Annotated in this window: 56 protein-coding genes and 1 tRNA gene (2 of these 57 cut by a window edge); 23 read left to right on the top strand and 34 right to left on the bottom strand. The window is 32.6% G+C overall.

Going from position 1 to position 57,671, the window contains the following annotated elements; translation table 11 throughout:
* Together gatB and deia_RS05320 are read left to right on the top strand one after the other, a co-directional pair.
* Window positions 1–763, top strand: partial view of an Asp-tRNA(Asn)/Glu-tRNA(Gln) amidotransferase subunit GatB gene (gatB, locus tag deia_RS05325; protein ID WP_146821303.1) — the 3' portion only. It extends 707 nt beyond the left edge of the window; the window shows 763 of its 1,470 coding nt (coding positions 708–1,470); the start codon falls outside the window, past its left edge; it ends in the stop codon at window positions 761–763.
* Between the two features lie 141 nt (window positions 764–904).
* Window positions 905–1,360, top strand: coding sequence for a GNAT family N-acetyltransferase (locus deia_RS05320; protein WP_146821301.1), 456 nt, complete (start codon window positions 905–907; stop codon window positions 1,358–1,360).
* 406 nt (window positions 1,361–1,766) lie between these two features.
* Here the strand turns inward: deia_RS05320 and xerA are convergent, their stop codons facing one another.
* The 3 genes from xerA to ndk are packed head-to-tail and all read right to left on the bottom strand — an operon-like array spanning window position 1,767 to window position 4,034.
* Window positions 1,767–2,669, bottom strand: coding sequence for a site-specific tyrosine recombinase/integron integrase (gene xerA / locus deia_RS05315; RefSeq protein ID WP_161982880.1), 903 nt, complete (start codon window positions 2,667–2,669; stop codon window positions 1,767–1,769).
* Between the two features lie 57 nt (window positions 2,670–2,726).
* Window positions 2,727–3,590 carry a HemK/PrmC family methyltransferase gene (locus deia_RS05310; RefSeq protein ID WP_146821297.1) on the bottom strand — a complete coding sequence of 288 codons (864 nt, stop codon included), beginning with the start codon at window positions 3,588–3,590 and terminating at the stop codon, window positions 2,727–2,729.
* Between the two features lie 30 nt (window positions 3,591–3,620).
* Window positions 3,621–4,034, bottom strand: a complete 414-nt coding sequence (gene ndk, locus deia_RS05305) for a nucleoside-diphosphate kinase (RefSeq protein WP_410519469.1) — start codon at window positions 4,032–4,034, stop codon at window positions 3,621–3,623.
* Between the two features lie 133 nt (window positions 4,035–4,167).
* On the opposite strand from ndk, the gene deia_RS05300 reads away from it, so the two are divergent.
* Window positions 4,168–4,491: a large ribosomal subunit protein bL28 gene (locus deia_RS05300; RefSeq protein ID WP_161982879.1), complete on the top strand. Its 324-nt coding sequence runs from the start codon at window positions 4,168–4,170 to the stop codon at window positions 4,489–4,491.
* A gap of 5 nt (window positions 4,492–4,496) precedes the next feature.
* Here the strand turns inward: deia_RS05300 and deia_RS05295 are convergent, their stop codons facing one another.
* Window positions 4,497–5,498: an NAD(P)H-dependent glycerol-3-phosphate dehydrogenase gene (locus deia_RS05295; RefSeq protein ID WP_146821293.1), complete on the bottom strand. Its 1,002-nt coding sequence runs from the start codon at window positions 5,496–5,498 to the stop codon at window positions 4,497–4,499.
* Between the two features lie 123 nt (window positions 5,499–5,621).
* On the opposite strand from deia_RS05295, the gene deia_RS05290 reads away from it, so the two are divergent.
* Window positions 5,622–6,623 (top strand): hypothetical protein, encoded by a 1,002-nt coding sequence (locus deia_RS05290; RefSeq protein WP_146821291.1) that lies wholly within the window; start codon window positions 5,622–5,624, stop codon window positions 6,621–6,623.
* 117 nt (window positions 6,624–6,740) lie between these two features.
* On the opposite strand, the gene deia_RS05285 is transcribed toward deia_RS05290, so the two are convergent.
* On the bottom strand, window positions 6,741–7,418 hold the full coding sequence (locus deia_RS05285) for a M48 family metallopeptidase (protein WP_161982878.1): 678 nt from the start codon (window positions 7,416–7,418) through the stop codon (window positions 6,741–6,743).
* Window positions 7,418–9,304, bottom strand: coding sequence for an NADH-quinone oxidoreductase subunit L (nuoL, locus tag deia_RS05280; protein WP_146821287.1), 1,887 nt, complete (start codon window positions 9,302–9,304; stop codon window positions 7,418–7,420). Before nuoL ends, deia_RS05285 begins: the two co-directional genes overlap by 1 nt.
* A 97-nt stretch (window positions 9,305–9,401) precedes the next feature.
* Between nuoL and deia_RS05275 the strand changes: the two genes are divergently transcribed.
* On the top strand, window positions 9,402–9,758 hold the full coding sequence (locus deia_RS05275) for an HIT domain-containing protein (protein ID WP_146821284.1): 357 nt from the start codon (window positions 9,402–9,404) through the stop codon (window positions 9,756–9,758).
* On the opposite strand, the gene deia_RS05270 is transcribed toward deia_RS05275, so the two are convergent.
* From deia_RS05270 to mtaB, 3 genes are all read right to left on the bottom strand, one after another.
* Window positions 9,753–10,010 carry a succinate dehydrogenase assembly factor 2 gene (locus deia_RS05270; protein WP_146821282.1) on the bottom strand — a complete coding sequence of 86 codons (258 nt, stop codon included), beginning with the start codon at window positions 10,008–10,010 and terminating at the stop codon, window positions 9,753–9,755. The genes deia_RS05275 and deia_RS05270 overlap by 6 nt on opposite strands.
* Window positions 10,007–10,897: a 4-hydroxybenzoate octaprenyltransferase gene (locus deia_RS05265; protein WP_146821280.1), complete on the bottom strand. Its 891-nt coding sequence runs from the start codon at window positions 10,895–10,897 to the stop codon at window positions 10,007–10,009. The genes deia_RS05270 and deia_RS05265 overlap by 4 nt, the downstream gene beginning before the upstream one ends.
* Before the next feature lie 65 nt (window positions 10,898–10,962).
* A complete protein-coding gene (mtaB, locus tag deia_RS05260; RefSeq protein WP_146821278.1) occupies window positions 10,963–12,270 on the bottom strand; it encodes a tRNA (N(6)-L-threonylcarbamoyladenosine(37)-C(2))-methylthiotransferase MtaB in 1,308 nt (435 codons plus the stop codon).
* Between the two features lie 62 nt (window positions 12,271–12,332).
* Between mtaB and deia_RS05255 the strand changes: the two genes are divergently transcribed.
* From deia_RS05255 to deia_RS05245, 3 genes are read left to right on the top strand one after another with little or no spacing between them, the layout of a single operon-like run.
* Window positions 12,333–13,313 carry a sulfite exporter TauE/SafE family protein gene (locus tag deia_RS05255; protein ID WP_146821276.1) on the top strand — a complete coding sequence of 327 codons (981 nt, stop codon included), beginning with the start codon at window positions 12,333–12,335 and terminating at the stop codon, window positions 13,311–13,313.
* Window positions 13,294–13,989: a TIGR02186 family protein gene (locus tag deia_RS05250; RefSeq protein WP_146821274.1), complete on the top strand. Its 696-nt coding sequence runs from the start codon at window positions 13,294–13,296 to the stop codon at window positions 13,987–13,989. Before deia_RS05255 ends, deia_RS05250 begins: the two co-directional genes overlap by 20 nt.
* A 60-nt stretch (window positions 13,990–14,049) precedes the next feature.
* The gene (locus tag deia_RS05245; RefSeq protein ID WP_146821272.1) at window positions 14,050–15,732 is read left to right on the top strand and encodes a hypothetical protein; all 1,683 of its coding nucleotides are present in this window, start codon (window positions 14,050–14,052) and stop codon (window positions 15,730–15,732) included.
* A 24-nt stretch (window positions 15,733–15,756) separates the two neighbouring features.
* Here deia_RS05245 and deia_RS05240 read toward each other — a convergent pair whose 3' ends face one another.
* Complete coding sequence (locus deia_RS05240) at window positions 15,757–17,562, bottom strand: ribonucleoside-diphosphate reductase subunit alpha (RefSeq protein ID WP_222912650.1); 1,806 nt, start codon at window positions 17,560–17,562, stop codon at window positions 15,757–15,759.
* A 263-nt stretch (window positions 17,563–17,825) separates the two neighbouring features.
* Between deia_RS05240 and cydB the strand changes: the two genes are divergently transcribed.
* Window positions 17,826–18,851 carry a cytochrome d ubiquinol oxidase subunit II gene (cydB, locus tag deia_RS05235; protein WP_146821268.1) on the top strand — a complete coding sequence of 342 codons (1,026 nt, stop codon included), beginning with the start codon at window positions 17,826–17,828 and terminating at the stop codon, window positions 18,849–18,851.
* A 6-nt stretch (window positions 18,852–18,857) separates the two neighbouring features.
* On the opposite strand, the gene deia_RS05230 is transcribed toward cydB, so the two are convergent.
* The 4 genes from deia_RS05230 to deia_RS05215 all read right to left on the bottom strand — a co-directional run bounded on the left by deia_RS05230 (window position 18,858) and on the right by deia_RS05215 (window position 22,318).
* On the bottom strand, window positions 18,858–19,691 hold the full coding sequence (locus deia_RS05230; RefSeq protein WP_146821266.1) for a LysR family transcriptional regulator: 834 nt from the start codon (window positions 19,689–19,691) through the stop codon (window positions 18,858–18,860).
* Window positions 19,692–19,755: 64 nt separating this feature from the next.
* Window positions 19,756–21,354, bottom strand: coding sequence for an exodeoxyribonuclease VII large subunit (xseA, locus tag deia_RS05225; protein ID WP_146821264.1), 1,599 nt, complete (start codon window positions 21,352–21,354; stop codon window positions 19,756–19,758).
* Window positions 21,355–21,437: 83 nt separating this feature from the next.
* Window positions 21,438–21,734, bottom strand: a complete 297-nt coding sequence (gene traT, locus deia_RS05220; protein WP_146821262.1) for a complement resistance protein TraT — start codon at window positions 21,732–21,734, stop codon at window positions 21,438–21,440.
* Entirely contained in the window at window positions 21,731–22,318 is a 588-nt protein-coding gene (locus deia_RS05215; protein WP_146821259.1) for a hypothetical protein, read from the bottom strand. The genes traT and deia_RS05215 overlap by 4 nt, the downstream gene beginning before the upstream one ends.
* 125 nt (window positions 22,319–22,443) lie before the next feature.
* Between deia_RS05215 and deia_RS05210 the strand changes: the two genes are divergently transcribed.
* The 4 genes from deia_RS05210 (at window position 22,444) to deia_RS05195 (ending at window position 24,848) form a co-directional block, all read left to right on the top strand.
* A tRNA-Gly gene (locus deia_RS05210) sits at window positions 22,444–22,517 on the top strand.
* 179 nt (window positions 22,518–22,696) lie between these two features.
* Window positions 22,697–23,392, top strand: coding sequence for a hypothetical protein (locus tag deia_RS05205; RefSeq protein ID WP_146821257.1), 696 nt, complete (start codon window positions 22,697–22,699; stop codon window positions 23,390–23,392).
* Between the two features lie 68 nt (window positions 23,393–23,460).
* Entirely contained in the window at window positions 23,461–24,147 is a 687-nt protein-coding gene (locus tag deia_RS05200; RefSeq protein ID WP_146821254.1) for a hypothetical protein, read from the top strand.
* Between the two features lie 71 nt (window positions 24,148–24,218).
* Window positions 24,219–24,848, top strand: a complete 630-nt coding sequence (locus tag deia_RS05195) for an amidohydrolase family protein (protein WP_146821252.1) — start codon at window positions 24,219–24,221, stop codon at window positions 24,846–24,848.
* 2 nt (window positions 24,849–24,850) lie between these two features.
* Here deia_RS05195 and deia_RS05190 read toward each other — a convergent pair whose 3' ends face one another.
* The gene (locus tag deia_RS05190) at window positions 24,851–25,879 is read right to left on the bottom strand and encodes a hypothetical protein (protein ID WP_146821250.1); all 1,029 of its coding nucleotides are present in this window, start codon (window positions 25,877–25,879) and stop codon (window positions 24,851–24,853) included.
* A gap of 323 nt (window positions 25,880–26,202) precedes the next feature.
* Here deia_RS05190 and dnaX point away from each other — a divergent pair, with 323 nt between their 5' ends.
* Window positions 26,203–27,342, top strand: a complete 1,140-nt coding sequence (dnaX, locus tag deia_RS05185; RefSeq protein ID WP_146821248.1) for a DNA polymerase III subunit gamma/tau — start codon at window positions 26,203–26,205, stop codon at window positions 27,340–27,342.
* A 230-nt stretch (window positions 27,343–27,572) separates the two neighbouring features.
* Here dnaX and deia_RS05180 read toward each other — a convergent pair whose 3' ends face one another.
* The 6 genes from deia_RS05180 to deia_RS05155 all read right to left on the bottom strand — a co-directional run bounded on the left by deia_RS05180 (window position 27,573) and on the right by deia_RS05155 (window position 35,013).
* Window positions 27,573–29,207: a hypothetical protein gene (locus tag deia_RS05180; protein ID WP_146821246.1), complete on the bottom strand. Its 1,635-nt coding sequence runs from the start codon at window positions 29,205–29,207 to the stop codon at window positions 27,573–27,575.
* A gap of 427 nt (window positions 29,208–29,634) precedes the next feature.
* Window positions 29,635–29,844, bottom strand: coding sequence for a hypothetical protein (locus tag deia_RS05175; protein ID WP_146821244.1), 210 nt, complete (start codon window positions 29,842–29,844; stop codon window positions 29,635–29,637).
* A 145-nt stretch (window positions 29,845–29,989) separates the two neighbouring features.
* The gene (locus deia_RS05170; protein ID WP_146821242.1) at window positions 29,990–30,694 is read right to left on the bottom strand and encodes an outer membrane protein; all 705 of its coding nucleotides are present in this window, start codon (window positions 30,692–30,694) and stop codon (window positions 29,990–29,992) included.
* Between the two features lie 62 nt (window positions 30,695–30,756).
* Window positions 30,757–31,506: a tRNA pseudouridine(38-40) synthase TruA gene (gene truA / locus deia_RS05165; RefSeq protein ID WP_146821240.1), complete on the bottom strand. Its 750-nt coding sequence runs from the start codon at window positions 31,504–31,506 to the stop codon at window positions 30,757–30,759.
* Between the two features lie 5 nt (window positions 31,507–31,511).
* Window positions 31,512–34,397, bottom strand: coding sequence for a hypothetical protein (locus tag deia_RS05160; protein WP_146821238.1), 2,886 nt, complete (start codon window positions 34,395–34,397; stop codon window positions 31,512–31,514).
* Entirely contained in the window at window positions 34,387–35,013 is a 627-nt protein-coding gene (locus deia_RS05155; protein ID WP_146821236.1) for a uroporphyrinogen-III synthase, read from the bottom strand. Before deia_RS05155 ends, deia_RS05160 begins: the two co-directional genes overlap by 11 nt.
* Window positions 35,014–35,053: 40 nt before the next feature.
* Here deia_RS05155 and deia_RS05150 point away from each other — a divergent pair, with 40 nt between their 5' ends.
* Window positions 35,054–35,704 (top strand): ATP-binding cassette domain-containing protein, encoded by a 651-nt coding sequence (locus deia_RS05150; protein WP_146821233.1) that lies wholly within the window; start codon window positions 35,054–35,056, stop codon window positions 35,702–35,704.
* A 15-nt stretch (window positions 35,705–35,719) separates the two neighbouring features.
* Here deia_RS05150 and deia_RS05145 read toward each other — a convergent pair whose 3' ends face one another.
* Together deia_RS05145 and deia_RS05140 are read right to left on the bottom strand one after the other, a co-directional pair.
* Window positions 35,720–36,415, bottom strand: a complete 696-nt coding sequence (locus tag deia_RS05145; protein WP_146821231.1) for a hypothetical protein — start codon at window positions 36,413–36,415, stop codon at window positions 35,720–35,722.
* Between the two features lie 6 nt (window positions 36,416–36,421).
* Window positions 36,422–37,672 carry a hypothetical protein gene (locus deia_RS05140; protein WP_146821229.1) on the bottom strand — a complete coding sequence of 417 codons (1,251 nt, stop codon included), beginning with the start codon at window positions 37,670–37,672 and terminating at the stop codon, window positions 36,422–36,424.
* Window positions 37,673–37,821: 149 nt separating this feature from the next.
* Between deia_RS05140 and deia_RS05135 the strand changes: the two genes are divergently transcribed.
* The 3 genes from deia_RS05135 to htpG all read left to right on the top strand — a co-directional run bounded on the left by deia_RS05135 (window position 37,822) and on the right by htpG (window position 41,428).
* Window positions 37,822–38,406, top strand: coding sequence for an HPF/RaiA family ribosome-associated protein (locus deia_RS05135; RefSeq protein ID WP_146821227.1), 585 nt, complete (start codon window positions 37,822–37,824; stop codon window positions 38,404–38,406).
* A gap of 2 nt (window positions 38,407–38,408) precedes the next feature.
* Window positions 38,409–39,512 carry a hypothetical protein gene (locus tag deia_RS05130; protein WP_146821225.1) on the top strand — a complete coding sequence of 368 codons (1,104 nt, stop codon included), beginning with the start codon at window positions 38,409–38,411 and terminating at the stop codon, window positions 39,510–39,512.
* A 62-nt stretch (window positions 39,513–39,574) separates the two neighbouring features.
* Window positions 39,575–41,428, top strand: a complete 1,854-nt coding sequence (gene htpG / locus deia_RS05125; protein WP_146821223.1) for a molecular chaperone HtpG — start codon at window positions 39,575–39,577, stop codon at window positions 41,426–41,428.
* Window positions 41,429–41,573: 145 nt separating this feature from the next.
* Here htpG and thrA read toward each other — a convergent pair whose 3' ends face one another.
* Complete coding sequence (thrA, locus tag deia_RS05120) at window positions 41,574–43,898, bottom strand: bifunctional aspartate kinase/homoserine dehydrogenase I (protein WP_146821221.1); 2,325 nt, start codon at window positions 43,896–43,898, stop codon at window positions 41,574–41,576.
* Between the two features lie 314 nt (window positions 43,899–44,212).
* On the opposite strand from thrA, the gene deia_RS05115 reads away from it, so the two are divergent.
* Window positions 44,213–44,749, top strand: coding sequence for a TrbC/VirB2 family protein (locus deia_RS05115; protein WP_146821219.1), 537 nt, complete (start codon window positions 44,213–44,215; stop codon window positions 44,747–44,749).
* Window positions 44,750–44,773: 24 nt separating this feature from the next.
* Window positions 44,774–46,546, top strand: a complete 1,773-nt coding sequence (locus tag deia_RS05110; protein ID WP_146821218.1) for an ABC transporter ATP-binding protein — start codon at window positions 44,774–44,776, stop codon at window positions 46,544–46,546.
* Window positions 46,547–46,551: 5 nt separating this feature from the next.
* Here the strand turns inward: deia_RS05110 and deia_RS05105 are convergent, their stop codons facing one another.
* Genes deia_RS05105 through deia_RS05095 form a run of 3 tightly spaced genes read right to left on the bottom strand, consistent with a single transcriptional unit; the run spans window position 46,552 to window position 49,757 of the window.
* Window positions 46,552–47,109, bottom strand: coding sequence for an anthranilate synthase component II (locus deia_RS05105; RefSeq protein WP_146821216.1), 558 nt, complete (start codon window positions 47,107–47,109; stop codon window positions 46,552–46,554).
* Window positions 47,106–48,734: a chorismate-binding protein gene (locus deia_RS05100; protein WP_161982876.1), complete on the bottom strand. Its 1,629-nt coding sequence runs from the start codon at window positions 48,732–48,734 to the stop codon at window positions 47,106–47,108. The genes deia_RS05105 and deia_RS05100 overlap by 4 nt, the downstream gene beginning before the upstream one ends.
* A 51-nt stretch (window positions 48,735–48,785) precedes the next feature.
* Window positions 48,786–49,757, bottom strand: a complete 972-nt coding sequence (locus deia_RS05095; RefSeq protein ID WP_161982875.1) for an RluA family pseudouridine synthase — start codon at window positions 49,755–49,757, stop codon at window positions 48,786–48,788.
* A gap of 61 nt (window positions 49,758–49,818) precedes the next feature.
* Between deia_RS05095 and deia_RS05090 the strand changes: the two genes are divergently transcribed.
* Window positions 49,819–50,112, top strand: a complete 294-nt coding sequence (locus deia_RS05090) for a hypothetical protein (RefSeq protein ID WP_146821210.1) — start codon at window positions 49,819–49,821, stop codon at window positions 50,110–50,112.
* Window positions 50,113–50,114: 2 nt separating this feature from the next.
* Window positions 50,115–50,699 (top strand): LolA family protein, encoded by a 585-nt coding sequence (locus deia_RS05085; RefSeq protein WP_146821208.1) that lies wholly within the window; start codon window positions 50,115–50,117, stop codon window positions 50,697–50,699.
* 85 nt (window positions 50,700–50,784) lie between these two features.
* On the opposite strand, the gene deia_RS05080 is transcribed toward deia_RS05085, so the two are convergent.
* The 3 genes from deia_RS05080 to ispD form a co-directional block, all read right to left on the bottom strand.
* Window positions 50,785–51,930 carry a phage major capsid protein gene (locus deia_RS05080; RefSeq protein WP_146821206.1) on the bottom strand — a complete coding sequence of 382 codons (1,146 nt, stop codon included), beginning with the start codon at window positions 51,928–51,930 and terminating at the stop codon, window positions 50,785–50,787.
* Between the two features lie 75 nt (window positions 51,931–52,005).
* Window positions 52,006–52,503, bottom strand: coding sequence for a hypothetical protein (locus deia_RS05075; RefSeq protein WP_146821204.1), 498 nt, complete (start codon window positions 52,501–52,503; stop codon window positions 52,006–52,008).
* Window positions 52,504–52,516: 13 nt separating this feature from the next.
* The gene (ispD, locus tag deia_RS05070; RefSeq protein ID WP_146821202.1) at window positions 52,517–53,704 is read right to left on the bottom strand and encodes a 2-C-methyl-D-erythritol 4-phosphate cytidylyltransferase; all 1,188 of its coding nucleotides are present in this window, start codon (window positions 53,702–53,704) and stop codon (window positions 52,517–52,519) included.
* Window positions 53,705–53,840: 136 nt separating this feature from the next.
* On the opposite strand from ispD, the gene deia_RS05065 reads away from it, so the two are divergent.
* Entirely contained in the window at window positions 53,841–54,212 is a 372-nt protein-coding gene (locus tag deia_RS05065; RefSeq protein WP_146821200.1) for a winged helix-turn-helix transcriptional regulator, read from the top strand.
* Here deia_RS05065 and deia_RS05060 read toward each other — a convergent pair.
* The 4 genes in view from deia_RS05060 to acnA are tightly spaced (at most 16 nt apart) and all read right to left on the bottom strand, a layout consistent with a single transcriptional unit that may run on beyond the window.
* Window positions 54,205–55,467 (bottom strand): alanine:cation symporter family protein, encoded by a 1,263-nt coding sequence (locus deia_RS05060; RefSeq protein WP_146821198.1) that lies wholly within the window; start codon window positions 55,465–55,467, stop codon window positions 54,205–54,207. The genes deia_RS05065 and deia_RS05060 overlap by 8 nt on opposite strands.
* Window positions 55,468–55,471: 4 nt before the next feature.
* On the bottom strand, window positions 55,472–55,690 hold the full coding sequence (locus deia_RS05055; RefSeq protein ID WP_146821197.1) for a hypothetical protein: 219 nt from the start codon (window positions 55,688–55,690) through the stop codon (window positions 55,472–55,474).
* Window positions 55,691–55,706: 16 nt separating this feature from the next.
* Window positions 55,707–55,847, bottom strand: coding sequence for a hypothetical protein (locus deia_RS05840; RefSeq protein ID WP_222912625.1), 141 nt, complete (start codon window positions 55,845–55,847; stop codon window positions 55,707–55,709).
* 12 nt (window positions 55,848–55,859) lie between these two features.
* Window positions 55,860–57,671, bottom strand: the 3' portion of a protein-coding gene (gene acnA / locus deia_RS05050; protein ID WP_146821195.1) for an aconitate hydratase AcnA. The gene runs 780 nt beyond the window's last position; only the last 1,812 of its 2,592 coding nucleotides appear in the window; its start codon lies off the right edge, out of view — the gene reads right to left on this strand; the stop codon is at window positions 55,860–55,862.

Here is a 57,671-nt window from a genome sequence, read left to right as displayed (position 1 = left end):
ATTTGAAGCAAATCGCCATATTGAAATCATCGAAAACGGCGGTCAAATCGATCAAGAAACACGTCTTTTTAATGTTGAAAAGGGCGAAACTCGCAGCATGCGTAAAAAAGAAGATGCAAATGATTATAAATATTTCCCAGATCCAGATCTTCCACCACTTAAGTTATCTACTGATTTTATCGATGCAATTCGCAAAAATTTACCCGAGCTTCCTGAGCAAAAACTCACTCGCTATTTGGAATATGGAATAATCGAAAAAGAGGCAATAATAATGTCTGAAGATATTGGTTTTAGCTCATATTTTGACGAAGTTGCTAAAAAATCCGAGCCAAAAATGGCGTATACTTGGGTTATGATTGAGCTTCTTGGCCGCCTTAATAAAGAGCAGATAAAAATTGAGGAATCCAAAATTTTACCATCGCATATAATTGAGCTAATTTCCTTGATTACAAATGGTAAAATTAATGGAAAAATTGCTAAAACCGTTCTTGATGAAATGTTTGTTAAAATTATGTCAAATGAAGTTAAAACTCCAAGTGAAATTGTGAAAGATTTGGGCCTTGAACAAATTGATAATACCGACGAAATTATCGCTGCAATAAAGGATATTTTGAAAAATAATCCAACGCAACTGCAGTCGTTTAAAAATGGAAATCAAAAATTATTCGGTTTCTTCGTTGGCGAGGTTATGAAAGTGACAAAAGGTAAGGCAAATCCTGCAAAAGTCAACGATTTATTGAAAATTGAGATTGATAAAGCGTAGTTTGTTGCAAAATAATCTTACCAAATATCGAAAAATTTCCGATAAAATTCAATAAACATTATATCGCAAGAAATCTTTGTGCAAAAAATCCTTGATTATTAATTTTTTCGCACTAATATATAATATAATTTGCACATCTTTATGCTAAAAATTGCGACAAAATCTGATATTTCGTGGATAGTGGAGTTGTCTTATGAAAAAAGACTTACATACTCTAAACATCAGCCAAATTTTTGGAAAATGTCTGAAAATTCAAATGCAGTACAGGAAGAATGGTTTGAAAGCGAGATTGAAAATCCAAAAGTAATCGCACTTGCAGACGGTGAAAAACAAGGCTTCATTATGGGAAAAATCATTACTCCACCAGAGGTTTATGATGCTGGGCTTACTTTAATGATAGATGATTTTTGCGTAAAAAATGAAAATTTATGGCAAACTCTCGGCAGGGAAATGCTAAATGAATGTATCAAAATTGGAAAAACCAAAGGCGTGGTGCAGGTTTTGGTTGTATCTGGCGATCACGACATGGCAAAAAATAAACTCCTTGAAGACATGAATTTAGCCGTTGCAAGCAGGTGGTATACCGCAAAAGCCTGATTAATACTTCGCTTCTTAAATCTTCCTATACTTACAAATATATACTATGAATTTTGTAATTTGGGTTTGAATATCTGAGCTTTGATGGGGTAAATAATGCCAATTTTATACTATTTATAGTGATTTGCACAAGGTAGCGCGCTGCAAAAGCCTGATTTGCGTTGTGTTTTTGGCAAGATTTTGCTTTACCATTTAGAATTTTCTGGTTGCACTTTACGACTGCATCGATATTAATTAATATGTCTTCATAATCCTTGATATTACCTAAGCCTTCAGGTTTTATAATCCAAAAGTCTGATTAGTATTCGTTTTTAAAATTATCCATAATTACCAAATCAAACTTGCATTTACAAAAACTTAAACCAAAATATATGAGGCAAAAGTTTGAAATTTCATAGTTTCATTTTTATAAATTCTTCACCAAATTTCCATCATTACCCTCTGCATTATCTTTGCTCATTGGATGATATTTCTTGACTAAATCTACTATTTCTTTAGAATTTACATGGGTATATATCGCAGTTGTTGAAATATCTTTATGACCCAAAAATTCCTGAACCAACCTTAAATCCATTCCAGAATTAACCAATTTTAGGGCAATTGAATGCCGCAATGCGTGTGGATGTACTTTTTTTGCATCAATATTTGCCATTTTCGCTATATTTTTCAAAATATTTCCTACATGAATTCTTGAAATATGATTACTTCTAACCGATGGAAACAGGAAAATTGAACTTTGTAAATCTTCTAAATATTCATTTAATATGGAAATTGCGTTATTACTCACCGGCACAATGCGCTCTTTATTTCCCTTTCCAATCACTCTAATTTGCGATTTATCAATTTCAAGCTGTGATATTTTAAGCACGCATAGCTCACTCACGCGCATGCCGCTTGCAAAAAGTAAGGCTATTATCGCCGCATGTTTCTTGCCATTTTTTTCATCTTCCTTTGCAACTTCTATCATTTTTGCAACTTCTTCATCTGTTAAAAAATGTGGAATGTGTGATTCTTTTTTTGGTTTTTGAATGTTGATAATTGGGCTAGTATTAATAATATTCTCAGAAATTAAAAATTTGAAAAAATGCGATAAAGTTGATATTTTACGACAAATAGAGCTTGCCCTACATTTAGAATTTTGCTTTATCGTTAAAAAATAATTTTCAATATCGGTATTTTTTACATTCACGATTTCAATATCAGAAGGTAAATATTCCATGAAATTTTCAAGATCTTTTTTATATGCAATCAATGTATTTTTGCTTAAGTTTAACTCAATTTTGCAGTATTTAAGAAATTTTTCAACCACATAAAAAATATATACAAAACAATTATTGCTATATTAAGATAATAATCAAGTTTTTTCTCAATACTCATCAATTTTAAAGGTTGCACAGCGCATTATATGCGATAAATCCTTGTAAAATGCCAATTTGTGTGATTGGAAAATTTCCTTTATCATTACCTCCTGCATAATTCCAAACTCTATACCGCAAAGTGTATCAGATTTTACAACTTTGCCTATATTCTCAGCTATTTTGCGATAAAATTTTAGCCCATCTGCGCCGCCATCTAATGCAATTTTTGGCTCAAAATCTTTCACAGTATTGTCAAGTTTATCAATATCTATACTTGGAATATACGGGGGATTTGAAATAAAAACATCACATTTTCTATCAAAATCCCATTTATCATTCATAATATCCATTGGAATATTCTTGCAAATCACTTGATTTTTCAATATCTTTTCTGCATTTTTTAGGCTCATTTCCAGTGCAGCATCTGAAATATCAATAAAATAAAGGCAAATCTTACAACTTGGATTATCTAAAATATACTGTGCAGCAAAAGTTATACCAAGACATCCACTGCCGCAGCAAAAATCAAAAATCACAATCTCTGAAAGGGTTTTTTCCACTTTCATAAGCATATTTTCAATTAAAATCTCAGAATCGCATCTTGGTATAAGACATGCCTTGTTTAACTGAAAATCTCTGCCGTAAAACGACTTATATCCTAAAATATAGGCAAGCGGAATTCCATTATTTCTCTCTTTTATAACTTTATCAACAGAAGCAATATCTGTAAAAAACCCATCTAATATCGGTATTTCCAAATTAGATTTACCAGTAAAATGTTGAAAAATCCAAGCAGCCTCAGCCTTCTTTTCATTTACATCTCTAGTCTCTAGAGTTGAAAAAATGTATGCAAAAAAAGCACGATAATCCATTTGCACCTTGTAATGCTAAATTTTAGCTAATTAAAGTAAAATGCTTTCTGCAAAAAAGAATGCTATTTCTCTTTTTGCGTTCTCTTTCGAGTCAGATCCATGTACTGAATTTTCCCCGATAGAAAGTGCACATTCAGCACGAATAGTTCCAGCTTTTGCATCTTTAGGATTTGTAGCACCCATTATATCACGATATTTTTCAATAGCGTTTTCGCCTTCCAAAACCTGCACAACAACGCGTCCAGCCGTCATCATTTCAACCAACTCCCCGAAAAATGGGCGAGATGAGTGAACTGCATAAAATTCTTCAGCCTGTTTCTGAGTCATTCTTATCATTTTTTGAGCAATAATTCTAAGACCTGAATTTTCAATAATAGTATTAACTTTTCCAGTAATATTGCGTCTTACCGCATCAGGTTTAATAATTGATAGAGTTCTTTCCATGAATATATATAAATTCCAAGCCACTTAAAGAAACATTTTCTTAATTGTCAAGTGAAAAATTTTAAATTTTGAAAAATAGTGCTTGACAATTAAAAATATGAGTTTAGGCATATTAAACCATTTAATAATACATATGTCTAGATGTGAAGTTACATCTTCTACCGTTTCTCGTGGTAACAATGTTCCAAAATCAAATAAAAAAACGAGAAGAACAATAAAAAATAGCGTTGCAAATAGGAAATTCTTTAGCAAAGTTTTTGGCTCTTATGTTTATCTTAAATGCACAAAAGCAGCTTGCGATACAATTATTAAACACGGTGGCATAGATTGCTATGTTTTAAATGTGAAAAACTCTAGAATATCAGACGAAATTTCTGCAATTAAAACTAGAATGTTAAAGTGCATAGAAAATAAAAATCTTACAGAAATGACTCCTGAACAAATACAATTTCTATAGTCTTTTTATTCACTTTTTTCTTCGACGGAATTTAGAATTTCAGCAGGCTTTGAATCTTTATATAAAATGTCATAAAGTGCATTTATGTACTTCAAGCTTTGCTTGTTAAATCTTTTAACTCTTAAACTCATAGACCTTATAGCCTTTGTTGCAAAATAGCCCTCAACTAAGTCTTTTTCAAGAAGCTCGGCAATTTTTTCACCTCTTCCAATTGCAATTCCAAACTTTTTATTTCGCGACTTTTCATCAAAACATGTAAGCATTATATCGCCAATTCCAGCTGCTAAATATGCACTATTTTTCTTTGCTTTATACACCTTACTCAAACGCTGGATTTCAGATACAAAATGCATCAATGTTCTAATTATCCTGTTTTTTCCAAAGCCAAGACCCTCTAAAATACCAACAGTTATCGCCATTACATTTTTCATAGCCCCAAAAAGCTGAACGCCGATAATGTCATTACTTGATTCAATCTTAATGTTTGTTGAGCGAAAAATTATTGAAAGCAGCTTGGTTTTGATTAAATTTTTACCCGCAAGCGTTGTAATTGAAAGCTCGCCGCGCGCTATTTCATCTGCAAAATTTGGACCGGAAAACACATATATATTCGCCTTTTTCCCTAGAATATTTTTCGCAATCTCGCTATAAAAAAATGGATAATTTTCACTAATTCCCTTGCTACATATAATAACTTTGGCATTTTTCTTAATTAATCCCTCCATTTTCTCACATACATCTTTTATGCCATTTGACGAAACCGAAATAAAAATAATTCCCGCTTTGTCAACCGCATCTGCAATATCATCGGTTGCACTTGCAGTCTCAAATTTACATTCATGAAAGCATTTTGGACTCACTTTATGCTCGTTAAAATACTCAACATCATCTTTATTTCTTGAATACATGGCAATTTTATACCGTGATGTAATATCTAGCCTATATGCAATGGCAGTGCCAAATTTTCCCATGCCAATAAAGGCAATTTTTTCTTTATGAATTATCATAAAAACATATAATTACACGATATTAACATGATTTTTATAAATTGCAATTCTTTATTTTTTTTAAATTATTTTCTTGACATTTAAAAAAATACCCATAGCTGCAACTTAAATTTATGTTTCATTATGAAAACTTTATCTACTAGTATTGTCTTATCAACAGCTTTATTTGCAAATGCAAATGCAGCAGATTTAAAACGCCTTGACGGAGCAGTGATGCAAAGACTTAAATCAAATTTTGAAGGAAGTATTGCAATGTCTCAAGAAAAAGGTCAGTATGAATTTAAAACGCCAGCTGGTGGCTCGATTTTGACTTATGACAAAATGAAGTCAAATCAATTTCTCTGGGATGCAAAGTATAAAATCTTCACTCAAGGAATAGACAATTTTTTCGTTTATGCAAGCGGAAATTTCGGCAAAATTAGAAAAGGTGAAGTAAGAGATGACGATGTAAGAAATCTTGCTTCAGGAATGTCTTTTCATCAACTTGGTGGAAACTTGCGTCAAAGAAAAATCGGTATAGGTTACTCATTTGATGCATCAAAGCTATCAGAAAAACTAAATAGCCACATTATTAGCTTTGACATTGCCTATTTTAAAAAGAATGTCAATACAAAATCTTATGGACATGGTTATTCATTTTACGGCTCACAAACTACTATGGTAGATGATGGCAGTGGAACTCTTACACCATATACAACACCAGAAACCATGACTCATGATTACGATAATGGCAATGATCTAAATTCAAATGGCATTTTCGAAGGCTTGTCAATTGGCTCAAAAATCGAGAAAATTATCGATCAAGACTCATCAATTTCACTTGCGGCAAATGCCTTAATTACATCCTACAGAGCGCGTAATTTTTGGCGTGCAAGAGATATAAACTGGGGCTTACATGAATCTGGTAATATGGGCTTAAATGGTTTTGATATGCGAGCTGAATATTTAACAAATATAACAAATCATGTTGATTTATCACTATTTGCATACTATCAACAAATCAAAACTAAAAAATTAAATGAATTTGAAAATGGTGAAGGTTATATGCCAAGTGATATGCTTATACATTCAAGTTATGCCTTTGTAAAATCTTATGGCATTGGTGCTGGATTTAAATTTAGTTAATAAAATTTATACTTGTAATGCTGAAGTCTTGAATCTATTGACTTAAAACTTCACATTACAAGCAGCATATTTACATTTGAAATTACCAACATTGTAAGAATGCAAAAAAAGAGCTCACTAAACAAATTTGTACTTATAGCCTTTAAGCCGAGCCTCAATTTCTCTAAAATTTGGCATTACAAGCAGTAGTAAATTATAAAAGCCACGCCCATGATTCATGTGAAAAACATGGCAAAGCTCGTGCATAATAACATATTTTATAATCTCTAAATCGTAGTGTATTAAAGACAAATTCAGCGTCATAACTCCACTTGTAGACATTGAGCCATATCTGCTCTTCATTTTTCTGATTTTCAAGCTTATATCCTTATTAATTGGCTTTATAGTTTCAAAAATTGCAAGGCACTGCCTTATTTTCTCATTAAAAATCTCTATTGCATTTTTCTCAAAAAGCTTTTTAATCAATTGATAGCTGACTTTTTTTGTATAAATCTCAAGGTTTTCGCCATTTTCCAAAATGCAATCTTTACCAGATGTTGGAAATATTTTAATCACCAAATCCCTGCCAAGATAAGGAAATATCGTGCCATCTTCGTATTTTATCTTTGATATATCAAAAATTGTCTTGGCTTTTATTTTGTCTATTTGCTTTTGTATCCAAGGCCTTTTCTGATTTATGAAATTTTCCACAAAATCTTGCGATATTCTATGCCCAAAACGCACCACAACATCTAAATTTTGGCAAACCTTAATCGAAACACTGCGTCTTTTGGTTTTGATATACTTAATTTCCATTAAAGCGTGAGTAAAATCATGAAAATTACAGTAACAACACTGATAATTAGATAATAATTTATACATCCAGACTGAATTCTTTTGGTTTTATTTGATATATTAAGCACGCAATCTGCTTGATTTGAAACTATAACTTTATTTACCATTAAATCAAATTTTAAACCCATGTAATCTGCTATTTTTATATAAGGTTTTACAAAAATTTCCGAATATAACTCATCAAAATACCACTTATTTTCAAAAAATTTAGTAAATTTCCCAAGGAAACTGTAGATTCTTGCCGGAATATCCGTCTTGTAAAGATATAAAAAGCTTGCAAGCGAAATTGCAAAAAGCGATATTACAAGCGGTAAATGTGATTCATGATTTTTCTCCATTAATTCAGCAATTTTCGCATTATTTTCAGAAATAATAATGTCAGATCTCAAAATATGCAAAACATTTTCCAAGAAATGACCAGATATAACCGATAAAATCGCAAGAATGAATAGCGGAGCAAGTATCTGTATATTTGACTCATGCGCTTCGTGATGTGCGTCTTTTTGCCCGAAAAATACTACATAAATCAACCGAAATGAATAAAATGATGTCATAAATACAACGATATTACCGCAAATATATGCAAAACTCGCTATAAAATCACCCCTTGTTGCCGCGGCATGTAATATTGCATCTTTTGAATAAAACCCTGCAAAAGGCGGTATTCCGCATATTGCAAGCGTCCCAATTATCATAGCAAAGCATGTTATAGGCATTTTTTTGTATAAATCACGCCCCATGTGAAATATATTTTGCTCATGATGCATGCCTAAAATCACGCTTCCGGCGCATAAAAATAACAAGGCTTTAAAAAAGCCATGCGTCAACAAATGAAAAAAGCCACCACTATAAAGCCCAAGCCCACACGCCATAAACATATATCCAAGCTGGCTACAGGTTGAATAAGCAATAATTTTCTTAATGTCTGTTTGTAAAATCGCAACACTTGCAGCAAAAATCGCAGTAATTGAGCCGATAATCGTGATAAAATTCATTGTAAGTGGCGAGTTATCAAACAGCACAGCACATTTACATAGCATGAAAACCCCAGCAGTTACCATAGTTGCAGCATGTATCAAAGCCGAAACGGGAGTTGGACCTTCCATAGCATCAGGCAGCCAAATATGCAAGAAAATCTGTGCAGATTTCCCCATTGCTCCCATAAAAAGCGTCATACATATAACGTCTATATTAGTAAAAATGCCTATTTGGTATGTATTTTGCGTAATGTTTTCTAGTGATAAAATCTGAGCAAAATTTAACGATCCAAAATCACGAAGCAACATGCTTATGCCAAAAATCATAAAAACATCCGCAACACGATTTGTTAAAAAAGCCTTCATTGATGCCAAATTTGCTGAATTTTTGCGGTGATAATAGTTAATTAGCAAATAAGATGCAACTCCAACTCCCTCCCAGCCAAAAAATAATTGCAGAAAGTTACTCGATAAAACAAGGCAAATCATGCAAAATGTAAAGAAAGATATGTTAATCATAAATCTTTCATATTTCTCTTCGTGCATGTATTTTGTTGAATAAATATGCACAAGGCACGAAACAAATGTAATTAAAGTTACCATTAAACTTGAGATTTTTGTAATCGATGCACCAAAAGATACATAAGATTTTCCAAGTAAAATCCAGTCAAAAGCGTGATAATACTCAAAAACTTCCCTTGCAAAAAATATACGATATGCGATATATAAAGATATTATTGCAGAAATTCCAATTAAAGTGCTTGATAAAAATGCAATAATCTGTGTTGATTTTTTACACTCAATTTTGTTAATCAATAAGCATAAAACACTAGATATAGCCGGTAAAATTAATAAACTTAAACCTATCATACAAACACAAATTTTTTACACTATAACATAACTTTTTTATTTTTCTACTTGTTTTTTAATTTTTTTTCAAAAATATTCTAATAAATTTAATAAAAATATGTACGATAATAATAATCCATTTGCAAAAATCTTACGAGGCGAACTAGGGTGTAAAAAAGTCTGGGAAGACGATAAAAATCTTGCATTTTGGTCAATAGAGCCAAAAGCACCAGTTCATATCCTAGTAATTCCAAAAAAGAATTATGTTGACTTTGACGACTTTTCACAAAACGCATCAAGCGATGAAATTTCATCAACAATGCAAGCTATTTCAAAAGTTGCAAAAATAATGAATCTTGAAGACGGATATAGAGTTGTAACCAACAATGGAAAAAACTCAGGACAAAGCGTATTTCATCTTCATTTCCATATACTTGGAAAAGCTGTTTTGTCTGACGATATAAAAGGTTTATAGCTTTTGCACATTAATATTATTGTAAATTCCCCTAATAATAAAACTATACCTTTCCTCATAGTTTGAATTTGTAACTATCCAGTTGTAAATATCCCAATCATTTTCTGACAAAAATTCTTCATATACCTTCAGCTCCCTTTCGCTCATATTAATACAATTTTCCTGCGCAAAGTTTGTTAAAAGAAAATCCGTCTCTTTACACCCCCTATGACTGCTTTGATAAATTAATTTCTTTACTTTATCATCCATCATATAAACATAAAATATCTTCCGGCTAAAATTTGCAATGTTATTAATAACCCTACTATAACATTATATTGAAAAGCTCTATTAAATGAGTCTTCATGCTCATTTTTAATAACAATCTTAAATATCTTTATTAAAGTCAATAATATCGGCACTATAAATAAATAATAGATAAAAGACATGCTTGACATATAGCCTCCAAAAATCAATATTCCAGTGATAATAATGATAAATTTTAATAAATGCCCAAATATCATAGACCCATATTTTCTTGCCGTTGAATTAATATTGATTTTTTCATCACACTTGGCATCCTGCATTGCATATATTGTATCATAAAACATTGTCCAATAAATTCCACATATATAAAATATTAAGCTTGAATTAGAAATTTGATTATAAACCGTTGCATATCCAACTAAAACACCAATGTTAAATCCAAAACCTAAAATTAGCTGAGGATAATTAAAAAACCTCTTAAATAGTGGATATACAAGTGCAATAATAAAGCCAATAAATATCATTAATTTTGCCGTTTGATTAAAAATGATAAAACATAAAAGACATACCTGTAGCCATAAAAACGCAACTAATAAAGCTTGCCATACCTTCATTTTTCCACATGCAAGGGGTCTGTTTTTTGTTCTTTCAACTTTTGCATCTATCTTTCTATCCATTATATCATTTACAATACAGCCAAATGATCTTGCAGCAATGGAACCTATTAAAAATATTACCATAGCTATGAAAATCGCCTTTTTTGATATATGCGGCGCATACGCCAAAAATAACCCCCAAAGACATGGAAAAAATAGTAATAATATCGGCTTTGGATTGCTAAGTCTACTAATTTCAATCGCATTCCTTATAAATAATATAATGCTTTTTTTCATCGTATTAAAATTCTTTACTATTTATTAACTTATCTATTATTGTTTTCAAGTTTTTTTATAACAAATTAATCACACATAACCTCCCCATCAATAATGTCAGTGCAAATAACGGAAATAATAGACCCAACCTGCAAAGATGTAAATTTAGACTTATCTTTTGGCGTAATTTTCGCAAAATTCTCACTACGCAAAGTAAAATCTGCCTCCACAACACAGCTTTGAGCTTTTCCAATTAGTGATTTTGAAAAATCCATCAATACCCTATCCCCAAGTGCAATTAAGTCACTTGTTCTCCTTTTCCTTATATCAAGCTTTACTTGTGGCATTTTCGCAGCAGGCGTGCCATTTCTTGCCGAATATGTAAATGCGTGAATATATTGAATTTGGCATTTTTCAACAAGTTTTAGTGTATTTTCAAACATTTCGTCTGTTTCGGTTGGAAATCCACAAATAATATCCGCCCCAAAACCAACATCTGCCCTATAACTACGCACTAAATCGCAAAACTTCACAACATCATCTGGCGTATGCCTTCTTTTCATTCGTTTTAAAATTAAACCATCGCCAGACTGCAAGCTAATGTGAAAATATGGCATAAGCCTTGGCTCTGTTTTAATTAGGTCTATTAAATCTTCATCAATTTCCGCAACATCAACAGACGAAAGCCGCAGCCTTTTAAGATCAGTTGTTGCCAAAATCCTCTTACATAAATTACCAAGACTAGGCTTTGCTGGCAAGTCAAGCCCATAGTCTGTAATGTCAACACCAGTTAGCACAACCTCGTTATATCCAGATGCGATAAGCTCTTTTATATGATTTACAACCTGCGCAACGGGCACAGATCTTGAATTTCCCCTGCCAAATGGAATAATACAAAAAGTACACCTATGGTTACATCCATTTTGAATTTGCAAAAACGCACGAGAGCGATTTTGTGTGTCTGCAAAAAGGTGATTTGCCGTTTCACGAATTGACATAATGTCATTTACTTGCGCCTTTTGACTGCTAATTTGCAAAGGGCTTGACCACTCCTTAGATAATTTCTCGTAAAACCCATCATCTGTCTTAATGTCATTTCCAATTACCTTTTCAACTTCTGGCATTTTTGTAAATTGCTCAGGATTAATCTGCGCAGCACACCCAGTTACTATAATCTTCTTATCAGGATATTGCTTCTTAATCTTTCTTATTGCCTGACGAGATTTTCTTTCCGCCTCCGCCGTTACAGCGCAAGTATTTACAACAATACACTTGCCCGATATACTGGTTTTCTCAATGATTTTATCAATTACACTGCTTTCATAACTATTTAACCTGCACCCAAGATTAATCACATTTTGATCCTCATTTTTTTTATTTTCATTATCAGACATTTTTTACTTGACAATACTGTAAATTTATGTTATAATGTTCTAAATTATAATGCAAGACTTTTATGTTAGACATTTATCTGCCAATTGCCCAAATGTCAATTAGCCTTATGTCTCTTGTATTTCTTGGATTTTTCTCAGGCACTCTCTCTGGCATTTACGGCATAGGCGGCGGCGTTGTTGCCGTTCCAATGATGATTTTTGCCGGCATCCCAACAAATATCGCAATTGCAACATCATTGCTTCAAATAATCGGTGCATCTCTTGTAAATGTTGTCAGAAACTCAAATAATGTGAAGTATAAAATAGCTATAAAAATCGGCATTTTCAGCATTATTGGCTCATTTATTGGAACCTTCATTTCAATAAACTTTAATAATAATCAATATTTCTATACAACAGTCAACTTAATGTACATGATTTTGCTAACCGTAATAATTATTACAACTCTATCCGATGTTGCAATTAATCTATTTGTCGGCGGAAAATCTACAAGAATTGTCTCAAATGATATAGCAGTAAAACATCATAATGAAGATTGGAGGATGGCATTTAGAGATTTTGAAAATTTCATGGAAAAATATGGATTACCAAAAAAAACCGATTCACATTACCTAGACTTGAAGGCAAAATTTAGAAATATAAAAGATGAATGGAAAAAATCATTATATGTAGGGTTAATAATTGGTATATTTTCGGGCATCATGGGTATCGGCGGCGGATTTATTTCCGTTCCAGCTATTATATATATATTTAGACAAGATGTAAAAATAGCTGCCACTACATCTTCACTTATAGCACTAATTACAACCCTTCCAGCATCCATTCTACAAATGAATCACACCTCATCTGTAGAGCCATTTATTGCCATTATATCAAGTATCTTTATGGTATTTGGAGTTCGAATTGGAAACTTTATCGCAACACTTTTGCCTCAAAATGTATTAAAATTTATTTTCGGCATTATACTTTGCTATATAGCTTTTAAATTTGGTCAAAAATTATTCACTATTCCTCATTTTCCATATGTTATATCTTGTAAATAAATCAAAAACTATAAATATTATTATTGCAATACTGGTTATAATATTTTCATCTGCATTTTCACCATCTAAGTGCAAAAATGACTTTAATATATCCAAGCGAACTATAATTGTCGGAGATATTTTCTCTGGTAAAACACTAAGTACATACGGCATACTTTGTAATAATAAAAATAAATACTCCATTGCAACTCATCTTGATGGTAAAAAATATAATATAAAAAAAGCTAAAAAAAATAAAATCGGCATGGTTTATACATCAGATGAAAAACAAGATATTGAATATTTTGGATATCTTCATAGCTTTGGTGAAAATTTATTTACACAATATTTACAATATCCAAATAACACAATCCTCAATTATAATCTAAAAATGTCTGGTCTTTTGACTCATAATAAAACTATTAATGCTAATCAAAATGGTCTTTTTAAAGAAAGAATATATATACCAAAAACAGCTAAACCGGGTGTGTATTTATCAGAATTCTATGTTTTTGATAGCAAAAATGTTCTTAAAGAAGTCTACATCAAGCCTTTTAATGTTGTGCTGCAAGGCAACGGTGGAGTAATTTATAATATCATGCAAAATCAAAGAATTCTATATATAATAATCTCAATTCTATCAATTATCGGCGTTTCCTTTGCCGTAAACGGCATTCTAGATATATTTAAAAAATAGACTTTTCTATTGTAAAATATTTTTTTCCTATTATAATCAATAAGATTGTCTTTATTAAGAATGAATTTTAAATGCCTAAAACACAACTCAACTATTTCTTTAAATAGTTATGATTTTTATGGCGCATCTGGTGAAGGTATTGCAATTTTAGCTCCTTGGAATGAAAAAACAGATCTTAATCAATTTGTCAGGCCAAGCAATGAAAAGGCCGCAATTATAGAAGGATTAAAAAAGCGTAATAAAATTTTCCATAAAGGAAACAATACTTTAGAATCTGGCAATGGAGTATTTACAAAACAATATGATTATTACTCCAAATTAAACAAAAATGTAATCTATTTTAATGGATCAAGTATTAATAAAGATACATCCCAAGCAGAGCTTGAGAAATTTTATTACAATATTTTCTCACTTGCCAATTACAATGGTATTAATACACTACATATTGCACCACTTGGAATTCAAAACGGCGTTGATGTAAAAACATCAATTAATGCACTACATAACAGCCTTTATGCCTTTAAGAAAGAGTTTCCCTATGCCTCTTTGGAACATATTGCAATATCTCTAAATTCCCAAGATAATCTTCTTGAAGCAAAACAACAACTTAATACAATAAAAGATATTAAAGAAATTAAAAGAAGGTCCCCACCTTATATTAACAATAAAAAAGATGATAAAAATGTCAAAGATAAAATCGATATTGATAAAAAATCTCAAGATATTGATGAAAAAACAAATAACAATAAAGAGGAATCTCCCAAAAAAGACGATATACAAAAAGATAAAAAACAACCAACTGAAAATGAAAAGAAAGATGAAAGCTTAAATTTATCATCAATTTTTACATCTCTTAAAAATGGCAAAAAAGATTTCATTGATAACTTAATTACTGCATTTTCTGAAATAAATCCCGAAGATATAAAAAATTACGCCATTTATTACGAGACAAAACATGCAAAAGAAATGTTTTCTCCGTCACAAATTAGATGGACAAAAATATTCATGTCATTATACGGTGTCTATAATGCATTTTTTGGTGGTGATTTTTTTGACAAAAAAGTTGACCTTGAAAAAAAATCCGAAGAAGTCTTAAGAGTTTCCGCAACATACTCATTTTTTTCAGATGTCATAGGACTGCAAAATCCAATCTTCGCACTATTTCAACTTTTTGTTTTATATGAACAATTGGAAATTATAATTGCTGCAATTGAGCAATCTATTGAAAAATTATCAGACTTTATGGAGCCTGTAATAAAATTATTAAAACAATTACTTGAATTCATAGGCAACGAAATAGATCTATTAATACGTAAAAAAATCGACCAAAATGGAATTCAAATGGCAGAAATACTTTCTGCTGCCTGTGCAAAAACTTTCTCACAAGATGGCTTTCTCAGCAAAGAAGATTTAGCTTATGTTGCAAAAGAATTGCGAAAAATCGAAGGAGGCGATAAAATTGCAAATAAATTTGAGTCCAACATATACAATAAAGGTAGTATTATTTGGTCTTTACAAAACTCCTATGATACACTTAGTTACCTCAGAAATTCATATGGAACAAATGAAAAAATTAACGCATTACATAAATCACTCAGTACAAAACTCACAAAAGTGAATGACCTCATCACACCTTCAAATATGCACTATAAACAATCGGAAATTTCAAAATTTCAAAAATCGCAACAAAAATTCACCCAAATGATATCAAAATATACAGCAAAGCCTTCACAATCAAAATAACAATCTGAAAATTAAACATCCACTTTATTGACAAACAAGACACTCCTCGTAAAGATTTCCGCTTAAAGATTCTTCTTGACTTTCGTTTTTCTGACGCTTTTCAACTAGAACCGACACCTTTTCAGCTCTTGAAAGCGCCATAGATCTCAAATAATAAAGACTTTTTACGCCCTTTTGCCATGCGTCAAAATGTATTTTATGAAGCTCAAGCTTTGAAATATCGGAGCGAACAAAGAGGTTATTTGATGCAGCTTGATCAATAAACGGAGCTCTATCTGCCATTAAATCAACAAGCCAAACTTGGTTTATCTCATGTGCAGTTTTAAATACAGCCTTTTCATAATCAGACAAAAACTCAAGATGCGAAACAGACCCATCATTGCTTGCAATGCTTGACCAAATTTCATCAGTATTTTGACCCATTTTCTCAAGCAACTCCTCAAGATATTTATTTTTCACCGGAAATGCACCAGTTAAAGTCTTATGCGTATAATAATTTCCATTTGATGGCTCAATGCCAGCAGACGTTCCACCAGTAATTATTGAAATCGATGCAGTTGGCGCAATGGCGGTTTTATTTGAAAATCTTTCCATAATTCCAAGCTCAGCTGCATCAAGGCATGGGCCGCGCTCAACTGCAATTTCTTTTGAGGCAATGTCTGCATGTTCTTTAATATGTGCAAAAATTTTCTTGTTCATTGATTTAGCAGGCGCAGATTCAAATGCAACCATATTTTTGTGGAAAAATGAATGCAAACCCATAGTTCCAAGACCAATACTGCGTTCACGAGTTGCCGAATAAACAGCATTTTTCATATCAGCTGGCGCACGATTTATAAAGTCTGTCAATACATTATCCAGCATATACATGACATCTTTGATAAATTGTCCATCTTCTTTCCACTCATCAAAATATTCAATATTTAGCGAAGAAAGACAGCAAACAGCCGTTCTTTCGTTTCCAAGGTGATCAATTCCTGTTGGAAGTGTAATTTCACTGCATAAATTTGAAGTTTTTACTTTAAGCCCAAGCTTTTTATGGTGCTCAGGAATTGCAGCATTTACCGTATCTGTAAACAAAATATATGGCTCGCCCATTTCCATTCTTGCATTTAGTATTCTAATCCAAAGATCGCGCGCGCCAATTTGTGACATAACCTCACCAGTTGCAGGGCTTTTTAAACTCCATTTATCATCTTTAGCAACAGCTTCCATAAAGGCATCTGGTATGCAAATTCCATGGTGTAAATTAAGCGACCTACGATTGTGATCTCCTGTTTGCCTGCGAATATCAATAAATTCCTCAATTTCTGGGTGATCAACTGGTAAATAAACAGCAGCACTTCCGCGACGCAAAGACCCTTGAGAAATAGCCAAAGTAAGTGAATCCATAACCTTAATAAATGGCATAATGCCTGATGTTTTGCCATTTTTGCCTATGCTTTCACCAATAGAGCGAACATTTCCCCAATAGCTTCCAATGCCGCCGCCCTTGCTTGCAAGCCAAACATTTTCATTCCAAAGCTCCGCTATTCCAGTTAGTGAATCTGAGCTTTCATTTAAGAAGCATGAAATTGGCAGGCCGCGATTTGCTCCGCCATTACTTAAAATCGGCGTTGAGGGCATAAACCACATTTTTGCCATATATTCATAAAGACGCTCAGCGTGAGCATCGTCATTTGCATAGGTTTTTGCAACACGCACAAACATGTCTTTGTAATCCTCTCCAGCTAGTAAATATCTATCTTGTAAAACGGCTTTTCCAAATGCAGTTAGGCGCTGTTCAATATCAAAATTAAATCCTTTCTTTTCATTTTTAACGCCGTTCATATAAATAAAATTCTCTTTTTGTTTCAGTGCAAACATACAGTTATATTCTTGGAAAGAAACTAAAACATAAAGATTTTATTTTGCAAGTCTTTTTATTACTATATCCCATCGATAGGTTTTTTGAAATTACCAGTATTTATGAGAAATTATTGTGTAAAAAAATTATATTTATCACTCAGTCAGCAATTTATTCTATTGGATTAAAATTTTTATTTACTTTTAAAAAAATATTGTTATAGTTTTTTAAAGTTTAGATATTTTATATGCTTTGCAACTGTTTAATTGCTAATATAATTGGCTTTCTGATGTTCTTTTCTATAATAATGTTCGTGTTTTTTGACGGCATGGATCTTGGAATTGGAATACTTTCCCCATTCATGAAAAACAAAGAGCAAAGAGGTCTTGCCATGGCATCTGTCCACCCATTTTGGGATGTAAATGAAACTTGGATTATAATGGCCGCAATATTTTTAGTTCTTGGCTTTACAAATGCTTATGGAATTTTCATCACAACATTTTATATACCAGTCATTTTACTTCTAGGGCTTGCAGCATTTCGCGGTTGCTCCTTTGAATTTCGCAGTAAAGATGAAAAATATTTTAAGCCGTGGGATATAGCATTTTTCGTATCTTCCTTCGGAATGGCTCTTGTATTCGGCGTTTTCATTGGAAACCTTGTAAATGGCTTAAATATCGGCGATGACATGCTCTATAAAGGAACTTTCTGGCAATTATTTAACCCAATAGCCCTTGCATCTGGCGTTTTAAATGTTCTTGGATTTGCATTAATTGGTGCCGCTTGGGTATGCCTTAAAACCCCAAATGATACATCAGATTTTGCAAGAAAAGCAATAAAAACAATTATTAAATTAATAATCCCTGTAAGTATAATTTTAGCTGCTTTGGTCTTTTCAAAAAGCGAATTAAGAGAGCGTATTTTTGGCGGATACAGAATTTGCCTGCTTTCTGTAATGATGATAGCTTCGTACTGCGTTCTTGGCTATATGCATAAGCTTGCAAGTAGCTCAAAAGGCAATGAAGTAAAAATGCTATTTTGCGCGTATGGCTTTGCACTATACGGCGCAATAGCACTGCTTTCAATAACCTACCCATATGTTGTGCCTTACAAATACACAATGCACGACCTGCTTCGCTTTAAATCAGATACCCACGGAATGGAAAATATCTCAATATTTACAATAATTTTACTAATAATTACCCTTGGATTCTTCTTTAAAAACTACCGTGTATTTAAAGGAAAATTCACAAAAGATGATATACATTATTAGAACTTTCTAGTCTTTAATCTGAAATAACTCTAATATCTTAGCCTGATCAAAGAATTTTTGCGATATAAGCGATATTTCGCGAGTTTTTTGCTGATCTAATTTTGTAATACGATATTTTTCCAGCTCATGATTAAAAATAGAAAATTCCGGTAATATTCCATAGCCGTTTTTATTTGCAATCATGGCCTTTACAACCTCTATACTCGTTGCCGCAAAACTATGTTTCTGCTTTTGCATCTTACATATTTCACGAATACTTAAATTTGCACAATTTCCATCCTCAAGTAATATAACTTTTTGCAAGCTTATCGCCTGCTCAGGTGTAATACTTTCATCAAAATGCGATACAAATAAAAATCTCTCACGATAAAGACTCGTTATTTTAAATTTATCTGCAGATATTAATTCAGGGTAATTTGCAACAATACCACAATCAATTTCACCATTTTGCAATTTCTCAATTATTTCATTCGTTTTTAAATCATAAAAGTATAACTTTAAATCATTTTTCACTAAATTATGTGCAATTTTCGGTAAAAAATATGGAGAAACAGTAGGAATTATACCAACTTTAATCTCTTTTGATTCATTTGATATATTTTCAAGATGACGCATTTTTTCCATAATTTCCTCACATTTTGCTATCACTTTTCTTCCAAGTGGGGTTGGCGTTATGTTGCTTCTTTGCCGATAAAATATAGGAAAACCAAAATAATTCTCGATTTTTGCAAGTTGCATTGTAAGTGCAGGCTGGCTTACGCTGCATTCCATAGCTGATTTTACAATACTTTTCGTCTTATTAATCGATATAATATACTCCATTTCACGCGGATTTAACATATAAATGTCATTAATTTGCAAAAATTTTTACTATACTAGTATAAAATGCAATAAATATTTTCACTTAAAACGGTAGCAATTGATTATCATCGCCTACATTTACATTCAAAGTTACACTGCCATCTTGCGTAATAATTTCAACCGTTTTAGCCTTTTTTATATCCTTAATTTTCGATATAACCCTTACCCCTGATTTCAAAATAACATACCCTTTCTTTAAAATATCGTGATAGTTGTATTTTGAAAGATTTACAATAACCTGAGAAAGCATGCCTTCTTTTCTTGAAATTGTCTGGGATATTTTAAATTCAATTTCGTTTGACATTTTTGACAACTGTAAAGCGATGCTGTCAAGCTTGGTAAAAAATTTATTTGCCTTCGTAATATTTGCAATTGCTGATAATTTCTCATTTTTGTACTGTATTTGCGATACAATGGATTTCTCTATCTTCATTACTATCCGATCCATAGCAATTTGCATTATATTTTGAATTAATGCAGGATTTATCTGTATTTTTTCAAGCCTGCTTTTCATTAAATCAAATCGTGAATTTACAGCCCTTGCACATACATTTGATGTAATTAAAATCATTTGATTGCTATTTTGTATTCTATTTTCCATAGCCCTTTTACATCTTTCAAAATTTTGCAGCACAAGTTTTTCATCAAGTTTTGAAAATATTGCCATACTTTTTGTCTCGATATTTCCTATTACATATGATATATGCACGCCTATTTGGCTCACTTTTTGCACAAAATCCACTAATTTGCCGGATAATTGCTCTATAAAAATCGATGTATTCTCAACTCTTGCATTCATCGTTTTATGGCATTTTTCAAATAGCGTTGCAACATTTGACGCAATCTCAATTTTTCTTGGAACTAAAATCTCCGCAGCCGCAGTTGGCGTTGGCGCCCTTACATCTGATACCATGTCGCATAAAGTATAGTCAGTTTCATGACCAATTGCCGATATAATGGGAATTTTTGCCGCAAAAATCGCACGCACAAGTTCTTCATCATTAAAGCAAAGTAAGTCTTCAAAAGACCCACCGCCACGCGCTATTATTATTACATCCGGCTTTTTACTGCCGAGGTTTTCAAGAGTTAAAATAGCTTCCTTTATTTCAAGAGCGGCAGAAATCCCTTGCACATTTACATCCAAAATATCGATATTTACAGGAAATCTATCTTCAAGGCGTGTTAATATATCATGAATTACAGCACCCTTTTCAGATGTTATTATAGCAACTTTTTTCGGAAATTTTGGCAGATTTTTCTTATGCTTTACGTCAAATATACCCTCTTTTTCAAGCCTCAGCTTTCGCTCATTTAGCATTTCCATAAATGCCCCAAGACCGCTGAATTTTATCGATTCCGCCTGTATTTGATACACAGATCTTCCCTCATAACACGATATTTTGCCATATACGATAATTTCCATTCCATTTTCTATTTTTACCGATATTTTCCTTGCAAAACCTGCAAAACATACAACTGATATTTGGCTATCTCCACCTTTAAGCGATAAATAAATATGCCCAGATGACGCAATTGATAAATTACTAACCTCGCCACGCACGGCAATTTGACCAAAAGTTTTTGTCAAAGTTCCACTTATAGCCGAGGAAATATCTTCAACTGACCAAATTTGAATAGACATAATACTTTGTATTTCAAAACTTGTATATTAGGGAAAATAAAATTCAAGCAATATAATAACACCCGAGTTACCGGACTGCAATTTTATAAACTGTTGCCAATAGCCTCACCAATCTTTCCAACAAGTATGCTTGATGCAGAATCAATATCAAGCAATGTTCTTTTTGTAACTGCATACATTTTCGTTCTCATGTAATTTTTATTATCCGTGCTTTTGATATTATGCCACCTCATTCCATTATCATCTTGTCTATGTAAATACTTTTCTTCATATACAACCTGATTATCTACCTTTTGACCAATCTCAATATCAACTGTTGCAATATAAATTTTAGGCTTTGTGGAATTTTGAGATACAAAACTTAGAGTCCCACCTATCATTGCACCAATTGTTGCCCCAACTGGACTTGATAAAGACCAAAAACCTGAAGCCCACCAATACTCATTCCACTTAAAAAATCATTAGTCGCAAGCTTACTTATAATACCTTGATCAGCCTTTTGAGAACCTCCAGATGGAATATTTATTTTCCCACTTTTTGCATCTGAAATCACTACACCATCATGAGCTATACCAAATGTTGTTGCATTAATATCACTTAAAGTTAAATTATCCGTAGTTTCTGTATATTGCCAATATTTCTCAATATTGCTCATCGTTTCAGGCTCAATGCGTGTGAACTGACGCACATTCAAATGTATTACAAGATCAGCATCTGAAACACTATCTGTTACTATATACTTATTGCCAATTTTAGTTTTGATTATATCGCTTATATCATTAAATTCACTATAAGGAGTTCCATTTTGCAAGACTATAAATATCTTTTTCACCGAACTTTTGTTTTTAATAAATATAGAACTTGATGTTCTTGTATAAGAAACTTGCTCTCCATATTGCATAAAATTTACACTCGCCCCACACGAAGCAAGAAATAATGCAAGTAATACAGAGAAAAATTTCATTTCTTGTCAGATATTTTTATCCTCATAAAACTCATATATTAATATGCAAGCTTTTTTATTTATTTTTTAAAAAATATTGACTTTTATTTTTTTATATTCCATTACTCAATTACGCTTATTATACTGCGGGTATAGCTTAGTGGTAAAGTGCAACCTTGCCAAGGTTGTGATGCGGGTTCGATTCCCGCTACCCGCTCCACTTACGAGATTGTTGTAAATTCACAAATAAATAAAAGGGTTTTGTGTAGGTATAATCGAAGGTTTCTCGATTCATTTTCAAGCTTGGTTATATCATTTGGAATTGACTTTTTGCCATTTGTAACAATTTACTTGACTTACTAAACATCTGCTTTTAAAGTTAACAAAAATGGTTTTGGTATGAATAATAAAAGAAATATTTTGAAGAGTTATGCTGGTTTTATTATATTGACAATTGTAGTAATAGCAATAGGAGCAATAGGGGCATTAATAGGAGGAGCAAAGGGATCGGTGGCATTTTTAACAGGAGTAACAATGATGAAAGCAGTAACGGGAATTATATTCTTCTCGGCATTAGTGATGACAATAGTAGAATTACGAAAACAACGAATGAAAAGGGCAGAAGAAGACGCTAAATTAATAGCACAAGGCAAAACACCTGAGGAAAAAATTTCCATTATGGAAAAACTTGAAACTATAAGAATTGAAGGAGAGCTAGAGAAAATTAAATCAAGTTACAAAAGAAAAGAGGCAAGCATTGCAACATTTTTCATTTGGCTAAAAGCATTAATTATAGTCACTTTATTTCTTGTTTTTGGCGCGGTTGATGTCTTTATTCTTCGTGGCATTGTTAAATATCTTTACTACACGCCAGATACAAGCATTCAAAGCGTTCTTGCCTTAATTCAAAAAAATCCAGAAGCCTTTAAATACATCGCATATTTCATCGCAATCCAATTTTTTATGTTCTCAAGGGGCTTTGGAACGCGAAACATGATTGACGCAATTGAAAGGCTATCAAAAATCAACTTTTTCAAAAAAGACGAACAAAATAAAACCGAAAAAGAAGACAAAAACCCTGATCACAAGGGCTAAATAGCTTGTTTGCCACGCCCCTTGACTTTTAACTCCCCCGCTCTACAATCCCAAAAAACCAGTTTCTTATGCAATATTTTCTTCTTTTTGTAAGCACATTTTTTTCTCAAATTCGTGGGAAAATTGCTTTTATGTGCAAGATTTTTGTCCAAATTTCAACATTTTTTTCAGCATGCAGTGCGGCAAAATCCCCAGTCACCATCGCGCTTTTCCTCATCATCACCCTTTTCTCCGAGCCATCCCTTGCCAACCCCACCCAAAACCCCAACACCAAAGCCCAAAACCCCAAATTCCACAAGCCCGAAACCGAGGCTGAAAGGGCGCTAGATGAGATATTGAGGGTGGAAACTGGCCTGGAACAAAACTCGAAATTAAATGATGAGGATATGTTTACGAAGGGATTTATAAATGAATGCAAAAGGAAGCAAAATGAAGCCTTGAATTCACAGGAGTGCAAGGAAGAATGTAATGGCTATCCTTGTGGTATAGTTTGCTATCCATTTCATAAAAATTGTATTATACGCGGAAACGATAATTCAACCGTTGGATATGTTTTTCATACTTCTTATCAAAACGAACAAGAGGCCTTTGTATCAGAAATTTGGTATGAATGTACGCAAAGAGACCAAGAGAGTTACCAAAAAGCTACAACAGAGTCTATAAGATTGCCATACATTATGAAAAAAGAAGACGGCAAATGGAAAATTGATGGGTTTTGTTATGAAAACATTAATTGTCCAACTCAAACCAACTAGGGTTGCGATAGATTGTATATTCACCTTGACTTTTAAAAAAATACTTCATAAACATTAAGAAACTCTTGTTTATGCCAATTCTAAGCATCATATTTACAATACTTTTTGCCATCTTTACCAACACATCCCTTGCCAACCCCACCCAAAACCCAACCGAAAAAACAACCATCAAAGCCCAAAAACCCAAATTCCACAAGCCCGAAACCGAGGCGGAAAGGGCGCTGGATGAGATATTAATTTCTAGCAATATATCAGATGGCAGATATATCACCGTACTTGATAAGTATATTGAAAACAAGGCAAATGCTCAGCAAATGAAGATTAATAAAATGTTATTACATGGACAATTATTTACATCAAATTTTTTAAAAAGTGCAAATATTGAAAAATTTGATAACTATGTTCAAAATCTAACATGTGCAATATTTGAAAGTCACGCTCCCCCATTTTTATACCACACATACAAAAATGAAAAAGATAAGCATTATATCATAGCATTAAAAGTCTATAAAGATATCGATGCCGAAACTCACGATAAAAATACACTTGGCATGACAGATAAATACAATATACAGTATATCGTAAAATACGATGAAGGCAAGTGGAAAATTGATGGGATATATTGCCATAATGCTAAAATAAATTTTACCAAGCACGATTTAAACAATGCAATTGTGAAACATTATGAAAAATTTGCATAAAATTAATCAGCCCAACTAGGGTTTCGATAGATTGTATAATCTAAATCTTCTAGATTATAACCCTTAAGTCCATGAATTGTATGTTGTCTAAAATCACTCACCCAAGCATCTCCGTTAAACATTGCTATATGGCCATGCTTATGTTTTCCATCTTCAGTTGGTTGAATTATTATAATATCACCTTTTTCAGACTGATACGACTCTGGCAATGAATTACCTTTTTCATTTTCATCATGAGTATAAAGTCCGATAAAACCAGCATTTTCAAGCGAAGGTCCATAATCGCATGCAGATGAACTCTTCTGCCCATCTCTTGGCTTTGGCTTATATATTGAAATTCCATTCTCCCTTAATGCATCTGCAACATACTCTGCACAATACCAAATAGACTGATTAGGATTTTTCGCATTGCCAGTCCTCTTATTCACCTCCGTCTGTTTATCAAGCGTCTCAACCACCTCATCCCTCTTTTCAATCTCATCTTTTTTCTTCTTTTCCAACTCCTGCGCCTCATCTTCACTAATCTCCACTACCTCACAATTGCAATTGGGATGGGAGATTTCCTCGATATTTGGCATCTCCTCAAAAACCGTGCCGTCAAGAGATTTGCACTTAGAACACCCCTTTTTTTCCGACACCCACTTGTATTTTGTCACCTCTTCATTTTTCACCTCTTCATCATCACTCTTGACCAAAATCTTGTCAACCCCAACCTTGCTATCACCTAAAATCTCAGCTTTGATGCTCTTTTTCCCACATCCATGACTTGTGCAACAATCACAAACCTGCGAAATTTGTGAGGATTTATCAATGTTTCTGATATAAACAGTGTCTTTCAATGCCAAAACCTCATCCTTTATTTCCCCTAAAATCCCAGTCATAGCCGACATTTTTCGCACTTTTTCAGCCGTCCAAACACCATAGCTATCACACGCCCCGCCAATTGTTAAAACTTGCAAAAACTCCCCATCAGGATCGCGATTTGTCCGCACCCAGTGGTTAAAAAACTCATTTGCAGTTAGGTTTTTCATATTTAAAAAGAATTTGGGTTTTGGTATTGGGGTTTTGGTTTTTTGTAAGCAAAAAAGTATAAAATAGATGAAAAATCGCCTAATTTAGCGATATTTTGGTGAAATTATGCTAAAAAAGAAGTTTTTGATTGTGAAATTTTTGTTGAAGTTGGTGTATGCTGGTTATAAATGTATAATTATAGCATTGAGAATGGAGGGTTTTGATGGGTAAAGTGTTTTAATGCTTTGGATTGCAAGGCATTGGAAGTGTCTAATAAAAAATTAATAAAATATTTGACAAATAAAATAGTATCAATATCAACATCATAACATGATTTTTAACCGTGTCATATACCGTTCTTGCAAGAAAATACAGACCAAAAAAATTATCTGAGCTTTTTGGGCAGGAAAATTTAGTGCAAACCCTCAAAAACGCAATAGAAATCAATAGAGTTCACCATGCTTTTATCTTCACAGGAACTCGCGGCGTTGGAAAAACAACTACAGCAAGAATTTTAGCCCTATCTTTAAATTGCACAGGAAAAGACGGCAGCGGCAAAGAAACAGTAGATCCATGCCTTGAATGCGACTCCTGCAAAGATATTTTAAGCTTTCGCCACCCCGATGTAATTGAAATTGATGCCGCAAGTAATACAGGGGTTGACTCAGCGCGCGATATAATAGAAAGCAGTAAATATCCACCCATGGTTGGCAGATATAAAATTTACATAATCGACGAAGTTCACATGCTTTCAAAATCTGCCTTTAACGCACTTTTAAAGACGCTTGAAGAGCCACACTCTTTCATAAAATTCATCTTCGCAACAACGGAATTTAACAAAATTCCTATTACAATTTCCTCTCGTTGTCAAAAATTTTTCCTACAAAACCTTACGCAAGATGAACTTTTTGCAAATTTACAAAGCATTACAAGCCGTGAAAATATCTCTTGCGGCGAAGAGGTTTTACGCCAAATTGCAAAAATGGCAAGAGGCTCAGCGCGTGACTCTCTTTCAATACTTGACCAAGCAATAAGCTTATCACAAGATGGAAAAATCGACATCAAAATTATAGAAGACATGACAAAATGCGGAAACTTAAGCTTTGGTGAAGAAATTTTGTCACATATTTTTGATGCAAATCTACAAGAAGCTCTAAATACATCGGAAAATGCAATTCAATCTGGCATTGGAATCTCTGGAATACTATCTGATATGATAGAAATAATTGCAAAAATGATGCACTCAATATGCACAAAAACAGATGAAAAGGAAGTTGCAAAATTACTTGAAAAGCTAAAATCAAGCGATAATTTTTCAGTTCAAATCTTAGACAGAATGTATCAAGTTATATTAAATAGCTCACATTTTGCCCAAAATATTAACGAAAAAAGCGTACTTGACACCCTAATCATAAGGCTTTCCTATATACAAAAAATCCCATCTATTGATGATCTTGTTTCAAGCTTGATTAAGGAAAATTAAATCACAATATAGTAAAATTCAACTATCTAAAGTATACATCTTTCAATCAATATTGCAATTGATTTAATGCACTATTGTAAATACTACTACTTCGATTCTTATGAATCATTCCAACACATACTCCAGAAAAGCACTACTAGATTTTTTTAACCACCAATCTTCAGCCTCATCTTCCTTCTCTTGGTGACTAAAGATTGTTGTAGTTTATCCTTGCGACGAAATTAAAGTTACTACATCAGCATGCAACAATTTCTATCACTTCGATCTGTTTGCTGTTTTTGCTGTTTTGAACTATGCTGAATATTAGAATTTTTTACATCTTCTTCCACCTTCTGATCACTACCCTTCTGCATTTGTTGCTGCGCAAGCGGACTTTTAGGGCGACTAAGACGATATGGATTTTTTTGTACAAGCTTGTCATACACTGAAGGATGAAATTCTGGATCTCCGCCAATCTTAACTCCACCTTGCTGAGGCTGCATTTGACCTTCTTCAGATTGCAACAAATTATTACTTTCTACAGATTGCTGCTGAAAGTCTATATCTTGAAAATCCTGACTCTTCGGCTCTTCGAATTGACACTGCTGAGCTCTTTTCATGGCAACAGATGCAATTTCTGGATTCCATCTATTTGCAAATTCTGGATATTTTATCACAAAATCGATAAACTCATATGACAGTAAAGCATCTAGATTGTTATTTTTTAAAGCATCTATATAGTCTTCTTTTGACTCAAAACAAAATTGACTATTCACAAATAAAGCATCTTCATTTACTATCCAGGAACGATCAAGACGTTCATCTAACATTAAATTGCACAATACAGCCATAAGTCCATCATTTAGATTTTTTGTTGCCAAAGAATCAATAACATTGATAAATTGTGTATTTGTAACATGTTTAAATATGAAATATTCCTTAGCTATTTCTTTAACAAGATTTGCAATGCATTGCTCATTTTTATTGTCTAAAAAATTTTCATTGTTTAAAACTTCATTAAACATCGAGATGATATCTCTTATAATGGCACGATGATACTCCTCACTCCAAAGAGTGCAATCTTTCAATGGGTCACAGACTTTTGTCAACCCAGACATGATATCTCCTATAATGGCACGATGCTCCTCACTGCCAACATTGTAATATTTCAATCTGCCAAATATCGAAGAAAGCTTATCTATTTCAATTTGTGCCCTAATATCAGAAATGTGAAAATATTTTAATAATAACTCAGTTTCTTCAGGACTAAATAACCCAGTTCTTTTAGGACGAACGAGCTTTTGTGAGAAATACAATTTCAATTTCTCATGTAATCCATCATTATCAAGATTATCAAAACCATTAACTCTAAGGAATGAAATGATTGCAGATTTTACAAACGATAATATTTTATTCATGTTACTTTTATCGTTCCTAATCTTTGCTGTATTATAAAGTTCAGAAATTATAACTTTATAATACAACGCCTCTGTATTAGTGAAAGGAGCATTATCATGGATATCAATTCTCTCGTAATTTATCCCTTGTATGAATTCTACAACTTTTTGAAAATTTTCATCATGCAAAGTCTTGGTATCTACAAATAATAAGTGAAGTAAACCAGGATACATAGATACTAGTCTTAACATTTTCTTTTTATCGTAAATTTCAAGTGTTGATAAAAAATTCCCTGAGATATGCTCGATATTTGGATCATAATATGACATGCATAAATAGTGCATTTCTCTAGCAACATCAGAACTAGTTGAAAATTTCGGATCTTCTAAAAAATAAGAAGGGGAGTATCGACAATCTAAAGGAATATAGTTTAAAACATCCAGCCCTTTAAAATCAAAGGCATTTTCTACAAGTTCACGATACGACAAATATTTACGATCTTCGAATACTGAGAATAGACTCGCACGTGCAATCTTTCTGTAATCTTCGAATGTACGCCAATTCACACCTGCAATATTTCTGTAATCTTCGTTGACTGCATTAACTACTTCTTCATAAGTATTGTAAGCATACTGTTTTTGATCCATAAAATAAAAATTAACTAAACCAGTATGCAATACAAAAAATAATAATCAAGTTAAAACTTTAATTTACACTCAAAATTAATCTATTTTATACATCTATATAAATCATTGGCAATGCCATGTTTGACAATAAAAGATCGAATAAGAATTACTATATATATGGGAGGGAAAAATCTTATAGTAATCAGTTTAAAAAGTATTAATTTAAGTTAAATTTAGTTTACACAAACATAAAACTCACTCCTCATGGTAATGGGTTAAAAGTGGCAACTTAATAAAACAAGGCACCCGTTCTTGTTGCAACGAGATTATTTTTACTCATGCCATACGAAAGGCTTGCTTTTGCTTTTTCATTTTGAGCAAGAGCTTGCTTATTTGAAACTCCAGCGCAGCCAACTTGCATAATGATGAGAGCAAGAACAGCACTATAGCCAATACACCTTATAAATGCCTTTACAAAATTATCAAGATTTTTAGTCATATAATATAAACTTCTGGAGCATTATATCATATTTTTCAAATAATGTCAAGAGAAATATTTTTAAATGTATAAAAAAAGACTCCCAAGAAAAAATCTTGAGAGTCAAAAGTTAAATAAAAGAATTTATAAAACTAAAAGCGTTTTACTATATTCTCCATTTAGCAAATATAGTCAAAGCTTTCATTTGTCCGTTGTAAGCAGCTGATGTATCAGTATAAACTTCGCTACCAACTGTATATCCCCTTCTACCTCTTCCTCCACTACCAAACTCTGTAACAGAAAATTCAGCACCAACGCCAAGGTTTTCAAGAACAGCATATTCAAAACCAGCACCAAATCTAAAACCATTTAGAGTAGATGATTTGTCTGTTGCGAAAATCTGCGAGCCGCTTGGTGTAGCTCCTATTTGATAGCCATGATATCCAGCAAGTCCGTATACAAGCCATTTATCATTTATAACCTTACCTAAAATACCAGTTACCTTTACAAGATGCTTGCCAGTTACAGTCGCACCACTTGTACCACTTGAATAAGGTTTATTCAACATAGGTGCTGTAACTTCAAATGCAGCATACATTTCATTTCCAAATCTAAAACCATAACCAAGATTTAGATCCATTCTACGGAATAAAGTATCACCAAGAAGAACACTATCTACTGAGCTATAATTACCTTGAACAGCATACCCACTCTTAGATGCATATCCACCAACATCTTTGTTCACATAGGTTAAATCTTCGCGTACAGGAGATTGCAAACCAACATAAAAACCTTCAAATGTTTTTGCATTAACATTAGAAGATACAGCCGTAGCTAAAATAGCCGAGGCTAAAACTAATTTTTTTGACATATTAATATATAAAACTTATACTGAGACTAATGTTAAAAATATATTTGTCAAGAATTATTTTTTTAATACTCAACATCCCAAAACCAAAGCCCGCATGGCGAGATAGTTTTTCCCGCACTGCGCCTATCTTTTTGCTCAAGAATTCGCTTTACATCTTCAGGATTTTTCGCCCCCCTTCCAACATCAATCATGGTTCCAACAATAATTCGAACCATGTTGTGCAAGAAGGATTTTGCCGATATTGTAAAGATTATTTCGTCATTTTCCGCCATTATTTCTATAGCAGATATCGAGCGAATTGGATTTTGCAAATTGGAATCCGTTTTTTTTGAAAACGCTGTAAAGTCGTGCCTGCCTATTAAAAACCGTGATGCAGCCTGTATTTTTTCAATATCAAGTTTATAGGAAATGTGAAGATGAGAGGCTCTTTTTGCTATATCGCCATGTAAATTTGTGTCTATAAAATACTTATATGTTCGCATTTTTGCGTCAAATCTTGGGCTAAAATCTGGCAAAACTTCGCAAATATCATATACTATTATGTCATTTTCCCCAAGCAATGAATTTACCGCCCTTTCTATTTTTTCTATTGGAATTTTATCCGTGATTTCAAAAGAAATTACCTGACCTTTCGCAGAGACTCCAGCGTCAGTTCGCCCCGCATAGTCAATTGAAACATGCGATTTTGTAAGGCGAAATAATGCTTTTTCTATTTCACCCTGTATAGTTTTTACATCTAAATTTGACTCTTGTTTTTGCATTCCAGCGTAATTTTTTCCAAGATATTGCACCTTGCATTTATATTTTTTCATATCAATTATAACACTATACAATAATCACGACATGCAAACTTCCAGCCACCTGTGCCATCAAGATAACGGCATTTTGAGCAAACTCCAGATAGCATGCACTGCATTTCTTTAAAGACAATCGAGTAATAATTCCCGCCTTTTAAATCAAATTTTTGGGCAAAAATATCCACAATATCGCAACTTGCAAGAAATAAAACCTTACCGCCGCTACACTCAAAATTATCAACATGTGAAATCCTGCATCCAAGGCTACGGCAAAGCTCCATTGCAACCGCATCACGCAAATCGTCATAAAAAATATGCAAATCTTTCGATAAAATGGACTGTAAAACATCAGATCTTGAAGAGTGCATAACAAAAAACTTTGCATCTTTATCAAGCAACATTTTAGTGGAATTTCCAACAACCTTTACCACAGATGTAAAAAAACCATCACTAAAGCCCGATATTATCATAGGAATTGACTCTGATTGCACACCATTTGAAACAATTTTCATCCGTGTTAAATCACCAATTTTTGCAATTTTTGTAAGCATTGCGGATTTATATTTAATCTTAAAAACACCAAATTCAACCTCCTGCACGCAAGTTTCTTGAGCAAAAAAGCTGCATAAAACATGAAATTTCTCATTTATTTTACAGCTTTGATAATCCGCATTTTGCACTCGTACATCGCACGCTCTTTCGCATTGATAATCGCCATAAAAAACAGATTTTTTCCCACTTGCAATAGCCTTTACAACGCTTCCGCTAAATTTTTCCGTCATGTCGCCAAGATATGCAGTTTTTTTATCAAAATCCGATACACATAAACTATTCATATCCTTCTTTTTATCATCAAAAACACCACCAGTAATGGATATTTTCGATCCATATTTTGCACACTTCGCACTATCAACATTATCAGCAATGTCCGCCCTTTCACTTCCATATGCAACAATTATAGACCTTGCAAATATTTCACCTTTATTTGTCAAAATTTTCACACCGTCCTCGCTTTTTTCATATCCCAAAATCTCCGTCTCATCACAAAAAATCACACCCTGTGCCCGTGCTTTTGCAATTTCAACATGATTTTGCTGGTATGCCGCAGAGGCAAAAATCCCTTTCCTTATCAATACTTTCACGCCTCCAAGCTTTTCAATTTTATCAGCAGAATTTGCAATATTTTCCGTTTTTCTATAATCACCAATATACCTTTCAAGATTTGCAAGCTCAAGACGAGAGAATTCTTCGCTATTTATTGAGTTTTTCTCGCTCATTTTTGTAAATTTCTTATAGACATTTTCAATTTTTGATAAATAATAAAATCCCGCCTCGGTTGCCGCGTCAATTGCAGTAAGCCCTCCCCCCAAAACAACGGCCGGCATTAAGATTTTCACCTCATGCTTACTTTTTTCATCAAAACTCTTGCCAAGGTGTAAATTCATTAAAAACTCCGATGCAGAAACGAAAAAACTCGATATTTCAGGATTTTTTATATTTCGTGGGTTTTTTGCCCCATTTGCAACAAAAATTTTCGCAAAATCCATTTCATACAGCAGTTTTTCAAGCAATAAACTATATTTTATATTCGAAAAAAACGCAATATGTCTAAAACGCGCCAAAATTACATACGCAATATCGATAAAATTCTTATTCCACCTGCTTGTAATGCCATATTCCATAACCCCGCCAAAGCAAGATGAATTGCGATTTTGCGGCAATTTATCAAGTTGAAAATGCTCGATAGGCAAAGTTATATCTATATCTGGAGCCAAAAAAAGCCCGCCGTCCGATAAAATCACATAATTTCCCTCCATTGCATTAAAAAACGCAGATGCAATGCCAGCAGGACCCATTCCCGATATAAAAATCGTCGATCCAGTCAAGCTTTTTGGAATATACGAAATTGCATTTAAAACGTTACAGCGAGTTAGCAAAAAATAAAGCTCAAAACCAAAGTTTTCTCTTAAAACACGCTCAAATACTACAGTTTCAATAGCAGGAATGTCAACCGGATCTTGTTTTTGATATATGCAAGACTTCATGCAATCATTGCAAATCCTATTACCAGTCAGGCAAATTAGCGGATTTTCAACCATCATAATCGCAAGAGATGCAATAAACTTTCCATCACGAAACGCAGCTATTGCAGGTGAAATATCCTGCTCTAAAGGACATCCAGAAAGCTCGATTCCATCGTTGTTTTTCGCAATTTTACCATCTTTACAAAATAGCCCATTTTTACAAGAATCCTTACCCCTTTCATGGCAATAAAGGCAGTAATTTCCCCCATAAGAAGCCACTTTTTCAAGATTTTCACCAACATATCGAAAATCATTACGCTCCGACTTTTCATTTGGCACAAGATTAAAATGCCTATTTTCCTTGGGATTTTGCAATAGCGATGAATTTTTCACAAGATTTGCATGGAAAATAAACGCAATCTGCCTGCATTTTTCGTCAAACTCATCATCTGTAACTTCATCATAATTTAGACTATACCCGTAATTTTTTAACCACAAAACAACATCGCCGTCAATATCGTCAAAATTCCAGATTTTATCAAGATTTTGGAAAATTTCCAAGCTACGATCTACATTTTTATACCAATTTCCATCATATTTAACAAGCAAAAAACGCTGTATAAAATTTCGACAAATCGCCCAAATTTCCCTTTCCTGTATTGCTTTTTTTACATTTTCCTCTTGCCATTTTGAAAGATTAAAAATTGGTATCAAAAATTCCTCTAAAATAAGCCCAAGATCTAGCAAAACACTAGCCGGCATCTTTGTTTTTTGCATTCGTGATTTTTGCATAAAATCGTGCAATTTTTCATCGCGCGCGCGCAAAAACTCAGCAAAATCCTCATCAAACCTGCGATAATTTGAAAAAACCTCAGTAATCATAGTCAATTATCTCATATTTTAAGCCATTTTTTACACATAATTCTATCGAATCTTCAGACATTATATAAAAAACCGTCGATTCCATATAGCCTTTTAAGCCACTTGCTATTATCATTTCAATAAATTTCTCAGCAATCATGGCAGAAAATAGAAATACACGCTCTAAAAAGCCAGATTTTATCAGTATTTTTGCGTCAAAACTCAGATCATCATTATATATAGCCTCATAGCAAGTAATTTCCAAGATTTTTTCAATATTTGGCACTTTTTTGACAATATTGCCTCGAAGATATAGATAATCCCAGTTTTTATCGATGTTTTTCTCAAGTTTACCGATATTTTTATACCTAGTAATTTTTGTAAATCCCGCTTCTTGTAATGCACGCTCCGCCCTCTTTCCAACTACAAAAAACTCAGTATCAATCGATAGTTTTGCAAGTGTTTCAGACATTGCATAAGGGCTTGTAATGATAATTTTGCGATAATTGCTAGGAATTTTTACATTTAGTAATTTTATTTCCATAATTTTTTCAATAAAAACCTCGTGTGCATCGTATTTTTTTACGAAATCGCTTGATAAAAAAAAATTTGATTTTACAATTAAAGTTTTTATCATACACTAGCAAAGCAAAATAAGTAAAATAGCTTTTTCTTTTATGTCAAGAAATATAGTAAAAATTGAAAATTTGTCTTTTAAATACGCAAAAAACCTAGTGCTGGACGGCGTTTCTTTTGATATAAACAAGGGTGATTTTATAGTGCTTACCGGCCCAAACGGCGGCGGAAAATCAACTCTTGCGCGATTAATCTTTGGTGAAATAGAGCTTCAAAAAGGCAAAATCTCAAAAAACGCAAGTATATCTTTTGCTCCACAAAAATTAATTCCGGCAAAAAATATGCCAATTACAGTTGGGAAATTCCTAGAATACATCGAGGAAAAATACCCATTTTACGAAGAGCTATACAACGCTTTCAATATAAAATCAATAGCAAACTTACAACTTGCAGATCTTTCAGGTGGGCAGCTGCAAAAGGTAAATTTGGTTGCAAATATACGCAAAAATTACGATTTAATAATACTTGACGAGCCGGATCAAAATTTAGATTTTGACAGCCAAGAAATATTTTATAAATTCTTCAAATCTATCCATAAAAACTCAAGTTTTATAGTGATTTCACACGATATTCACAGCTTTGCAGCATTTGAAGATGTAAAATTTTACTGTATTAATCAAAAAATCCATTGCGGAACGAGCTTTTCTACAGTTCATCACTCTCACTACGATTGTAAAGGATGCAATTCATGACACAATTGTAAATCCCTATTTCTGGGCAAAAATTGATACAATGTTATATTCAACATTTTTTTCAAAAAACTCATCAGCTGATCTAATAACTTTCCGTAATATAGGTCTTTTATCACGCTTTTCCATGCAATTTTGCTCTGATAATAATCGTATTTCACTAATTGCATCAAAAATATCTCTATATTCAACCTTATGCGACATAGCCGAAACAACAACATTTCTAAATCCAATTGACTGCATTAATGACCCAACTTGCTTTATATCAACAACTGGAAGAAAATGATTTACAAACCCAAGATTATGCTCTTGATATGCCTTATAAAATGCGTTACAAAGCGAAATTATATTATCACCTGCAAGCATTGTTCCAAAAAAAACTCCATTTTCATTTAAAATCAATTTCACATTTTCCAGATATTTGCGTATATTGTTTATCTTATGCATGTTATTAATTGAAAATACAGCATCAAATGTCTTATTTATGAGTATTTCACCATTGTAAATCCCATAACTTGAAATATGCTCTGCACTAAAACCTAGCTTTTTCGATAAAAAATCGCTTTTTGTATCAATAACAAGCTGCGAATTCTTTGATATATTTACCAGATCATTGTAATCATCGAAAATTGCATTATATAGATTTTTTTCAATTTCTAAAATACTTCCATTTCGTCTTTTCTCAAATTTCTCAATTGCTTTTACATCAAACATAAGAAACTAGAAGCATTTTAGTTGTTTTTCAACCCCTTTGGCACTATTTCGCCTCTTAGTAGGAGTTCCTGCTTCAGAATCCGTTTCTTCGCGACTATTTCCTTTTTGTTTTTTGTAAGGATCTCCTTTTTTATACATCTTTCCTTTTTCATCAATCTCTTCTTTCGGAACTTTTTCAGACTTCAAGAGGCGTGGCAATTTCTTGTCTTTTCTTTGTGGTAAATCTTGTGACGATTCCATCGTAATCGTTTTTGCCAGAGATTTGTCTATTACAACGCCTTTCTGATCAGATCTATCATGCTTTTTTAAAGATTTATAAGCATCATAACATTTTTTCATTCCCCACGTACAACCCAAACAAGAAACAACAAAAGATACAATTCCAATCAGATTGCTAAACAGAGATCCCGCAACTAAACCAAATAACCCTGGTGCAAATATACCAATACCACCTAAAACCGCTGCAACTAAAACCAAAAAACATACAAGAGCAATTTTCGCAGCTTTAAACTCTCCTTTTGATAGAAATGCAAATCCTCCATTATTTTCCCTAAGACATGAGCTATTAATTGAATGGGCAATTCCATCTTTAAATAACTTTAATGCTTTTGGATTTTCAATAAGCTTTTCACTATTTATAGTTAATTTTCCAGCTTCAGCAAGCCTAATAGCATCATCTAAATTAGAAATTGAGTAAATATCTTTTTCATCAGTGCAAGAAATACACCCTAAACCTATTAACTGAGCTATGATTGATGGATTGTAAGAAGCATTACTAATATTAATCTCAGCAGGCAAATCAAAACTTTTACTATTTAGCATACTTATTTTATTGGCTTTATACGAAGCTAATTTTGATTCAGAATCAGTTACATGTCCCTTTACAATCTCTTTCATCAATTCATCAACTTCATTAACATTATCGAATGAAATCGATTGGTTTTTTTCTCGCATTTTTTCTAAAACATCACTAATGTGCTTTCTTTCTTTAGGTTTTGTCACATCTTTCAAATAATAACACAAAACCATGTTTGCCGCATCATTTTCATCTAAATCAGCATCTTCGCACTTCTTTTTAAGAAATTCAACAAATGAAATAACTTTACAACCGAGCATTGACGCAAGTTCATTCCTTCTTTCAAATTCACCACTCAAGAGATTCATTGCCTTTAAACTTGGATTATTCATTTTTTGACCAATAGAGTTATCCCCATTACAATACCAATAATCTGGAACGGGAAGTTTATTTTTTTCCATAATACACTTTAGCAAAGACCAAAGAATGTATTATAATCAAAAATTATTGTCAAGTAGTTTTATTATCCAATTTCAAAAAGAAAAAAAAGCTTGATTTTTAATTATCAATCATTAATATCATTTTGAAAAGTAAGTTGTTATTTATACATATGAATATTGAAATTGCTCACCATGATAGTTTAAAAATCAAATCTCAATTTAGAGATTATATAAACAATACAATGCAGGAGGAACTTATGATATATCTATCAAACATAGATCAAGATGAAATCAAAATAAATATAGACTTTAACTCAGCACATAGAGATATTGAATGCAAAATTGTCATTCACGGCGGTCATGACATTATTTTAAGAACAGATTCCATAGAATCATCTATATCTCTTGCTTTTGATACAGCAATTACAAAACTAAAGAATAAAATGAGAAAATATAAAGATAAATTTGCTACATATCATAAACGCTCATCAAAAGGAGCCGAACATCATAACTTTAATAAAATTACAGCAAATTACGACGAAACAAATGATTTTGAAGAAATTGACACAAATGAAATTATTGAAGAAAAAAATGTAAAAGTAGAAATTCTTTCATCTGATGAAGCTGTTATGCAAATGGATCTCCTAGGCGTTGCAGGCCTTCCTTATATTGACAGTAAAACCGGTGACATATGTTTTGTATATAAAAGAAATGATGGAAATGTGTCGTTTATTAAATCTGGTAAAAAAATATAATTATGAAAATCTATAATAAAAGAAAAAAACGCGGCTCAATGATACAGCTATTGATATTCATAATCATCTTCGCAGGAATGCTATCAGTTGCAGTTGTCGCAGTTGAATATGTTCAAAATCAATATAGAATGTATGTTCTTACCAGAGAAGTCTCTGCAATAAGAGAGGAATCTAGAAAATTCGAAACCATGTACGGCGTGCCACCTTATTTAGTCAACTCAGGCTGGAGTTACCTTTCAATGTTTCAAAAAAACAATCCAAATGTACTAAAATTAATCTCAATGTCAGGTCTTGAAGCTTTTAGACTAATGAAACAAGTTGGCATGCTATCACTTTTTGACACAAATCCATCTTTTGCATACGGCATTACAGCAGTAACTAATACCCAATCTATCACAAGTAGCTCAGGAACGCCAAGTATTAAAAACGACTGCGCAACAGGCTCAAATAAATGCGATCTTGACTTCATACGCAGAATTTTAGTTGGTAATTTACTGCCTTACTCAAAATATAATATAAATGCAGTCTGGGTTCCAGGTGTATCAGCTAATTACTTCGCAGGAACATCAGTTGCAAATACTGGTATATCCCTCGCAAAGCAATATGGATTAATCTTAAACCTTCCACTTTTCGCTTTGGTTGGTAAAAATGGACTAAATCCAAACATGACACTTGCAAATCCAAGCACATCTATTGACACAAATCCAGTACTAGTAGCAGATGTCTCTTTCATGGCAAGACTTTACTCAAATGCTGCATCTACAACAGTGGTAGACGCAAAAATGACACCACAATCACCTGTAATGTCAGCAAGCGAAGCAAAAAATTTAGATTTAAAAATTGATGACGGCAAACCATTAACTGGCTTTATACTGGCTGATAATCCATATCCTTTTTATGGAATTGATAGATCTTCCAAAGGTGGCTCTTGCATTGATGCACCTTTAACAAATTCGCCTATATCCACAAACGCTTGGTCAGCAATAGATGTATCTGCATCAAAAATGTCAACTGCCGGATATATAAAAACAGTATCATACAACCCGGACTCAATATCAAAAAACAACTACGGTTGTATTTTATTTGTCTACCCAGATAACGGTTGATATAAATTTTGCCCTTGAAATTTTTTAAAAACTGAATATATTATATTAAATGATTTAGTTTTATGTCTGAAGTTAAAAGTTTTAATGCCGAAATATCAAGAGTTCTTGATATAATGATAAATTCCCTATATACAAATAAAGATGTTTTCCTGCGTGAGCTTATTTCAAACGCATCAGATGCATGCGAAAAACTCCGTCATGCAAGCCTTTTTGACCAAAATTTACTCGGCGATGATACAGACCTTACAATAACCGTTGAAATCGATCGTGAAAAAAATGCAATTGTAGTGCGTGATAATGGAATTGGAATGACAAAAGAAGACATGATAGAACATCTTGGAACAATAGCAAAATCTGGCACTGGCGAATTCATAAAACAGCTTTCAAGCTCAAATTCACCTGAAAAAATGCAGGATATGATAGGGCAATTTGGCGTTGGCTTTTATTCATCTTTCATGGTTGCTCAAAATGTTGAAGTTATATCAAAAAAAGCAGGCGTTGACGGTGTTTATTTATGGAAATCAGACGGTAAAAATACTTATGAAGTAGCTGAATCTGAAGAAAAAATCGACCGTGGAACTAAAATCACCCTTTATTTAAAAGATGACTTTAAAGAGCAATATCTCGATAAATTCAAGATTAAAAACATAATTGAAAGCTATTCAAATCACATAACCGTGCCAATTTTCCTAAAACATGAGGAAAAAATTGATGAAGTTAAAATAAATAAACAAGTTGCAATATGGGCAAGGGCAAAAAAAGACATTAAAGATGAAGAATATACCGAATTTTTCCGCTCACTTGCTCATCTTCCAGGTGACCCATGGCTTACAATACACAATAATATCGAGGGAAATATTAACTATACAAACCTACTTTTTATACCATCAAATAAACCCTTTGACCTCTTCCACCCAGACCGCATGACGCGTGTCAAGCTTTATGTTAAAAAAGTCTTCATAACCGAAAGCAATGTTCAATTAATTCCTAGATATTTAAGGTTTTTATATGGAGTAATAGACTCACCAGATATTCCACTAAATATTTCTCGTGAAACACTGCAAGATGATGTTATAATTGGCAAAATTCGTGATTTAATAACTAAAAAAGTCATTTCTGAGCTTAAAACTAAAATGGAAAAAGACTTCGATTCATACACGAAATTTTGGATAAACTTTGGCGCGGTTTTAAAAGAAGGACTTTGCGAACACCTAAGCGATAGAGATAGCCTGCTTGATCTTTGCATTTTCAAAACATCAAGCTCAAACGGCGAATTTGTCTCGCTAAAAACCTATATTGACCGCATGAAAGATGTGCAAAATGACATTTATTATTGCATAGCAGACGAAGAAAACCCTGAATCTAACCCGCAAATCGAAGGATTTATCAAAAAAGGCATTGAAGTCTTATACTTAACAGATCATGTCGATACTTTCTGGACAACGGTAATTTTTGACTACGCAGGAAAAAATATTAAGTCAATTAACCGCGCTGATATTGATTTATCCCTTGACAATGCAAAAACTGATGAAGAGAAAAATAAAAACCATGATCAAAATGAAAAAATGGTCAAGCTTTTCGAAGAAGCATTAAACGGCATGGTGAAAAATGTTATAATCTCCCGTAAATTAACAGATAGCGCCGCATGTATTTCCCTTCCCGAAGGTGCAATGGACATAAAAATGGAACGCTTTTTAATTGCCCAAGGTCAGCTTAAAAATGCAACACTAAAAATGCTTGAAATTAACCCAGATAACCCGCTTATTATCAAAGCTTTTAAAGAGCTTGAAGCTGGAAATACAAAAGGTAAAGACATGGCATTTGCAGTTTTTGAAATCGCATGCGTGGCTCAAGATGAAGGCATTAAAAATCCAAGCAAATTTGCAAAAAGACTATTTGATTTACTGTCAAGTTAATTAACGCCAGCGTCAAATATATCTGAAAAGCTAACAAATACCAATAGCCCAAAAGACATAGTAGTAAAATAGTTATACCATTTGCACTGCATTAGAAATTACAATACCTCACCCAAGCCCAAAAGACGCAAGCAATCTCAGCCTATTACAGCAATATATTTGCAAGCTTAATCAAATCTGATACAACTCCAATTGCAGTAACATCGGCTCCTGCTCCTGCTCCACGAATAACAAGTGGTGTTTTGTTGTAAAATTTTGTTGTAATTGATATTATATTATCCGTATGCTTGGTTGATGCAAGCGGGCTATCATTGTCAACAGCAATAATTTTTGCAGATGCCTTACCATCTTCAATTAACCCAACATAACGCAGTGTTTTATTTTCTTTATTTGCACTATCAAACATCTCAAATATTTGCTCATCCGTTGCATCAACAAGATTTTGTATTTTTAAATCTGAAAGATTTATCCTATATCCAATCATTCTTGCAAGTATTAACAACTTTCGCGCAACATCCATTCCACATAAATCATCACGAGGGTCGGGCTCTGTAAAACCATTTTCCTTCGCCATCTTAACAATATCACTAAATTTTACACCATTTGATAAATTGTTAAAAATATAGCTTAATGTGCCTGAAAAAATACCTTCAATCTTTACTATCTCATCACCACAATCAATTAAATCTTTAATTGTCGATATAATAGGCAAACCAGCCCCAACATTTGCCTCGTAAAACATGTATTTCTTATTTACCTTAAGGCAATTTTGCAACTTCTCAAATTCATCAAAATTAAGTGTATTTGCTTTTTTATTCGGCGTTACAATATTAAATCCATGATCTATAAATTTCCTATAATTTGCAACTAAATCATCAGAAGATGTACAATCAATTAACACATAGTGTATTAACGCCTCTTTGCTAAACCAAGATATAATCTCATCATATGATGAATACTTAAAACTCTCGCCAGATGGTAAAAATACTTCCTTGCTATTTGCATATCCAATTATCCTTAAATCTATACCTTTTTCTAAAAAATACTGCCTCTGAGAGTTAATCATCTTAATAACGCTCGAGCCAACAACGCCATTTCCAATAATCAGACAATTGACACATTTATTTTCAAAAATAGAATTGTGTATTAATTTTACACATAAATTTAATGCACTAGAGTCAACTGCAAAAGATATACTCATTGCACAAAGCCCCTGAGATATTGCATTAATATTGATATTTGCAAGACCTAAATTGCTAAATATTTTCCCAGATAAACCAGATTGATTTGCAATTTTAAACCCAGCAACTGCAACAATAGATTGATTATTCTTCACATCTATGCTAATTATATTTTCCCTTATCTCCTTTGTAAACTCACTATTTATAACCCTAATCGCCTCATTAATTTCATCACTTCTAACGCATATTGATATTGAAGACTCAGAAGATGACTGAGATATCATAATAATATTAATATTTGCCTTATTAATTGCACTAAAAACCTGCTTTAAAAACTCTCCAATACCAAGTATATTAAAGCTATTTATATTTATTAAAGACACATCCTCTATTGCAGTTATACCCTTAATTCCCATTTCTTCATCTGTTTTAGACGATATCAGCGTTCCTTCGTTTGTAATATTATATAAACCTCTTATACAAATTGGAATGTCATCAGATATTGCAGGGCTAAGAGCCATTAATGAAACAACCTTGTTTCCAAAATACGAAAGCTCAGACATTTCTTTGTATGATATTTTGCTAATCTGAATTGCATTTGAAACTATTTTCGGATTTGCAGTAAAAACACCATCAACATCTTTCCATATAACAATTTTCCCTGCAGAAAAAATCTTCCCCAAAAGAGCCGCAGTGTAGTCAGACCCATTACGCCCAAGCGTTGTTGGCCTGCCCTCTCCATCTGATGCTATAAATCCTGTAATAATATTTATCTTGCCTATATTAACAAGATTTTTGCATAAACTGGAAGTTGCTTCAAAATCAACCTTAGCAGATGTAAATGTTGAATCAGTTCTAATGCAATTTTTCGCATCTATTAACTCAATATTAGATGAATCTTTGGCAAGAAATAAATAAACAATATTGGAAGATAAAATTTCACCATATCCAACAATCAAGTCAAGTAATGATAAATCATAAAACCCCTCTTTATATAGATATTCCGAAATATCTTTTACCCTAATTAATATTTCACCTATTTCCTTATTATCTACCCCAAGATCACTACATATCTTAAGATGATAATCTCTTAAACTATCAATCTCGCTTATATATTTAACATCCTTCTTACTTGCATACTCTGCTATCTTAATCAAACCATCTGTAACACCATGCAAGGCTGAAAAAATATTAATTTTATTCCCATCCTTAATAATTATATCTGCAATCTTCCTTATATCATCAGCATTTTTTAAAATCGATCCACCAAATTTATATATTTCTAACATAAAAATCAAAAAATTATTAACAAAAAAAGCTATAGAAATTTATTCGTCATTTCGGAGCTAGCAACTCTAAAATGACAAACGCATTTGCATCATTTTCGCATTTCTTGTTTTAATTTCGGTGCAAAATAGCGTAATTAAAGTTAATATTTCCCTTTGAAATAATCTTTTCATAAAACTTAATTTACGCATCTTCTTGTAAAGAAATATAAAATAACATTTTTAATTGTCAATTTAAATTTATGAACAATATTAAATAAAATAATTCTTGAATATTATATAATTAGTTTTATAATAGGTTAAATTTTCAGATATTTATGCTAAAATATTTAGTTTTGTCAATTGTTATTCTGTTTTCAACGGCAACAAATAAAGCAAATGCCGTTGCAAGAGGTGCTGCATGTAATTTAACAACAGCAAGCTCAACAGGTGATGATGGTAGTAATTGCGATGCAGGTCTTGTTTGTCAAGCAAGTAGTGGTAAATGTGGCAGACCAAGTGAAACAATATGTACTGCACTTCGTCAATGTACAATAGGATATATTTGCAGAAATGACGATGGAACAACCGTTATTCAACCAGGCTCAAACGACACTACCTTTGGAGTATGCTATGTAAAAGCAGGAAGTACCGAATCAAATCCATTTGGCGATGCGCTATGCGGCGTATACCTTCTTGCAACAGGTAAAGTTGGTCGTGGTATAGTTGTTGTTGTAATATTCGTAATCGGTATATCATTCTATCTTGGAAAAGTATCATGGGGTACTGTCGTTGCAGTCGTAATTGGTGTTGGTTTCTGCTTTGGCGGACCAGCAATTGTTAGCATTCTTGTCGGTAAATCATTTGTCTGCTAAAAACTTTCGTTTTTTATCATTCAGATGGCTTGCAAGAAAAATACATCAAAAATGGACTGGACAGTATGGACAAAGTTCATTTCGATGTATGTCAAGCCAAACTACATACTACTTTGCGTCTCAGTCGTCTTAATGATAATAGCGGCAATTGCAACAGCAGCATCAGCTCAATTGATGGACCCAATAATAAATAAAATCTTTATTTCAAAAGATATTAAAAAACTTTGGAATATATGTGGAATGATATTAATAGTCTTTTTCACAAAATCCATTTCCGTATATCTATATAAGCTAATTATTAGTATCATAAATGGTAAAATTTCAAGAAAAATTTCGCAAGATCTCTTTTCAAAATTAATATCACTAAATATGGATGATATTTCAAAGATACAAACAGGAAAAATTATTACATACTTCAATACAGATATTAGAAATATTAGGCAAATTATCGAATCAATTGTTATTGGCGTTGCAAAAGAACTTTTTACAATATTCTTTCTAGTTGGCCTAATGTTTTGGAAAAGCTGGCAATTGTCAATTATAGCTTTAATTGGCTTTCCTATAGCATTTTATCCCTTGATAAAACTCACATCAAAACTTCGAAAAGTTGTAAGAATATTCCAAAATTCATCTGAAAGACTAAATATCTTCCTGCAAAATAGATTCGATGGAATAAAAACAGTAAAATCCTTCGCCCAAGAAGATTGCGAAATAGGAAGTATGAAAAAAATTACAAACGAATTATTCGATCTTGAAATAAAATCAAGTAGAATAGGCTTTATAGGCTCCCCTTTGATGGAATTCATGGGTGGCTTTGCAATTGCCCTTGTAATACTTTACGGCGGATACGGCGTAATTGACGGAAAAATGACAGCTGGTAACTTTTTCTCATTCCTAACTGCCCTCTTAATGCTTTATAAACCATTAAAATCAACATCAAGCATTAGCACAACCCTTCAAAACGGCTATATATCCATTGTCAGAATATTTGAAATCTTTAATATAGAAGGTAAAATATCTTATAATAAATCTAGTAAAGATAAGGATATTGACATTTACAATCCTAAAATTGAAATAAAAGATTTATCCTTCAGCTACAAAGACAAAGATACATCATCTGTAATTCTCGATAATATCAATTTAACCATTCAAGCAGGTGAAAAAATTGCATTAGTTGGCGAGTCAGGCGGCGGAAAATCTACAATCGTAAAATTAATTATGCGTTTTTATGATGTATCATCAGGCAGTATATCAATAAATGGCGTAAATATAAAAGAAATGAGCGTTAAGCATTTACGCAAAAATATTAGCTATGTAAGTCAGGAAGCCTTTCTTTTTGATGAAAGTATACTCTTTAACCTAACATATGGAATATCAGACTATACAGAAGCCGATATTGAAAAATGCCTTAAACTTGCAAACGCTTATGACTTTATTCAAAATATACCAGGCAAATTAAATGGAAAAGTTGGACACATGGGTAGTAATCTTTCAACAGGTCAAAAACAACGCCTAGTAATTGCAAGAGCTATGCTTAAAAATGCACCAATTATAATACTAGACGAAGCAACATCAGCCCTTGATAACAAAACTGAAAAAGATGTTCAAGATGCCTTAAATGAATTAATCACAGGTAAAACAACTATTATAATCGCTCACAGATTATCAACAGTAACCTTCTGTGATAAAATACTTCTGCTTGCAAATGGCTCAATAGCAGAATCCGGCAAACATGAAGAAATGCTAAAAAATGAAAACTCCCTTTATTATAAATTATATCACGCACACAATATTTAATTATATTACACCTTGCAAAAATTTCTAAGCAATATATCTCCATTTTCACTTAAAAAACTCTCTGGGTGAAATTGCACACCAAATATTGGAAGATATTGATGCTTTATAGCCATAATCTCCTCATCTTTCCTATCCCTAGCACATATTTCTATACTTTCTGAAATCTCTTTAATTGCAAGAGAGTGATACCTTGCAACAAATAAATCCTCCACAATGCCTTCAAATATGCCATTTCCATTGTGCGATATTGCAACCCTTTTGCCGTGCATAACATATCCTGCATGCCCTATTTTACATCCAAAATACTGCCCAATAATCTGATGCCCAAGGCAAATTCCAAGAATTGGTAACTTATCTTTAAAAATATCAATCACCTCAAAGCAAATTCCTGACTCATTTGGACTTCCCGGCCCGGGAGAGATAATGATTTTCGCGGGATTTAAATTATCAATATCATATATAGTAGAGTCATTTTTAAGTACTACAACATCCTCTCCAATTTTCTCAAGAAGATGAACAATATTATATGTAAATGAATCGTAATTATCAATTAAACATATCATATCTTTACCTCAAAAAAGCCATAAATATCACTCAATAAATATACAAAATCAGCACTCTTTAGCTCATCTATCGTCATACTTGCAACCCTTGCATCTAAATTATCAACAATAATTTTTGATGAAATATTCGTAACTATCTTCTCTTTACAAATAGGGCTAAAATACATATCATCTTTTTTGATAAAAACTTTACACCCACGCGCAGTATTTGCTATAATTCCACCATCATTAAACATTATTATGTCAAAAATATCACTTCTTTTACCTGAAATGTCAGAACATCTACCTAAAATCTTGCTAAAATCTTTCTCTATATCCAATATTTCAACTTTTTTTACGCATGACTCATAATCTTTAATAAAATACGAATATTTACCATCTTGACTTAGCATTATTTGCAATATACCAGAAGAGCAATCTTTCAAACTAGGTAAAATCGGCTTAATAAAATTAAAACCAAAGTAATCAGCTTTATATTTAAGATTTTCAATATGCAATTCATAATCTTGAACTTGGCTATTGACAATTTTCACTTCTTCTAGAATATCAAATTTATTAACCTTTCTTATAAATTGCGATTTTAGCTTGCATTCATTAAATTCATCCTTCTGGCAAGATTCATATAAAATACCTCCACCAATTCCCATACTATACTTATCATTTTTCAAAACTATAGTTCTAATTGCAACATTAAAACAAAAATCATTGTTTGGCATTATATAGCCTATTGCCCCACAGTACATTTCACGAGGTCTGGACTCATTTTCTGCAATTATCTCCATTGTTTTTATTTTTGGCGCACCTGTAATAGACCCACATGGAAAAAGCGCCCTTATAATATCATAAAATGATTTATCTCTAACTTCACATTTAACCGTTGATATAAGTTGACGCAAAGTGCCAAAATTTTGTATTTCAAAAGGATTTTCAACTTCAACACTCCCCTTTTCTGCAATAATTGACATATCATTTCTAATTAAGTCAATAATAATAGAATTTTCAGATATTACCTTTTCATTTCGTAAAATACTATCATCACTTTCATTTATTCCAAATGTTCCTTTCATAGGCTTTGAAGTAAGTAAATTACCCCTCTTGCATAAAAAAAGCTCAGGCGAAAAAGATAAAATTTTATAATCATCATACTGCAGTAGTGCTGCAAATTCAGATTTTTGCTCCTTGCAAAGTGCATAAAATAATTCATCAGATTTTAAATTTGCAGAAAAATTCATCGAAATTGTGTAATTTGTTTGATATGTATCGCCATTTTTTAAATGTGATTTAATATTTGCAATTTTCTCATTATACTCATCTTCATTTTCTGTATAACTTACATCATAAATACAGCCATTTGTAATATCTGGAATTTCTATATCTTCTTCCTCAATTTTAGAAAAGACATCAAAATGTAACAGTGGATATTTGAGCTTTTTGTGATACACTTTCTTTGGTAAAATATAACATCCAGCCTCATAGCTTATAAATCCTGCAATAAAATATCCCTTTTGCGTATATTTCTCAATATTTTCAAGTATAGAAATAAGAGACTCTGAGTCATATGCAATAAGAGTTTCAACTTTATCATGAAATTTTACTACTTTGTTAGTTTTTAAATCGTAAAACACAAAAAAATGTTTTAAACCTTGTCTAAAAGTTATTTATTACTTGTCAAGTATTTACTTATCAATAGTTTTTAAAATTTCCTTTAAATCTTCTGGTAAATCTGCCTTAAACACTAGTTTTTTTCGTGTTTTTGGATGCAGAAAAGAAAGAGTTTGCGCATGAAGAGCGTGTCTATTCATATTTTCAATTTTACTCATTATGCCATCCTCAAGCTTGAATTTTTTGCAATTTTCATACATTTTATCCCCAAGAATGCTGTGTTTCATGCTTGATAAATGAAGGCGAATTTGATGCGTTCTTCCAGTTGAAAGCTCGCACGAGACAAGTGAAAAAGCCCCATTTAAAAAGGTTTTTTCCACTTCATAATATGTGTTTGAATATCTTGCATTGCTATCATTTTCGTTACAAATAATCATTTTTCCATCGGCAAATGAGCCTTTTTTCATGAATTTTTCAATAGTTCCACTAGTTGGAACTGGAACTCCGTAGCAAATTGCAAGATATTTGCGAAAAAAAGTCTCCTTTTCCTTTAAATCTTCAGATAAAATCCTGTGTGCATCGTTATTTTTGGCAATCACAAGCAACCCGCTTGTGTCTTTATCAAGGCGATGCACTATTCCAAGCCTATCAAGACCTGCAATATCTGATAATTTCTCCTTTGAAAAGTGCGAAACAAGTGCATTTACTAAGGTTTTATCGACATTTCCACCACCTGGGTGAGTTGTAAGGCCGGCAGGTTTGTTAATCACCGCAAGATGCTCGTCTTCAAAAACTATGTCAAGTTTAATGTCGTATTGCTTAATTTTTGAAAAATCTTGCTTATCGCTTAGTAAAAAATCATCTAAAATCGTTACAATATCGCCATTTTCAAGTTTATAACTTGGTTTTTCAACTTTGTCATTTACCTTTGCAAGACCATTTTCGATTTTCGCCCTTATTTGCGTTCTTGAAAAGCTAAATTTTGATGTTAAAAACACATCAAGCCTTGTCAAAACATCGTTTAAATCTGATATTTTAAATTCCATAAAAAATAATTTGCTTATTATATACATTGGTTTAGAAATATTCTAAAGGATTAAAAATTATATGCAAGCATTATACAATTTATTAATTACAATCGAGATTTTAACTGGTATTTTCATACTAATTATCGTAGTTACATCCAAAGGCTCAAGCGACGGACTTGTTGCAAAAGCAAATACCTCAATTGCCGCAACATCTGTTTCCCCAGGTACAAAATTAACAAGAATAATAGTTGCAATCTTTCTTGTAAATTCATTACTAATCGCCATTACTCGTCATAAAATGCAGAAAAATTCAAGCATTATTGCAAATTTTGACAAGGAAGTTTCTAAAAACCTTGCACCATCTGATGAGTAGTTATGAAATCAATACTTTCCTTGATTTTAATTACATTTTTCGTAAATACATCTCTTGCAAAGGAAAATTGCACTCATCTTGAAAAATACGATAATGCTCTCTCGTCAATATCTACAATGCAGGCGGATTTTACACAAAATATCAACGGAAAATATCACTCATCCGGTAAGTTTTTGATGAAAAAACCTGAGAAAATCCTTATAGATTACAATAAAGGGGCGGTTAATGCTTTAATCGGAGTAAATGGAAAGCTTGCAACTTATTTGGATAAAGATTTAGAGCAAATTTCCCACATTCCAAAAGATAAAACCCCTGCACATTTCTTATTAAATACCGATAAACAGCTTTCAAAAATGAATATACAAGAGTGCAGCGATGAAAAAAATGGCGGCTATGCAATAACTTTTTTGCAAGCAACCGACATAGTAAGTGGTAAATTTACAATGATTTTCGATAAAAACGCGGTAATTTCAAAAATATTAGTAGAGCAGGGCGACGGCGATTTAATCGATCTAACCTTTACAAATGTTGCTTTAAATGGCGAAATACCAAATTCAAAATTCATAATTAAAGACCCTCGTCTTTAAAGCAAAAAATCCCCGCATATAACGGGGATTAGTTTTTTAAAATAGCTACAAGTCTACAAAATAGCAATTATAAAACTGTAAAGTGCTATGCAGAAATCTTCAATACTTTAAACGCATTTTGATTTACAACATCACCACCAACTCTTTTTGTTGAGTAAAATGAAACAAATGGTTTTGCACTAAATGGATCTCTTTGAATTGCAACATTTTGATGATCTGCAATTAAATAACCTTGATTTAAGTTACCATATATAGCGCAAAGGCTGCCTGCTGCAATTGATGGAATATTACTTATAGTATATAATGGAACGCCCATTATTGTATCAGCTTTTCCTGATAAAATACCTGGCATCCACAAATATTGACCATTTGCATCTTTAAGCTTTCTTATCTCCTGAACAGTTGTTTTATTCATAAGCATTACAGCACCTTCTGAATAAACATCTCCAAGAGAGTAAATTAGATTTACAAGACCGTCAACAGTAATCTTTGCAGCATCACCGCTTTTAACAGTTTCAATTCCACTGCCTGAATTTGCATAAGACAAAATACCTTGTGGCTTGTTGATACCATTACCATTAATAAATGCGTCATTTTCTTGAACAAGGAAAATTTGTGCAAGCTCAGTTGCAAGCCAGTTTTCAAAGTCAATATTAACATCACTAAGTAGCTTTTGAGTAACCTTTGGCTGAGCTATAAGATCGTTAATTTTGATAGTTAATTTCTCATAACCTTCAATTGAATCTGGAGCTGTTGTTCCATCTGACCATTGAGCTGCAACGCTTTCTTTGTTTCTTACAAATTCAAAAGTATCGCGAGAAACTTGTACTTGATTTGCAAATTTACGAATAACAGATTTTTCAGACAAAAAGCTTAAAATTATGTCATTCATTCTTTGAGAAAATGGATAACCGCTGTCATAATTTGACACAAAATCACCAGTTCTTGCATAATCTACGAAAGCTGATTTTTGATCAACTGGAAGATTTAATGCAGGCTGTGCTATTTTTAGCGATTTTTGCTGTGCATTTCCCGCTTGCATTAAAGAATTTACCGCAACTGTTGCCTGTTGTTTTGCCATTTCAGCATTAAACTGCACAGTTAGTGCATCAATTTTATCATTTAGCTTTTGGATTTGCTCTGCAACGAGTGGGTCGTTACATGCTTGATCATTTACCGCCTTAAGGTCATTATATGCCTGTGCGATTTGATCTTTTAGTTGAGTTTGCATAGTTAAAAAAAACAATTAATATGCTTCAAAACTATGTTGTGATTTTTGGGAAGCAAAAAAATTAATTAGCCATCCTTAAGTGCACTTTTCCTTAAATTCATAAAGAACCTCACTGCTGCATTTTAAGTCTACCTTGGAATAACTATTTTCTATAAAAGACTTTTCAGCCAAATTCATACAATATTTCATATACCTATTCCAAAAGTAATTCAATTCTTCTTTAGTGCATTTGCTAACAGATAAATATCTATACTCCAATGCAATCCTTTTAAAAAACTCTATATCTACTTCATTTTGCTTTGCTCTTACATCGCCAAAACTCAAATCCTTTAATTCACTTATATCTGTATATTTAAAATCTTTGTCAACAATAGTGCCGGTTACATGATTATGTATAGTAACATTTCCGTTAACGCTTGATTGACTCAAATCACCAGTTTGAGTCACTTTCTGCTCTTTTGCGATATTTACATTCATTTTATTTGATGCATTTTGACTACCAGATGAGAAAAATATAGTAAGTAAAATTGCTACAAGAATTATAGCTAAAGATATAATTTCATTTTTCTTCATACAAAAAACCAATTTAAGCAATACTTTTAACCTCAAGCATACAAACCGCCTGAACTTCTATTGCATTTCCACTTCCAACGCTATCTAAACCCTCTTTTGTCTTACCCTTGACGCAAACTAAAGATTTGTCAATTTCAAGATTTTCCGCAATTCCAGCAGATATTAAATCTCTATACGGCGAAATTTTTGGCTTTTCCGTTATAATGTTTATGTCTATATTCTTGATTTTTGCACTACTCATCTTTAAAAGTGCCTTAATTTTTTCAAAAAATACTATCGAGCTGGCATTTTTGTACTTCTCATCTGTATTTGGAAAATGCGTGCCTATATCCCCCTTATTTAAAGCTCCTAAAATGGAATCTATAACAGCATGCGAAACGCAATCTCCATCTGAATGCGCATCAATTTTAAACTCATGCGGAACAACAACACACCCAAGCGTAATAGACCCATTTGCCGACCTCTCATTTGTAAAACGATGAATATCATACCCAATTCCAACTCTGTAATCAAGGCTTACATTATTTGACATTGACGCAATTAACTGCTCTGCCCTGTCGTAATCTGAATCTGTCGTAATTTTAAAGTTGTTTTGAGACCCAACAACTATTGTAACCGGTATATTTGCATGCTCAGCTATTGCACAGTCATCTGTAAAAGACATGTGCTTATACATTTGATGATTTGCTAAAATCTCACTATAAATAAAGCCTTGCGGAGTTTGCGCCCGCCAAAGCTCAGACCTATCAACAGTCCATAATACCTTAGCATTATCACATTTCTTTATAGTATCCTCAATTAAAACAGCAGGTAAAACCGCACGAGAATAATCAAGTTCATTAACAACAGCAGATATTGTTTTTTTGTCAACAAATGGCCTTGCAACATCGTGAATTAATATCTTTTGCGGCGAAATTTGTGCTAAAAATTCAAGACCACGACGAACAGACTCTTGACGAGTCGCCCCACCAAGTACAGGAGGTAAAATATCGAGCCCAGCAACTGACTCCTTGTATAAATCCTCATCAGATGGATGTATAACGACTAAAACATTATCAATTTCAGGGTGATTTACAAATGCCTCAACAGACCTTCTAAGAACCGTTTTGTTTCCAAGTGGCAAATATTGCTTTGGAATGTCATAATCCGCAACCATTCTAGACCCACGCCCAGCTGCAACAATTAAAGCAATAACAGACATTTTTAGCTAAAAATTTACCAAAAGATATAATATTTTTTTCAAAAGTCAAGAATTAATCCATTTAATATAACTTTAATAAAAAAAACTTGAAAATTGTAATTTATGTAGTATAAAAAGTCAATATTAGTAAATAAAAATGACAAAAAAAGGCAATTTTAAATGTCCTGTTTTTTTAACATTAAGTCTTCTTGCAAATAAATGGGCTATTGGAATTATACATAATCTTTTACAAGCAGAAAATCACACTATGAGATTTGGAGAACTGCAAAAAACTTTACATAATATAACTCAAGCAGAGCTTACAAAACAGCTTAGAGAATTTGAAAAATCCGGTATCATTGAAAGGCATATGTTTCCTCAAATTCCCCCAAAAGTTGAATATAAATTAACAAAACTTGGTCTTTCTCTTACAACACCAATTGACTCACTTTCAAAATGGGCAGAAGAAAACGCTCATCTTGTACAAGAAAATATTAATAAATTCAACTCAGATAATAACATCAAATAGTTTGTGTCTTAAAAAATTTCCTATAGTTAAATATAGCAACTATATTAATCACAGCAGCAAGAATTAAACACGAATCTATAATGTTTAATATAGGTGAAAAGCCTATTTTAAAAGCAAAGAAAGTTAAAATTGGATATAAAATAAGAATTATCTGAACAATAAACTTCTTTCCAAAAACCCTAAAGCCTTGCTGTGCTAAAAATCCACAAGAACAAGCAGTCGTAATTCCAAACAGGAATATTATCAATGCAAAAATAATTTTAACAATATCACTTTGATATATCGCATTATTCATTATCTCAACACCATGTAAATCTGAAACATCAATTCCAGATGCAACAACTGTAAATCCCGTCATAAAAACGCTAATTCCAACAAAAATTATTTCAAATACAGAAACAACACCTTGCTTTTTTGGATCTTGCTTAATATCTGCAGATATAGTGCCAGAAAGCCCAGTTCCAATATCCGCAGCAAAACAAAGCCTTCTTATTGCATACCCAATCATAAATCCTATTCCAATAGAACTTGTAGAAAAAGCATTATCAATAATAATCCTTGCAGTTCCCAAAAACCCATTTTCTGACTTAGCTATAGAAAATAAGCATATTATAACATATAAAATCATCATAATCGGCACAACCTTTCCCATAAAACTAGAAAGATGCGTTATTCCATTTTTTAAAATATAAAATATAAATACTGAAATAAAAAATGCAAAAATGTAATTAGTAGTCATCGAAAAATCAAGAATTGAAAATATCTGATTAACCTGCATTAACCCATTTACAAAATAACCAATAGAAAAACATAAAATATATATTATAGAAAAAGGCTTGGAAAAAAACTTACCAAAAGAAGATCTTATGCAAAAATATGATATATTACCTACAGTTTCATTAGCTTTCTTATACTCAAGGCATGTCATAGTCTCGAAAAATTTTAATGCACTTGCAAAAAGACATGCAACTAAAATCCAAAATAATACTCCCGGACCTGCAATTTTAACACTCATCCCACCACCTATTATATTTCCAATCCCAATAACAGTTCCAACACATGCCATTAAAACACCAAGATTTGACTTATTCCCAGAATCTTTCGTTTTTAAAAAAGACGCTATATTCTTTATATTTCTTATATGAAAAAATTTACAATATAAAGATAAATATATAGAAAAAAACGCAAAAAAATATACTATTAAAGGAACATTAAAAAATTCCAAAAACGCCAATTTAATTATTATATCAGACATAAAATTACTTCTTCTTATCAGACTTCATCATATCCATAAGCTTTTGAAGAGAATCATTATATCTTTTATCTTCATCCAAAGATACCTCTTTTAAATCTTTCGATATACTATTGTCACTATTTAACTCATCTGCAATAAATTCATCAAGCATATTTGAAGAGTTTTTGTCCTTTACTTTCTGTATAACCCTCTTTAGCGATTGATTATATTTTGATTCAAACATATCTATATTAAAGACTTTAGTTTAACCAAGTATTAACAGGCCTTCTAACGCATGGACCATCCTTAGACATACATGGGCTTTTTAAATCATAAGGCTTATTCCTTTGGCAAGAGGAAACTAAAACCAACATTAATAAAATTAGACAAATTCTGCTCATAATAAAATAAAACTACTCTTTTGACTCAAGTAAATCCGCAACATAGTGAAATATACTTCCTGCAAAGAAATATTTAATCTCAACAGCGGTATCAAGCCTGCATAAAACATCAATTTCACGGCTATTTCCATCTTCATAATGCAATTTACATTTAAGAACCTGCTTTGTTGTCATGTTTTTTGAAATACCAGTTATATCAATATTTTTTACATTTTTTAAATCAAGATCAGATGCCTTAATGCCAGATGTAAATTCAAGCGGTAAAACACCCATTCCAGCAAGATTAGACCTATGAATTCTCTCAAAAGACTCTGCAATAACCGCCGCAATTCCAAGTAATTTAGTTCCCTTTGCCGCCCAATCACGAGACGAGCCAGAGCCATACTCCTTACCTGCAAAAATGATAGATTTCACGCCATCTGCCTTATTTTCCATCGCAACATCGTATATGCTTTCAATATTTCCGCTTTTTGACTTTGCAAGACCGCCCTCAAGCCCGTCTAAAAGTAAATTTTTAATACGAATATTTGCAAAAGTCCCCCTCATCATTACGCTGTGAGAACCCCTTCTTGCGCCATATGAATTAAAGTCTTTCTTTTCAACCCCGCTATCAAGTAAATACTTCGCAGCAGGAGATTTAATAGATATATTTCCCGCAGGTGAAATGTGATCCGTGGTTATAGAATCACCAAAATGCGCTATAATGCGTGCAGATTTAATATCAGAAATTTCCCCAGATTTTTCAAAATAAGGCGGATTTTCTATATATGTACTCTTGTCATTCCATTTATACACATTGCTTTTTACACTTTCAACTTTCTTCCAATTTTCATCGCCATCAAAGACAACGCTATACTTTTGTGTAAAAATATTCGACGACAAATATCGCCCCACAACCTCGCTTATTTCATCACTACTTGGCATTAAATCTTTAAAGAAAATATCCCTACCTGAGACATTTGCTATTGGGTCTTTCAAAAGATCAATACTAACATTTCCCGCTATCGCATATGCAATAACAATCGCAGGAGATGCAAGATAATTTGCCTTTACAAGAGGATGAACCCTTCCTTCAAAATTTCTATTTCCAGAAATCACAGCGGCAACAGTTAGACTTTTTTCATTAATCTCGTTTTCAAATTCCTGCTTTAAAGGGCCGGAATTTCCAATACATGTCATGCAACCATAGCCAACTATATTAAAACCAAGCTTATCCATATACGCCTGTAAGCCCGAATCTTGCATATACTTTCCAACAACCTGAGACCCAGGGGAAAACGAAGTCTTGACAAAATTTGGAACCTTTATTCCCATTTCAACGGCTTTTTTTGCAAGTAACCCAGCCGCCATTAAAGAATATGGATTTGATGTATTCGTGCACGAAGTAATTGCAGCTATTACAACACTACCATGCGATAATTTTTCCTTTTCATATTCAAAATTTCCATCAATTAAAGCCTTGAAGCTTTTTCCAACTTCGCTCATTAAAACCTTATCTTGAGGTCTTTTAGGTCCAGCTAAAACCGGTTGTATTGACGATAAATCAACCTCCAAAACATCGTCATATTGCGGATCAACCTCAGGATTAAACCAAATATTTTGCACTTTTGCATATTCCTTTATTATTGCAATTTGCTCATCACTTCTGCCAGATAATTTTGCATACTCAATAGACTCTTGATCTATTGCAAAAATTCCACATGTCGCCCCGTATTCAGGAGACATATTCGCAATTGTCGCCCTATCTGGAAGAGTTAAATTTGAAACCCCAGAGCCAAAATATTCAACAAATTTTCCAACAACTCCCTTTTTACGAAGTAAATT

Origin of the sequence: Candidatus Deianiraea vastatrix (assembly GCF_007993655.1) — a bacterium.
GTDB classification, from domain to species: domain Bacteria; phylum Pseudomonadota; class Alphaproteobacteria; order Rickettsiales; family Deianiraeaceae; genus Deianiraea; species Deianiraea vastatrix.
This window is presented reverse-complemented; position numbering and strand designations above follow the sequence as displayed.

Coding starts and splice junctions, on each gene's coding strand:
- deia_RS05265 (WP_146821280.1), bottom strand. CDS start 10,897: ATGAAAAAAAGCATTATATTATTTATAAGGAATGCGATTGAAATTAGT.
- deia_RS05175 (WP_146821244.1), bottom strand. CDS start 29,844: ATGACTAAAAATCTTGATAATTTTGTAAAGGCATTTATAAGGTGTATT.
- deia_RS05195 (WP_146821252.1), top strand. CDS start 24,219: ATGCCAATTCTAAGCATCATATTTACAATACTTTTTGCCATCTTTACC.
- deia_RS05065 (WP_146821200.1), top strand. CDS start 53,841: ATGACAAAAAAAGGCAATTTTAAATGTCCTGTTTTTTTAACATTAAGT.
- ispD (WP_146821202.1), bottom strand. CDS start 53,704: ATGTCTGTTATTGCTTTAATTGTTGCAGCTGGGCGTGGGTCTAGAATG.
- deia_RS05130 (WP_146821225.1), top strand. CDS start 38,409: ATGAAAATCTATAATAAAAGAAAAAAACGCGGCTCAATGATACAGCTA.
- deia_RS05190 (WP_146821250.1), bottom strand. CDS start 25,879: ATGAAAAACCTAACTGCAAATGAGTTTTTTAACCACTGGGTGCGGACA.
- deia_RS05170 (WP_146821242.1), bottom strand. CDS start 30,694: ATGTCAAAAAAATTAGTTTTAGCCTCGGCTATTTTAGCTACGGCTGTA.
- thrA (WP_146821221.1), bottom strand. CDS start 43,898: ATGTTAGAAATATATAAATTTGGTGGATCGATTTTAAAAAATGCTGAT.
- deia_RS05085 (WP_146821208.1), top strand. CDS start 50,115: ATGAAATCAATACTTTCCTTGATTTTAATTACATTTTTCGTAAATACA.
- deia_RS05145 (WP_146821231.1), bottom strand. CDS start 36,415: ATGTTTGATGTAAAAGCAATTGAGAAATTTGAGAAAAGACGAAATGGA.
- deia_RS05160 (WP_146821238.1), bottom strand. CDS start 34,397: ATGATTACTGAGGTTTTTTCAAATTATCGCAGGTTTGATGAGGATTTT.
- deia_RS05095 (WP_161982875.1), bottom strand. CDS start 49,757: ATGGAATTTAAAATATCAGATTTAAACGATGTTTTGACAAGGCTTGAT.
- deia_RS05105 (WP_146821216.1), bottom strand. CDS start 47,109: ATGATATGTTTAATTGATAATTACGATTCATTTACATATAATATTGTT.
- deia_RS05205 (WP_146821257.1), top strand. CDS start 22,697: ATGAATAATAAAAGAAATATTTTGAAGAGTTATGCTGGTTTTATTATA.
- deia_RS05245 (WP_146821272.1), top strand. CDS start 14,050: ATGAATTTTAAATGCCTAAAACACAACTCAACTATTTCTTTAAATAGT.
- deia_RS05215 (WP_146821259.1), bottom strand. CDS start 22,318: ATGAAATTTTTCTCTGTATTACTTGCATTATTTCTTGCTTCGTGTGGG.
- deia_RS05270 (WP_146821282.1), bottom strand. CDS start 10,010: ATGATGGATGATAAAGTAAAGAAATTAATTTATCAAAGCAGTCATAGG.
- deia_RS05230 (WP_146821266.1), bottom strand. CDS start 19,691: ATGTTAAATCCGCGTGAAATGGAGTATATTATATCGATTAATAAGACG.
- ndk (WP_410519469.1), bottom strand. CDS start 4,034: ATGGAAAGAACTCTATCAATTATTAAACCTGATGCGGTAAGACGCAAT.
- deia_RS05135 (WP_146821227.1), top strand. CDS start 37,822: ATGAATATTGAAATTGCTCACCATGATAGTTTAAAAATCAAATCTCAA.
- deia_RS05090 (WP_146821210.1), top strand. CDS start 49,819: ATGCAAGCATTATACAATTTATTAATTACAATCGAGATTTTAACTGGT.
- nuoL (WP_146821287.1), bottom strand. CDS start 9,304: ATGATAGGTTTAAGTTTATTAATTTTACCGGCTATATCTAGTGTTTTA.
- deia_RS05115 (WP_146821219.1), top strand. CDS start 44,213: ATGCTAAAATATTTAGTTTTGTCAATTGTTATTCTGTTTTCAACGGCA.
- deia_RS05110 (WP_146821218.1), top strand. CDS start 44,774: ATGGCTTGCAAGAAAAATACATCAAAAATGGACTGGACAGTATGGACA.
- deia_RS05250 (WP_146821274.1), top strand. CDS start 13,294: ATGTTATATCTTGTAAATAAATCAAAAACTATAAATATTATTATTGCA.
- deia_RS05055 (WP_146821197.1), bottom strand. CDS start 55,690: ATGTTTGAATCAAAATATAATCAATCGCTAAAGAGGGTTATACAGAAA.
- xseA (WP_146821264.1), bottom strand. CDS start 21,354: ATGTCTATTCAAATTTGGTCAGTTGAAGATATTTCCTCGGCTATAAGT.
- deia_RS05255 (WP_146821276.1), top strand. CDS start 12,333: ATGTTAGACATTTATCTGCCAATTGCCCAAATGTCAATTAGCCTTATG.
- truA (WP_146821240.1), bottom strand. CDS start 31,506: ATGAAAAAATATAAATGCAAGGTGCAATATCTTGGAAAAAATTACGCT.
- deia_RS05310 (WP_146821297.1), bottom strand. CDS start 3,590: ATGGATTATCGTGCTTTTTTTGCATACATTTTTTCAACTCTAGAGACT.
- deia_RS05155 (WP_146821236.1), bottom strand. CDS start 35,013: ATGATAAAAACTTTAATTGTAAAATCAAATTTTTTTTTATCAAGCGAT.
- deia_RS05060 (WP_146821198.1), bottom strand. CDS start 55,467: ATGTCTGATATAATAATTAAATTGGCGTTTTTGGAATTTTTTAATGTT.
- deia_RS05840 (WP_222912625.1), bottom strand. CDS start 55,847: ATGAGCAGAATTTGTCTAATTTTATTAATGTTGGTTTTAGTTTCCTCT.
- deia_RS05240 (WP_222912650.1), bottom strand. CDS start 17,562: ATGAACGGCGTTAAAAATGAAAAGAAAGGATTTAATTTTGATATTGAA.
- deia_RS05285 (WP_161982878.1), bottom strand. CDS start 7,418: ATGGAAATTAAGTATATCAAAACCAAAAGACGCAGTGTTTCGATTAAG.
- deia_RS05150 (WP_146821233.1), top strand. CDS start 35,054: ATGTCAAGAAATATAGTAAAAATTGAAAATTTGTCTTTTAAATACGCA.
- deia_RS05275 (WP_146821284.1), top strand. CDS start 9,402: ATGTACGATAATAATAATCCATTTGCAAAAATCTTACGAGGCGAACTA.
- deia_RS05295 (WP_146821293.1), bottom strand. CDS start 5,498: ATGATAATTCATAAAGAAAAAATTGCCTTTATTGGCATGGGAAAATTT.
- cydB (WP_146821268.1), top strand. CDS start 17,826: ATGCTTTGCAACTGTTTAATTGCTAATATAATTGGCTTTCTGATGTTC.
- deia_RS05080 (WP_146821206.1), bottom strand. CDS start 51,930: ATGCAAACTCAACTAAAAGATCAAATCGCACAGGCATATAATGACCTT.
- deia_RS05290 (WP_146821291.1), top strand. CDS start 5,622: ATGAAAACTTTATCTACTAGTATTGTCTTATCAACAGCTTTATTTGCA.
- deia_RS05200 (WP_146821254.1), top strand. CDS start 23,461: ATGCAATATTTTCTTCTTTTTGTAAGCACATTTTTTTCTCAAATTCGT.
- deia_RS05320 (WP_146821301.1), top strand. CDS start 905: ATGCTAAAAATTGCGACAAAATCTGATATTTCGTGGATAGTGGAGTTG.
- mtaB (WP_146821278.1), bottom strand. CDS start 12,270: ATGTCTGATAATGAAAATAAAAAAAATGAGGATCAAAATGTGATTAAT.
- traT (WP_146821262.1), bottom strand. CDS start 21,734: ATGATAGGTGGGACTCTAAGTTTTGTATCTCAAAATTCCACAAAGCCT.
- htpG (WP_146821223.1), top strand. CDS start 39,575: ATGTCTGAAGTTAAAAGTTTTAATGCCGAAATATCAAGAGTTCTTGAT.
- deia_RS05300 (WP_161982879.1), top strand. CDS start 4,168: ATGTCTAGATGTGAAGTTACATCTTCTACCGTTTCTCGTGGTAACAAT.
- deia_RS05075 (WP_146821204.1), bottom strand. CDS start 52,503: ATGAAGAAAAATGAAATTATATCTTTAGCTATAATTCTTGTAGCAATT.
- deia_RS05140 (WP_146821229.1), bottom strand. CDS start 37,672: ATGGAAAAAAATAAACTTCCCGTTCCAGATTATTGGTATTGTAATGGG.